Source organism: Bacillus sp. KNSH39 (assembly GCF_052656585.1).
Map to the genome: position 1 here is coordinate 4,282,844 of NZ_JBQXYO010000001.1, position 57,671 is coordinate 4,340,514.

General features: G+C 35.4%; 52 protein-coding genes, 2 pseudogenes, 3 riboswitches and 1 other annotated feature (2 of these 58 running past the window's edge). Of the genes and pseudogenes, 40 read left to right on the forward strand and 14 right to left on the reverse strand.

Annotated features, from left to right (window positions below; genetic code table 11):
- Nucleotides 1–1,190: the 5' portion of a DNA topoisomerase III gene (gene topB, locus ACUL40_RS21900; protein ID WP_000047293.1), read on the reverse strand. 1,000 nt of this gene lie to the left of the window's left edge; only the first 1,190 of its 2,190 coding nucleotides appear in the window; it begins with the start codon at nt 1,188–1,190; the stop codon falls past the left edge of the window.
- A 209-nt stretch (nt 1,191–1,399) separates the two neighbouring features.
- Nucleotides 1,400–1,512, forward strand: a riboswitch (TPP riboswitch).
- Between the two features lie 72 nt (nt 1,513–1,584).
- Between topB and thiM the strand changes: the two genes are divergently transcribed.
- On the forward strand, nt 1,585–2,394 hold the full coding sequence (gene thiM, locus ACUL40_RS21905; protein ID WP_016121778.1) for a hydroxyethylthiazole kinase: 810 nt from the start codon (nt 1,585–1,587) through the stop codon (nt 2,392–2,394).
- 15 nt (nt 2,395–2,409) lie between these two features.
- Nucleotides 2,410–3,069, forward strand: coding sequence for a thiamine phosphate synthase (gene thiE, locus ACUL40_RS21910; protein ID WP_000090960.1), 660 nt, complete (start codon nt 2,410–2,412; stop codon nt 3,067–3,069).
- A gap of 115 nt (nt 3,070–3,184) precedes the next feature.
- Here the strand turns inward: thiE and ACUL40_RS21915 are convergent, their stop codons facing one another.
- A complete protein-coding gene (locus ACUL40_RS21915) occupies nt 3,185–4,498 on the reverse strand; it encodes an anaerobic C4-dicarboxylate transporter family protein (protein ID WP_000498704.1) in 1,314 nt (437 codons plus the stop codon).
- A 282-nt stretch (nt 4,499–4,780) separates the two neighbouring features.
- A riboswitch (cyclic di-GMP riboswitch) is annotated at nt 4,781–4,865 on the forward strand.
- 134 nt (nt 4,866–4,999) lie between these two features.
- On the opposite strand from ACUL40_RS21915, the gene ACUL40_RS21920 reads away from it, so the two are divergent.
- The 7 genes and pseudogenes from ACUL40_RS21920 to ACUL40_RS21950 form a co-directional block, all read left to right on the forward strand.
- Complete coding sequence (locus ACUL40_RS21920; protein ID WP_000761079.1) at nt 5,000–6,742, forward strand: methyl-accepting chemotaxis protein; 1,743 nt, start codon at nt 5,000–5,002, stop codon at nt 6,740–6,742.
- Nucleotides 6,743–6,878: 136 nt separating this feature from the next.
- On the forward strand, nt 6,879–10,460 hold the full coding sequence (locus ACUL40_RS21925; protein WP_445423005.1) for a non-ribosomal peptide synthetase family protein: 3,582 nt from the start codon (nt 6,879–6,881) through the stop codon (nt 10,458–10,460).
- A 52-nt stretch (nt 10,461–10,512) separates the two neighbouring features.
- Nucleotides 10,513–10,614, forward strand: a riboswitch (TPP riboswitch).
- A 101-nt stretch (nt 10,615–10,715) separates the two neighbouring features.
- Nucleotides 10,716–11,036: an MTH1187 family thiamine-binding protein gene (locus ACUL40_RS21930; protein ID WP_000082906.1), complete on the forward strand. Its 321-nt coding sequence runs from the start codon at nt 10,716–10,718 to the stop codon at nt 11,034–11,036.
- Nucleotides 11,008–11,781, forward strand: coding sequence for an ABC transporter permease (locus tag ACUL40_RS21935; protein WP_001057166.1), 774 nt, complete (start codon nt 11,008–11,010; stop codon nt 11,779–11,781). The genes ACUL40_RS21930 and ACUL40_RS21935 overlap by 29 nt, the downstream gene beginning before the upstream one ends.
- Nucleotides 11,778–12,776: an ABC transporter substrate-binding protein gene (locus tag ACUL40_RS21940; protein ID WP_000715573.1), complete on the forward strand. Its 999-nt coding sequence runs from the start codon at nt 11,778–11,780 to the stop codon at nt 12,774–12,776. The genes ACUL40_RS21935 and ACUL40_RS21940 overlap by 4 nt, the downstream gene beginning before the upstream one ends.
- Nucleotides 12,773–13,522, forward strand: a complete 750-nt coding sequence (locus ACUL40_RS21945) for an ABC transporter ATP-binding protein (RefSeq protein ID WP_000016088.1) — start codon at nt 12,773–12,775, stop codon at nt 13,520–13,522. Before ACUL40_RS21940 ends, ACUL40_RS21945 begins: the two co-directional genes overlap by 4 nt.
- A pseudogene (locus ACUL40_RS21950) lies at nt 13,519–13,713 on the forward strand (ABC transporter ATP-binding protein); the annotation flags it as partial. The gene ACUL40_RS21945 and the pseudogene ACUL40_RS21950, both read left to right, overlap by 4 nt.
- A 443-nt stretch (nt 13,714–14,156) precedes the next feature.
- Here ACUL40_RS21950 and ACUL40_RS21955 read toward each other — a convergent pair.
- On the reverse strand, nt 14,157–16,181 hold the full coding sequence (locus ACUL40_RS21955; RefSeq protein WP_001257487.1) for a glycosyl hydrolase family 18 protein: 2,025 nt from the start codon (nt 16,179–16,181) through the stop codon (nt 14,157–14,159).
- 371 nt (nt 16,182–16,552) lie between these two features.
- Between ACUL40_RS21955 and ACUL40_RS21960 the strand changes: the two are divergent.
- The 7 genes and pseudogenes from ACUL40_RS21960 (at nt 16,553) to ACUL40_RS21990 (ending at nt 20,046) form a co-directional block, all read left to right on the forward strand.
- Nucleotides 16,553–16,924: pseudogene (locus tag ACUL40_RS21960) on the forward strand (DnaJ family domain-containing protein).
- Nucleotides 16,925–16,934: 10 nt separating this feature from the next.
- Nucleotides 16,935–17,249 (forward strand): thioredoxin family protein, encoded by a 315-nt coding sequence (locus ACUL40_RS21965; RefSeq protein ID WP_445423004.1) that lies wholly within the window; start codon nt 16,935–16,937, stop codon nt 17,247–17,249.
- A 13-nt stretch (nt 17,250–17,262) separates the two neighbouring features.
- Entirely contained in the window at nt 17,263–17,508 is a 246-nt protein-coding gene (locus ACUL40_RS21970; RefSeq protein ID WP_000505774.1) for a hypothetical protein, read from the forward strand.
- A gap of 125 nt (nt 17,509–17,633) precedes the next feature.
- Nucleotides 17,634–17,777, forward strand: a complete 144-nt coding sequence (locus tag ACUL40_RS21975) for a hypothetical protein (protein WP_000817981.1) — start codon at nt 17,634–17,636, stop codon at nt 17,775–17,777.
- An 80-nt stretch (nt 17,778–17,857) separates the two neighbouring features.
- The gene (locus tag ACUL40_RS21980) at nt 17,858–18,439 is read left to right on the forward strand and encodes a TetR/AcrR family transcriptional regulator (protein WP_001254439.1); all 582 of its coding nucleotides are present in this window, start codon (nt 17,858–17,860) and stop codon (nt 18,437–18,439) included.
- 66 nt (nt 18,440–18,505) lie between these two features.
- Nucleotides 18,506–19,738 carry an MFS transporter gene (locus tag ACUL40_RS21985; RefSeq protein ID WP_000992579.1) on the forward strand — a complete coding sequence of 411 codons (1,233 nt, stop codon included), beginning with the start codon at nt 18,506–18,508 and terminating at the stop codon, nt 19,736–19,738.
- Between the two features lie 56 nt (nt 19,739–19,794).
- Nucleotides 19,795–20,046: a helix-turn-helix transcriptional regulator gene (locus tag ACUL40_RS21990; RefSeq protein WP_002023181.1), complete on the forward strand. Its 252-nt coding sequence runs from the start codon at nt 19,795–19,797 to the stop codon at nt 20,044–20,046.
- A gap of 69 nt (nt 20,047–20,115) precedes the next feature.
- Here ACUL40_RS21990 and ACUL40_RS21995 read toward each other — a convergent pair whose 3' ends face one another.
- Both ACUL40_RS21995 and ACUL40_RS22000 read right to left on the reverse strand, forming a co-directional pair.
- Nucleotides 20,116–21,399: an MFS transporter gene (locus tag ACUL40_RS21995; protein WP_000738812.1), complete on the reverse strand. Its 1,284-nt coding sequence runs from the start codon at nt 21,397–21,399 to the stop codon at nt 20,116–20,118.
- Nucleotides 21,400–21,507: 108 nt separating this feature from the next.
- The gene (locus tag ACUL40_RS22000) at nt 21,508–22,821 is read right to left on the reverse strand and encodes an alkaline phosphatase family protein (protein WP_074047955.1); all 1,314 of its coding nucleotides are present in this window, start codon (nt 22,819–22,821) and stop codon (nt 21,508–21,510) included.
- Between the two features lie 154 nt (nt 22,822–22,975).
- Here ACUL40_RS22000 and ACUL40_RS22005 point away from each other — a divergent pair, with 154 nt between their 5' ends.
- Both ACUL40_RS22005 and proS read left to right on the forward strand, forming a co-directional pair.
- Complete coding sequence (locus ACUL40_RS22005; protein ID WP_000383850.1) at nt 22,976–23,269, forward strand: YesK-like family protein; 294 nt, start codon at nt 22,976–22,978, stop codon at nt 23,267–23,269.
- Between the two features lie 94 nt (nt 23,270–23,363).
- Nucleotides 23,364–23,570 (forward strand) — a binding site (T-box leader).
- 47 nt (nt 23,571–23,617) lie between these two features.
- Nucleotides 23,618–25,048, forward strand: a complete 1,431-nt coding sequence (gene proS / locus ACUL40_RS22010) for a proline--tRNA ligase (protein WP_001040977.1) — start codon at nt 23,618–23,620, stop codon at nt 25,046–25,048.
- 115 nt (nt 25,049–25,163) lie between these two features.
- Here the strand turns inward: proS and ACUL40_RS22015 are convergent, their stop codons facing one another.
- Entirely contained in the window at nt 25,164–26,156 is a 993-nt protein-coding gene (locus tag ACUL40_RS22015; protein ID WP_211477907.1) for an LPXTG cell wall anchor domain-containing protein, read from the reverse strand.
- A gap of 201 nt (nt 26,157–26,357) precedes the next feature.
- On the opposite strand from ACUL40_RS22015, the gene ACUL40_RS22020 reads away from it, so the two are divergent.
- From ACUL40_RS22020 to ACUL40_RS22050, 7 genes are all read left to right on the forward strand, one after another.
- Nucleotides 26,358–27,236: an ROK family protein gene (locus ACUL40_RS22020; protein ID WP_000666116.1), complete on the forward strand. Its 879-nt coding sequence runs from the start codon at nt 26,358–26,360 to the stop codon at nt 27,234–27,236.
- Between the two features lie 128 nt (nt 27,237–27,364).
- Nucleotides 27,365–27,961 carry a TerD family protein gene (locus ACUL40_RS22025; protein WP_001121586.1) on the forward strand — a complete coding sequence of 199 codons (597 nt, stop codon included), beginning with the start codon at nt 27,365–27,367 and terminating at the stop codon, nt 27,959–27,961.
- A gap of 22 nt (nt 27,962–27,983) precedes the next feature.
- Nucleotides 27,984–28,568 (forward strand): TerD family protein, encoded by a 585-nt coding sequence (locus ACUL40_RS22030; protein WP_000146726.1) that lies wholly within the window; start codon nt 27,984–27,986, stop codon nt 28,566–28,568.
- Nucleotides 28,569–28,653: 85 nt separating this feature from the next.
- Nucleotides 28,654–29,232 (forward strand): TerD family protein, encoded by a 579-nt coding sequence (locus ACUL40_RS22035; protein ID WP_000236643.1) that lies wholly within the window; start codon nt 28,654–28,656, stop codon nt 29,230–29,232.
- A gap of 72 nt (nt 29,233–29,304) precedes the next feature.
- Nucleotides 29,305–30,096, forward strand: a complete 792-nt coding sequence (locus ACUL40_RS22040) for a TerC family protein (RefSeq protein WP_000025704.1) — start codon at nt 29,305–29,307, stop codon at nt 30,094–30,096.
- Nucleotides 30,097–30,205: 109 nt separating this feature from the next.
- Nucleotides 30,206–31,837 carry a YceG family protein gene (locus tag ACUL40_RS22045; protein ID WP_074047957.1) on the forward strand — a complete coding sequence of 544 codons (1,632 nt, stop codon included), beginning with the start codon at nt 30,206–30,208 and terminating at the stop codon, nt 31,835–31,837.
- Nucleotides 31,838–31,855: 18 nt separating this feature from the next.
- Nucleotides 31,856–32,938 carry a toxic anion resistance protein gene (locus tag ACUL40_RS22050; protein WP_001064413.1) on the forward strand — a complete coding sequence of 361 codons (1,083 nt, stop codon included), beginning with the start codon at nt 31,856–31,858 and terminating at the stop codon, nt 32,936–32,938.
- A 188-nt stretch (nt 32,939–33,126) separates the two neighbouring features.
- On the opposite strand, the gene ACUL40_RS22055 is transcribed toward ACUL40_RS22050, so the two are convergent.
- Complete coding sequence (locus ACUL40_RS22055; protein ID WP_074047958.1) at nt 33,127–35,793, reverse strand: cation-translocating P-type ATPase; 2,667 nt, start codon at nt 35,791–35,793, stop codon at nt 33,127–33,129.
- A 193-nt stretch (nt 35,794–35,986) separates the two neighbouring features.
- Nucleotides 35,987–36,211: a DUF1128 domain-containing protein gene (locus tag ACUL40_RS22060; protein WP_000366196.1), complete on the reverse strand. Its 225-nt coding sequence runs from the start codon at nt 36,209–36,211 to the stop codon at nt 35,987–35,989.
- Between the two features lie 174 nt (nt 36,212–36,385).
- On the opposite strand from ACUL40_RS22060, the gene ACUL40_RS22065 reads away from it, so the two are divergent.
- Genes ACUL40_RS22065 through ACUL40_RS22075 form a run of 3 tightly spaced genes read left to right on the forward strand, consistent with a single transcriptional unit; the run spans nt 36,386 to nt 38,292 of the window.
- Nucleotides 36,386–36,850, forward strand: coding sequence for a low molecular weight protein-tyrosine-phosphatase (locus tag ACUL40_RS22065; protein ID WP_000250916.1), 465 nt, complete (start codon nt 36,386–36,388; stop codon nt 36,848–36,850).
- 53 nt (nt 36,851–36,903) lie between these two features.
- Nucleotides 36,904–37,419, forward strand: coding sequence for a DUF4075 domain-containing protein (locus tag ACUL40_RS22070; protein ID WP_001085389.1), 516 nt, complete (start codon nt 36,904–36,906; stop codon nt 37,417–37,419).
- Nucleotides 37,420–37,425: 6 nt separating this feature from the next.
- Nucleotides 37,426–38,292 carry a YihY/virulence factor BrkB family protein gene (locus tag ACUL40_RS22075; protein ID WP_001226536.1) on the forward strand — a complete coding sequence of 289 codons (867 nt, stop codon included), beginning with the start codon at nt 37,426–37,428 and terminating at the stop codon, nt 38,290–38,292.
- A 187-nt stretch (nt 38,293–38,479) separates the two neighbouring features.
- Here the strand turns inward: ACUL40_RS22075 and ACUL40_RS22080 are convergent, their stop codons facing one another.
- Nucleotides 38,480–40,405: a heavy metal translocating P-type ATPase gene (locus tag ACUL40_RS22080; protein ID WP_445423003.1), complete on the reverse strand. Its 1,926-nt coding sequence runs from the start codon at nt 40,403–40,405 to the stop codon at nt 38,480–38,482.
- Between the two features lie 271 nt (nt 40,406–40,676).
- Here ACUL40_RS22080 and ACUL40_RS22085 point away from each other — a divergent pair, with 271 nt between their 5' ends.
- From ACUL40_RS22085 to lepB, 3 genes are all read left to right on the forward strand, one after another.
- Nucleotides 40,677–41,627: a DMT family transporter gene (locus ACUL40_RS22085; RefSeq protein ID WP_000845702.1), complete on the forward strand. Its 951-nt coding sequence runs from the start codon at nt 40,677–40,679 to the stop codon at nt 41,625–41,627.
- A 120-nt stretch (nt 41,628–41,747) separates the two neighbouring features.
- Nucleotides 41,748–42,428, forward strand: a complete 681-nt coding sequence (locus ACUL40_RS22090; RefSeq protein ID WP_001051080.1) for a lysoplasmalogenase — start codon at nt 41,748–41,750, stop codon at nt 42,426–42,428.
- Nucleotides 42,429–42,605: 177 nt separating this feature from the next.
- Complete coding sequence (gene lepB, locus ACUL40_RS22095; RefSeq protein WP_000983306.1) at nt 42,606–43,142, forward strand: signal peptidase I; 537 nt, start codon at nt 42,606–42,608, stop codon at nt 43,140–43,142.
- A gap of 37 nt (nt 43,143–43,179) precedes the next feature.
- Here the strand turns inward: lepB and ACUL40_RS22100 are convergent, their stop codons facing one another.
- The gene (locus tag ACUL40_RS22100) at nt 43,180–45,942 is read right to left on the reverse strand and encodes a tetratricopeptide repeat protein (RefSeq protein ID WP_445423002.1); all 2,763 of its coding nucleotides are present in this window, start codon (nt 45,940–45,942) and stop codon (nt 43,180–43,182) included.
- 475 nt (nt 45,943–46,417) lie between these two features.
- Here ACUL40_RS22100 and ACUL40_RS22105 point away from each other — a divergent pair, with 475 nt between their 5' ends.
- The gene (locus ACUL40_RS22105) at nt 46,418–47,011 is read left to right on the forward strand and encodes a DedA family protein (RefSeq protein ID WP_000434872.1); all 594 of its coding nucleotides are present in this window, start codon (nt 46,418–46,420) and stop codon (nt 47,009–47,011) included.
- Nucleotides 47,012–47,022: 11 nt separating this feature from the next.
- On the opposite strand, the gene ACUL40_RS22110 is transcribed toward ACUL40_RS22105, so the two are convergent.
- The 3 genes from ACUL40_RS22110 to ACUL40_RS22120 all read right to left on the reverse strand — a co-directional run bounded on the left by ACUL40_RS22110 (nt 47,023) and on the right by ACUL40_RS22120 (nt 48,377).
- The gene (locus ACUL40_RS22110; RefSeq protein WP_000100295.1) at nt 47,023–47,451 is read right to left on the reverse strand and encodes an EamA family transporter; all 429 of its coding nucleotides are present in this window, start codon (nt 47,449–47,451) and stop codon (nt 47,023–47,025) included.
- 208 nt (nt 47,452–47,659) lie between these two features.
- Entirely contained in the window at nt 47,660–47,806 is a 147-nt protein-coding gene (locus ACUL40_RS22115) for a BH0509 family protein (RefSeq protein WP_000817786.1), read from the reverse strand.
- A gap of 154 nt (nt 47,807–47,960) precedes the next feature.
- Nucleotides 47,961–48,377, reverse strand: a complete 417-nt coding sequence (locus tag ACUL40_RS22120) for a pyridoxamine 5'-phosphate oxidase family protein (RefSeq protein ID WP_000550220.1) — start codon at nt 48,375–48,377, stop codon at nt 47,961–47,963.
- A gap of 179 nt (nt 48,378–48,556) precedes the next feature.
- Between ACUL40_RS22120 and cax the strand changes: the two genes are divergently transcribed.
- On the forward strand, nt 48,557–49,612 hold the full coding sequence (gene cax / locus ACUL40_RS22125) for a calcium/proton exchanger (RefSeq protein ID WP_000482137.1): 1,056 nt from the start codon (nt 48,557–48,559) through the stop codon (nt 49,610–49,612).
- 79 nt (nt 49,613–49,691) lie between these two features.
- Entirely contained in the window at nt 49,692–50,489 is a 798-nt protein-coding gene (locus ACUL40_RS22130; protein WP_002083605.1) for a YfkD famly protein, read from the forward strand.
- 35 nt (nt 50,490–50,524) lie between these two features.
- On the opposite strand, the gene yfkAB is transcribed toward ACUL40_RS22130, so the two are convergent.
- Nucleotides 50,525–51,652 (reverse strand): radical SAM/CxCxxxxC motif protein YfkAB, encoded by a 1,128-nt coding sequence (yfkAB, locus tag ACUL40_RS22135; protein ID WP_000156016.1) that lies wholly within the window; start codon nt 51,650–51,652, stop codon nt 50,525–50,527.
- Nucleotides 51,653–51,865: 213 nt separating this feature from the next.
- Here yfkAB and ACUL40_RS22140 point away from each other — a divergent pair, with 213 nt between their 5' ends.
- The 6 genes from ACUL40_RS22140 to truA form a co-directional block, all read left to right on the forward strand.
- The gene (locus ACUL40_RS22140; protein WP_000513558.1) at nt 51,866–52,048 is read left to right on the forward strand and encodes an SE1561 family protein; all 183 of its coding nucleotides are present in this window, start codon (nt 51,866–51,868) and stop codon (nt 52,046–52,048) included.
- 206 nt (nt 52,049–52,254) lie between these two features.
- The gene (gene fumA / locus ACUL40_RS22145; RefSeq protein ID WP_000413523.1) at nt 52,255–53,775 is read left to right on the forward strand and encodes a class I fumarate hydratase; all 1,521 of its coding nucleotides are present in this window, start codon (nt 52,255–52,257) and stop codon (nt 53,773–53,775) included.
- A 127-nt stretch (nt 53,776–53,902) separates the two neighbouring features.
- On the forward strand, nt 53,903–54,685 hold the full coding sequence (pdaA, locus tag ACUL40_RS22150) for a delta-lactam-biosynthetic de-N-acetylase (protein WP_000875956.1): 783 nt from the start codon (nt 53,903–53,905) through the stop codon (nt 54,683–54,685).
- A 59-nt stretch (nt 54,686–54,744) separates the two neighbouring features.
- On the forward strand, nt 54,745–55,608 hold the full coding sequence (locus tag ACUL40_RS22155) for a DNA-3-methyladenine glycosylase family protein (protein ID WP_000269422.1): 864 nt from the start codon (nt 54,745–54,747) through the stop codon (nt 55,606–55,608).
- A 10-nt stretch (nt 55,609–55,618) separates the two neighbouring features.
- Nucleotides 55,619–56,998 carry a 23S rRNA (uracil(1939)-C(5))-methyltransferase RlmD gene (gene rlmD, locus ACUL40_RS22160; RefSeq protein WP_000615206.1) on the forward strand — a complete coding sequence of 460 codons (1,380 nt, stop codon included), beginning with the start codon at nt 55,619–55,621 and terminating at the stop codon, nt 56,996–56,998.
- A gap of 56 nt (nt 56,999–57,054) precedes the next feature.
- Nucleotides 57,055–57,671, forward strand: the 5' portion of a protein-coding gene (gene truA / locus ACUL40_RS22165) for a tRNA pseudouridine(38-40) synthase TruA (protein WP_000553118.1). The gene runs 121 nt beyond the window's last position; 617 of the gene's 738 nt are visible here — the first part of the coding sequence; its start codon is at nt 57,055–57,057; its stop codon lies off the right edge, out of view.

Below are 57,671 nucleotides of genomic sequence, written 5' to 3' on the forward strand. Positions count from 1 at the left end.
GCTAAGAAACGTTTTACAACTAAATCATAAATTTTGCGTTCTTTATCTGTGAATGCTGAGAAGTTAACGTATCCTTCTGTTGGAATAATCGCATGATGATCGCTTACTTTACTATCATCAACAAATGATTTGTTAGGTTTGATAGGCTTTTGTAATACTTTATGTGCGAAGGGACGGTATTCTCCAACACCACATGCTTTTAGACGTTCTGGAAGTGTTCCAACGATATCAGATGAAATGTAGCGTGAATCTGTACGAGGGTACGTTAGTACTTTATGCTGTTCATACAATTTTTGCATAATATTTAATGTTTCTTTAGCAGAGTAACCGAACTTTTTATTCGCATCACGTTGCAATTCAGTTAAATCGTAAAGACCAGGAGAGAATGACTTCTTCTGTTTCTTATCAATTTCCACAACAGTAGCATTTTGTTTATCTAAACGTTTTACAATACCATCGATTTTTTCTTTATTAAAACTACGGCTATTGCCATTTGCATCTTGCCAAGTAAGTTTGAGCTTCTCCATTGTTTGAGCTTCGATGCCGTAGTAAGTTTGTGCTTTGAAGTTCTTTATTTCATCCTCACGACTAGCAATCATAGCAACAGTAGGGGTTTGTACACGGCCGCAATTTAACTGGGCATTAAAGCGAGTCGTTAAAGCACGAGTTGCATTAAGACCGATATACCAGTCAGCTTCTGAACGCGCAACTGCTGAAGCGTATAAATTGTCATAGGCTTTACCTGGTTTTAAATTTGCAAAACCATCTTTAATTGCTTTATCGGTTACAGAAGAAATCCATAAACGTTTGATTGGTTTATTTAGCTTAACTTTATCGATAATCCAGCGTGCGACTAATTCCCCTTCACGTCCAGCGTCTGTTGCTACAATAATTTCATTTACATCTTTTCTAAGTAGCTGACTTTTTACAGCATTAAATTGTTTACCAGTTTGTTTAATAACCGTTAATTTCAAACGCTCAGGTAGCATCGGTAAATCTTCTAAATTCCACTTTTTATATTTCACATCATAACTTTCTGGATCTGCTAATGTAACGAGATGACCTAAAGCCCAAGTTACAATATATTTACTACCTTCAAGATAGCCGTTTCCTTTTTTATCACACTTCAGTACACGAGCAATATCTCGTGCAACGGAAGGTTTTTCAGCGATTACAACGCTTTTTGACATATTAAAAACATCCTTTCAAATTTCCATAAGTTAAATATAGCATACATCTTCTTGAGATTCAGTTTCGCTCCATATTTCAGCTGTTTTTAATGGAGTTAACAAAATCCCAACTGATTAAAGTTTCACTTTATCAGTTGCCTCTATATCAAATAGAAAAGTAAAGAACTTGTTATTTTACTAGAATAAGAGTAGACTTTGAAGTAGATGAATAAGAAACACATGGGAGTTTGTGGATACAAACTGAGAGTATGGCTACTAGTCCGTCATTGACCATTTGAACCTGTTGGATAATGCCAGCGTAGGGAGAGTGTAAAAGCACATATTCAGGCACTTTGCGTACGCGCAAAGTGTCTTTTTGTGTATCTCCCATCATTATAGTTAGGAGATGAAAAGGATGAATATGAAAGAAATTAGTAAAGTAGTGGATTTGGTGAGAGAATCTAATCCGCTTGTTCATAATATTACAAATGTTGTTGTAACAAATTTTACTGCTAACGGTTTGTTGGCACTTGGGGCATCGCCTGTAATGGCGTATGCGAAAGAAGAAGTAGCAGAAATGGCTAGCATTGCTGGAGCGTTAGTATTAAATATGGGGACACTTCGTCCTGAAGAAGTAGAAGCGATGTTACTCGCGGGTAAATCAGCAAATGCGAACAATGTGCCAGTACTATTTGATCCAGTTGGTGCAGGAGCAACTTCGTACCGAACAGAAGTTGCGAGACATATTCCGGCTGAAATTGAGTTAGCAATTATCCGCGGAAATGCAGCTGAAATAGCAAATGTTATTAATGAGAAATGGGAAATTAAAGGGGTAGACGCTGGTACTGGAAATGGAAATGTTGTAAGTATTGCAAGGCAGGCAGCAGATGAACTAAATACAGTTGCGGTCATTACTGGAAAAGAAGATGTTGTTACAGATGGAGAGAGAACTATTGTTATTCGAAATGGTCACCCTATTTTAACGAAAGTTACGGGAACAGGTTGTTTACTAACTTCTGTAATAGGAGCATTTGTAGCAGTGGAAAAAGATTATGTAAAAGCAGCAGTAGCAGCATTAACGTTTTATGGTGTAGCTTCGGAACTGGCAGCTGCTAAGACCGTGGAAAAGGGACCTGGTAGTTTCCAAATTGAATTTTTAAATCAGTTAGCGAATACTACTTCTGGTGATATTGAGAAGTATGGAAAGATTGAGGAGTTAGAGTAAGAGGGAGTGAAAGAAATGGCACGCATTGAAATAGATAAAATGTCTAAGCTATTGCAAGTGTATTTTATTATGGGAAGTAATAACTGCACAAGGGATCCTTTAGCTGTATTGAAAGAAGCGTTAGATGGTGGAGTGACAATTTTTCAGTTTCGCGAGAAGGGGGAAGGTTCTTTAATCGGAGAAGATAGAGTGCGCTTTGCAAAAGAATTGCAGACGCTTTGTAAGGAATATAGCGTTCCTTTCATTGTAAATGATGATGTAGAATTAGCCATTGAATTAGATGCAGATGGTGTTCATGTAGGACAAGATGATGAAGGAATTACATCTGTTCGTGAAAAAATGGGAGATAAAATTATCGGCGTATCTGCTCATACAATTGAAGAAGCACGCTTTGCAATCGAAAATGGAGCAGATTATTTAGGCGTTGGACCTATTTTCCCAACGAGTACGAAAAAAGATACGAAAGCGGTTCAAGGAACGAAAGGATTAGCCTATTTTAGAGAACAAGGAATTACAGTGCCAATCGTTGGTATTGGTGGGATTACAATTGAAAATACAGCGGCAGTTATAGAAGCGGGTGCGGACGGTGTTTCAGTTATTTCAGCAATTAGTTTAGCTGAATCGGCGTATGAAAGTACGAGAAAATTAGCTGAAGAAGTAAAGAGAAGTTTGTAGGGAAGGACGTGTAGCATTTCAAGTGCTGCATGGAGAAATAGACTGCCCCAAAATTTAAACAAACATTTGATTAAAAAAGCACAAACCTTTTTAAATAAAGGTTTGTGCTTTTTCTTTAAAACATAATTGAAATTAAGAGCATTCCAATTCCGATAGAAGTGAATGTTGCGATTAGACCTGGAATCATAAAGCTATGATTTAAAACATATTTTCCAATGCCAGTTGTACCAGTACGATCAAAGTTAATGGCAGCAACGATTGTGCCGTAGTTTGGAATGAAGAAATATCCGTTTACTGCAGGGAACATCGCAATCAGTAGCGCTGGTGGAATACCAAGGGATAGTCCAAGTGGCATTAAGGCACGAACAGTTGCTGCTTGGCTGTACAGTAAAATAGATAGAATGAATAGTGCGATGGCAAATAGCCAAGGTGCACTTGTTACTAAATGCTGAATGGATCCTTGAATCATATTTAAGTTTCCATTAAAGAAAGTATCTCCCATCCAAGCGATACCGAAAATAGCAACAACTGCTGTTGCCCCCGCTTTAAAGACGTTACCAGACACAATGCTTTCTACATTTGGTTTACAGAAAATAATAATAAGAGCCGCGATAGTTAACATAACCATCTCAATTGTATTCGGCATGGAAAGACGGGCTAACTTCCCATCAACTATCCATCCTGGACGAAGTGCTTCAAATGAACCAAGAAGTACAACAAGGAAGGTTCCTACAAGGAAAAGGATAACTGATAATTTTGCGCCCTTTACACCTACAAATTCTTTTTTCTCTTCAAGCTTAGGAATCATTCCTTCTTTTAATCGTTTTAAGTATTCAGGGTCTTCATTTAATTCTTTTCCCATCTTACTAGCAACGAATGCTGCTAACATACAAGCAATGAAAGTGGAAGGAATACTCACTTTTAAAATATCTAATAAAGTGATTTTATAGTCAGCTAACATTGCTAAAAGAGCAACTGTGGCAGCTGAAATTGGACTAGCTGTAATTGCTTGTTGAGAAGCGATTACGGCAATCGACATTGGGCGTTCCGGTCTAATCCCTGATTCACGAGAGACTTCTGCAATAACAGGAAGTACAGAATAGGCAACGTGACCAGTACCTGCACATAGTGTGAATAAATAAGTAACAATTGGAGCAAAAAAAGTAATACGCTTTGGATTTTTTCGTAATGCCTTTTCAGCTAGATGAACAAGATAGTCCATTCCTCCAGCAGCTTGCAAAGCACCAGCAGCTGTAATTACTGCCAAAATCATAAGCATTACATCGATAGGAGGCGCGGTTGGTTGTAGGTGGAAGACAAAAACGAGTATTGCCATACCAACTCCACCCATTACTCCTAAACCAACTCCGCCTAGGCGTGCACCAATAAAAATACAGAGTAACAAGGTAAGAAATTGTAGCCAAAACATGATAAACTACCTCCGAAATTCATTAGTTAAGATATATTCGAATAGTTTAATTTGAATGAAAATTAAATAAATACCCGAAGAAATCCTTGTTATTTATACATTTTTTATTATATAACACAAAAAAAGTAACATTCACGTACTTTTTGAAATTATTTCGAAAAAGCAATGCATTAAAAATTTGTATTTATATCTCTAAATAAGTAGACATTTTGATTTATATGTTGTAATCTTTGAAAGAGAATAAATTAATTCTCATAGAACTCCCATATCGTTCAACTCGTTCAGCGAGAAAGGCAAACTGATGGAAACATGAGGACGCAAAACTACAGGAGCTAAGGTCGAAAGGCTACGCTAGCCAGTTACCGGACGGATAGGGTTGGTCTTGGCCAATGCTTTTACATTGGCTTTTTTTTATTCTCGAACATATTGAGAAACATTTTCAAACAAAATATCCATATATTTTGTTTTTTTGTTTGTGTTGATTAAGGAAGGTGGATATTAATGAAAAAATATTGGCATAAGTTATCGTTCCTTCAAAAGAACGTCTTATTAACCGTATTAGTTATTTTGACACTTGTTGGAAGTATGGGTGCATTAAGTTTCAATATGTTTCAAAATAGTATGATGTCTTTATTTGAAAGGCAGTCTATTGAAACAGGAGAAATAGTATTGAAAAAACTGGATGTAGAATTAGTTAGAGACATGGCGAAAGATCCTACAGCCGAAAAAGTGAAAAAAGAAAAGTTAACAGAGAAATTAGATGAAGTATCAAAAGAATTGAAAAGCGTTGGACAAACGTATGTTACAGGAGCAAAGCCGAATGAAAAGCGAGAATTACAACTCGTTGGTTTGACTACAGAGTTAACAAATGCGTTTCCTATAAAGCCGGGAGATTATTATGAACAACCCGCTCATTGGATGAAGGCATACGATAAAGTGATTGATACGAAAAAGGCTCAAATGACAGAAGTATATGAAGATGAAATAGGTTCGTGGGTGACAATATTAGAACCAATTACAGATGGAGAAAACAATATTATTGCAATTGTTGCCGCTGACTTAGATGCTTCCATTGTTCCTATTACAAAAGAGAAGTTTATGATACAGGGTTTACTCTTTATCATTATTTCATTAGCAATTGCGACTATTACTCAATTCTTTATCGTGCGTCACTCGCTAGCTCCATTAAAAGATTTACGAGAAGGGTTACGTAAAATTGGTGAAGGTGACTTGAGTATTAAATTAAAAGAAAGACCAGATGATATTGGAATTATTAATGTTTATTTCAATAACACGATTGAAAAGTTTAAAGGGATTATAGATAAAGTAAGGCAAACTGCTGAGCAAGTTTCTTCTTCTTCACAAGAATTGTCGGCGAGTACAGAGGAAAACAGCATGGCAGTTCAAGAGATTGCAAGTTCTATTGAAGGTTTAAGAGTAGGGGCACAGTCTCAAAAAACTTCAGTACAACAATGTTTAGGGATTGTACATGGAATGGAAGATAAGGTAGAAGAGATAACTGGGGCTGCGAAACAAGTTGCGGTTGCTTCTGAAGGTATGGAGCAACATTCAATTGAAGGTAATGAAGTGATTGGACAAATTATTAATCAAATGAGTTTAATCCAAAATGCAGTACAAGATTTATCTTCCATCATTTATTCGTTAGAAACAAGGTCAAAAGAAATTAGTGATATCGTAACTGTAATTACAGGCATTTCAAATCAAACAAATTTATTAGCTTTAAATGCTTCTATTGAGGCTTCACGTGCTGGAGCAGCTGGAAGAGGGTTTGCAGTTGTTGCTGATGAAGTACGAAAATTAGCAGAACAGACGGAAGCGTCTGCTAAAGATATAGCGAAATTAATTGGTGAAACACAAGCTGAGACAGAAGATGCTGTAGTTTCCATGCAAAAAGGTTCAAAAGAAGTAGAAACTGGAATTTCGCTTGTTCAAAGTAGCGGAGATTTCTTTGAAAAAATCTCAAAATCAGCGCAATCTGTTACAGATCAAGTAAAAGCTGTTTCTGGTAATTCGAGTGATATTTTACAAAATAGCCAGAATATTGTTCAAGTCGTAAATGAATTATCACATATTGCAAATACTTATGCCAACAGCAGTAGTAATGTTGAAGAAAGCATGAAAGAGCAAGAAATATCAGTACAAGATATTGCAGAATTAGCGACTTCTTTAAGTTGGCTCTCTCAGGAATTACAAGAGCTTATTGGTGAGTTTAAAAGCGAATAAGGAGAAAGTTCAATTCTAATCAAGGGCGTATCTCCGCTACTGATTATGAATTGAACGAATCTGCCCTTTAATAAGGGATAAAAAAGGTGTGAATTTTCACACCTTTATTATATTTAAGAGAGGAATTTACATAAATATGAAATTAGCAATTTCTTATAGTGAGATGGTAAAAGAATTTTTAGGAAAAGTAGAAGGAAGTATTAAAATACCTAAAGATGTGCAAGGAACAGAACTTAGGATAAAAAGGAAAACGGAACTGTTTTCAAATTTGACTCACATTGTAGATTTAATAGGAGCGACTGCAACGTGGTTATATCATATTTCTAAAGAAAAACATATTGTCGTGCTTTATCATGTAAGAGGAAGTTTATTTCCGATTACTATTGAAGTTTCTAATTTTCTCTCCTATGAAAGTTTAAATTTACAAATTGAAGAGCAACTGGAGCAAATTAAAGAAATGAATGAGGAAGAAATAGAAGAGTTTCAAAACGGTAATACGTTATATGAAATGTCACCTATTATTATTGGTGAAACATATTATGAGCTAAAAGACACGAATACATTACAATTTGTATTTAGTAAAAATATGCAAAGTGTAGAAATAATATTTAATAGTGTTAATTGGAAAGAGACAACAATTACTCGTTATGCACAACAAATACAAGGTGTTTTAATTAATAAATCACAAAATAATAATAAACATATAAATAATTTTAATGTTATTACAGAGGCCGAGATGGCACTTTATAGTCAAGTGAATGATACGACAGCAGTATATCCTGAGAAAAGTATCGTCGATATGTTCTATAATACTGTTACTCAATTTCCAAATCGTATAGCTTTATCTTCAAGGGAAGGTACTTTAACTTATGAGGAGCTAAATAAAAAAAGTAATCAAATAGCTCATATGTTAATTAAAAACGGCGTCCAATTAGGAGACTATGTTGGAATATTTATGAAACGTAGCATAGACACAGTAGTAAGTATGGTAGCTATATTAAAAGCTGGTGCAGCGTATGTTCCGATTGATCCAGATTATCCGGAAAGTAGAATACAGTACATTATTCAAGATAGCCAAGCGAAAGTTATATTGATGAAAGAGACGCCTATAACATGTGATGGGGTTCAAACAGTTTCAATGTATGATAGTGAAACTTATGAAGATACAGATGTAAAGTTGTCTATTCATTGTGATGATGTAGCTTATATGATTTATACATCTGGTTCAACAGGGAATCCAAAGGGAACGATGTTAGCTCATAGAGGCGTTGTTAATCTGTATACTTGGATGAAAAAGCAATATGAATTGACAGAAGAGGATGTATTTGCCCAATTTCCTTCCTTTAGTTTCGATGCTTCTGTATGGGAGTCATTTGCTTCTTTATTCTGTGGAGGAAACTTATATGTACTATTAGAGGAAGAGCGATTGTCTGTAGAAGCATTTGCAAATGCAATCTATAAAGTGAAAGCAACTTCAATCTTGGCATTAGCAACAATTTTTGTTCGACAAGTAGCAACTTATTTAGCAGAAGAAGATATATATAAGCTAGCTTCCCTAAAAAGAATTGCGATTGGCGGTGAAATGTTGCCTGTAGAGGTTATTAAATTGTGGAGAGAAAGAATAGGTACAAATGTTGAAATTCATAATGTATACGGACCGACAGAATGTACTGTAGTGACGACAACCTATAAAATACCTAGTCAGTTAAATGAGGATGTTGCGAGTATTCCCATTGGTAAACCATGTGCTAATTATCAAGTTATGATTTTGGATGAGAATATGAATCTTTGTCCAATTGGTGTACCTGGTGAATTATATATAGATTCAGTGGGATTAGCAAAAGGGTATTTTAATAAGCCTAATAAAACAATTGAAGCTTTTATTCCGAACCCTTTTAATCCTATAGTTAATATATATAAAACAGGGGATATCGTTAAGTTGCTAGAGGATGGAAATATAGAGTTTTTACATCGGAAAGATGATCAAGTAAAAATTAGAGGACATCGTATTGAACTAGGCGAAATCCAAAGTGAAATTTCTCAAAATCATAATATAAAAGAAAATGCTGTTTTTGCTAAGAAGAGTAAGGAAGGTAGCCAATATTTAATCGCGTTCTATACAACTTTAAATAAAAAAGAAATACCAGAATTAGTTTATCAGTTACAAGAGCAATTACCAGATTATATGGTGCCATCTAAACTAATTTATATTAATGAATTACCACTTACACCTAATAAAAAGATTGATGTTAAGAAGTTAGCTCAGTTAGAAGAAAAGTATGAACCGGTTCGGCTACAAGAATATGTTGCACCTTCTAATAAAGCAGAAAAACAAATAGCGAACGCTTGGGCGGAAGTATTAGGAATTTCAAAAGTTGGAGTGCATGATGATTTCTTTACAATTGGTGGACATTCATTAAAAGTATTACGAGTCTTAACATTGTTAAAAGAAGATTTCTCACATTTAACAATTCAAGATTTCTTTAAAGAAAGAACGATATATGGATTAGCTCGAATTGAGCGAGAAGTAAAAGTAGAGAAAGAAGAAGTATTTCGTGAATATAAAGTGATTCACGAACCAGATACTATCACGTATGCAAACGTTTTGGAAGAAAACCAGATTTCAAATGTCTTTTTAACAGGAGCTACTGGTTATTTAGGATCACACATATTATATGAATTGTTGAGAGATACATCTGCTACTATTTATTGTTTAGTAAGACCAACTAAAGATGTGCAGCAAAGAATTATAGATACATTAACAGGCTACTTTAATGATATATGTGAAGAATGGTTACAGCGTATACAGGCCGTAGCTGGTGATCTTGGAGAACAGTATCTTGGGATGAGCGAAGAAGAATTTATGTTCATCAGTTCTAAGATGGATACGATAATTCATTGCGGTGCAGATGTAAGACATTTTGGAGATGTAAAACAATTTGAAAATATAAATGTCCAAGGAACTAGCCGTATGCTAACATTAGCGGAGAAAGGTGCTACATTCCATTTTATTTCTACAATTGGTATCCCGTTAGAATTAGCGGTAGATCAATGGGATACATACATGAAAACTGGTGATTTTAATTACAGTGTAGACTTAGAGAATGTATATTCAAATAGTAAACTACAAGCGGAAAACATTGTTCGTGAAGCAATGAAAAATGGTTTGCGTGGAAATATTTATCGTGCAGGTAATTTAGCATGTCATTCAGAAACAGGTTCGTTCCAACAAAATATTGAAGGAAACGCATTTTATCGTCTTATTAAAACAATGCTATTAATTGGGAAAGCACCAAATGTGAAGTGGAAAGTTGATTTCACACCAATTGATTTTGCTAGTAAATCAATTGTATCGTATTTGCAAGATGCGCAAATTATAGGAGAGACGTTACATATTTGTCATCCACATCAAATTGAGTTTGAACAATTTATACAGCTAATTGGAGAGTGTGGATACAATCTTGAAATGGTTCCACTTTCAGAATATGTAAATACCGGACTTGCATTAGCGAAGGGAAATGAAGTAATAGCAGAGTTAATTGCTTCTCAAGTTGCAGGAGATGGAGCGCAGCAATCTGAAATTGTAATGGGTACGCGTAGAACGAATAAATGGATTAAGAAAAAAGAATTGATAGTACCAGCAATTAATAAAGAATTTATTCAGCAGTTATTAGCTCATGGTGAAAAAGTTGGTTATTTTCCAAAAATAATGAAATGATTATGCATGCTTTTGTTTGTTCAATAAAATAAATCATGCTACAATGAAAACGAATTAAGGACCGGGGAGCCAATTGGCTGAGAGGATGTAAGTAAACATCGACCCTCAACCTGATCTGGATAATGCCAGCGTAGGGAGTTACTTAAAGTGATGTAGCATATGTTATTCTGTAATAACTTGCATACAAGGCTTTCCTACGCAGTAGGAAAGCCTTTTCTTATTTTTGAAATTTATTTTTATAAGGGGGATTTTATTATGTCACAACAAGTTACAATGTCATTTTCAGTAGTACCACAAGCAAAAACGAAAGATGTATATTCTGTTGTCGATAAAGCAATTGAAGTTGTGCAACAATCGGGAGTTCGTTATGAAGTAGGGGCAATGGAAACAACTTTGGAAGGAGAATTAGATGTACTTCTTGATGTCGTTAAACGTGCGCAACAAGCTTGCGTCGATGCTGGAGCAGAAGAAGTGATTACTTCTATTAAAATCCATTATCGTCCAAGCACTGGTGTAACGATAGATGAAAAGGTTTGGAAGTACCGTGATGAATATGCAAAACCAGAAGCAATCTAAACTTATTACAACTATTTGGCTTATCCTTCTCATTGCGATATGGGAAGGATCTGTTTCATTATTTAAAATCGAACCGTGGATTTTACCAAAGCCTTCTGCCATTGTTCAAGAATTAATTGGGATGAAAGATTTACTATTACCAAATACGATGCAAACACTGCAGGAAGTTATAATTGGACTATTCTTTGCAATTTTATTGGGGACGAGCATCGCAATTATTATGGACGTTATACCGTTATTTCGTATTTTAATAAATCCATTGCTCGTTATTTCGCAAACAATTCCAATTGTTGTACTTGCACCGCTATTTATTATTTGGTTTGGATATGGGATGTTGCCGAAAGTAATGGTCGTAATACTCGTTTGTTTCTTCCCAATTGCGCTTAGTATTTTAGAAGGTTTTCAAACAGTAGATAAAAACATGTTGAAACTGTTACAAACAATGAAGGCGACAAAATGGCAAGTTTACCAGAAAGTAAAATTTCCAGCAGTGCTTCCATACTTTTTCTCAGGTTTAAAAATTGCAGTTACATATAGCGTAATGGGGGCAATTATCGGAGAATGGCTCGGTGCAAGTGAAGGATTAGGCGTTATGCTTACGAGGGCTACAAAATCCTTTTTGACTGCCCGAGTATTTGGTGTTGCAGCAATCATCGTTATGGTGACATTATGCCTGTATTTTATCGTAGAGTTTATGGCAAGAATAACAGCACCATGGATATATAGAAAGGACGGCAGAAAATGAAAAAAGGTTTGAAAGTTATGTTAGCTGCCTTAGTAGCGGTAGGTGTGGCTGGATGTAATCCGGCGAAGAAAGAAGAAAGTGCAAGTAAAGATCAAAAAGTAAAAGTAGTATTAGATTGGTTTCCAAATACGAATCATACTGGCTTGTATGTAGCGCAAACGAAAGATTATTACAAAAAGCAAGGATTAGATGTAGAAATTATTCAACCAGGTGACAATGTAACAGCAGAGCAAATGATAGCATCAGGAAAAGCAGACTTCGCAATAAGCGCACAAGAAAATGTAACGTTAGCTCGTGTGGAAGGAATTCCTGTTGTATCTGTAGGAGCGATTATTCAGCATAACACTTCAGCGTTTGCATCGCTTAAGAAAGATAATATGACGTCACCGAAAGATTTTGAAGGTAAACGTTACGGCGGCTGGGGAGGACCAGCGGAAGAAGCGACATTAAAGACGATTATGGATAAACATCAAGCTGATTTTAATAAAGTTGAAAAAATCATCTTAGGACAAACAGATTTCTTTAAATCAATCGGTCGTGATGCAGATTTCGAATGGATTTATTACGGTTGGGATGGTATTGAAGCGAAGCGCCAAGGAAAAGAGTTAAATACGATTATGGTGAAGGACTTAGATCCAGCGCTTGATTTCTATAGTCCTGTTATTATTACGAGTGAAAAACATACGAAGCAAGATAAAGACTTTGTGAAAAAGTTTATGAGTGCAACGACAGAAGGTTATAATTTTGCAATTAAGGAACCGAAAGAGGCTGCTGATATTTTAATTAAAGCTGTTCCAGATGTAAATAAAGATTTAGTTCAAGAAAGCCAAAAATGGTTAAGTACGAAGTATCAAGATGATGCTAAAGCATGGGGAGTACAGAAGGAAGAAATTTGGACGAATTACATGAATTTCTTATATGACAACAAAGTTATTAAAAAGAAAATCGATGTAAAAGATGCTTTTACAAATGAATTCCTTCCAAGTGAAAAATGAGCGGATTACAAATAAAAAATATAGTGAAATCTTTTGACGGAAAGAATGTATTAGAGAATATTAGTGCCTCTATACAAGAGGGAGAGTTTGTTTCCTTTGTAGGACCAAGTGGTTGCGGGAAAAGCACATTATTAAACATGATTGCAAATGTTGAAAAACCAACAAGCGGGAACGTAACGTATAACGATAAGCAAGTACAAGAGCAAGATGTTGTTAGTTATATGCCACAACAAGATTTATTACTACCGTGGCGATCAGCTTTGCAAAATATCGTTCTTCCGTTAGAAATTGAAGGAAAGCCGAAAAAACAAAGGCTGACAGAAGGAATGGAAGCATTAAAGCAGTTCCAACTAGATGAATATGCAGACCATTATCCAGATGAATTATCTGGTGGTATGCGTCAAAGAATTAGTTTTCTGCGCACATATTTATGTGAAAAGCCAATTATGCTGCTGGATGAGCCTTTTGGTAAATTAGATGCATTTACAAAAATGGAAGTACATAGCTGGCTTTTAAACTCTTGGCATCAAGAAAAGCAAACAATCGTTATGGTGACACATGACTTAGATGAGGCAATCTTGCTTTCAGATCGCGTATTTATTTTATCTCAAAGACCAGCGTCAATAGTTGGCGAGGTACAAGTGAAATTACCTAGGCCGAGAACGATGGATATGTTAACATCACTCGAATTAAAAAAGGATAAAGAAGAGATTTTAAGTGTGTTAGCTCCTTATATGAAAAAATAGAAAAAGCTGATGTTTTAATTTTAGACGAACCGACTAATCATTTGGATGTAGAAACTAAGATGGCTTTACAGGAAGCGTTACAACAATACAAAGGAACGGTTTTAATTGTCTCACATGAACCTTCTTTCTATGAATCGTGGATAACAAAAGTATGGAATATAGAAGATTGGAATACTGAACAATATGAATAAAGAAAAGGCATTAGCTTTTAGGAGCTAATGCCTTTTCTTTGTGATTAACATGATTTTCGAGAACTCTTACATGAGAATTGTATGAAGAAGCACTCTTATGGTGCGCTTATAAGCGTGCTTTTTCTTTTGTTATATTTATAATACGAAAGCCTTTCCCTAACAGGTGACTATCTTTCTTTATATATATAGATAGTTCAAAATGGAATGAAAATAATTCCTTTATGTAAAGGATAATATGGATATTATAGGAAGACAATAGAAATTAAAGGAAATTCATGTAAAATTCAAATGAACTTCATATAAACTTCATATTAGAAATTAAATATAATTATAATAGGTTATTATGATATTTTTGATTTTTCGTAAAATTAAAAGTTTGAATTTAGGAGGTATTGCTCAAACCTAAATTCAAACTTTAGTGAATTAATTAATGGATATTACGTCTAGTTTTCGCTAATGACGGTATTTAAAAGTTCGGCAGGATTACCTGTTCCTGCACCGCCAATTGTAATAGATCCACCAGGAGGAATTTCACCATTCCATCCTGCGTTCGTAATTACATAATGATTATTTGTTTTACTACTAATTTTAGAATCCCAAACTTGTGTTAAATTACCGCTATAATCAAATTCTAATTTCCAATTTTTAATAGGAGTCGTTCCATTATTTTTGATTATAATCGAGAAGTTATAACCGCTGCCCCAATTCGAAGTGACTGAAAATGTAGCAGTACCATTTCCATCAGGAGGTGTCGTATTAGCTTCATCCGTTTTGACAGTAAGAGCGGTAGGTTGTGATTTATTTCCAGCAGCATCTTTGGCAATTATTGAAAATGTGTATTCCGTATTAGGTTTTAAGTTTTTAATTGTAATGCTATTTGTTGTTGTACTCCATTTCTCTTCTCCAGCAGTAATTTCATATTCCATAACTCCTACGTTATCAGTAGATGCAGTCCAGTTTAATTGAACTGAGTTTGAATTTTTATTCGTAACTACAACGTTTTTAACATTCGTTGGTGGCTCAGTATCTTTTTGACTAATAGGTCCACCAAGTAATTCTTTTACTAGCGTATCAAGTAATTTTGGACCACTGCAACTATATTTTGGACTTGTACGGCAATCTCCGCTTAGTTCCCAAAACATTGCTCCACTTAAACCTTTCGTCTTTATATAGTCTGTTTTGTATTTCATAGATTCATTGTCATCGTAGCTAATAAATGTGCCTGTAGTTGCATTATATAAATAAGGTACTTTAGCTGTGTCATTCCAGTAGCGTACAAAACCATTTTTATTAACGTAATTGGCTGCTAAATCACCGTAATCATACACACCTGTGTCACCGGTAGAATAATCATCCCAAGTACCTTTAGAAGCAAGTTTCCCATCACTACCTGGTTTGCAAGGTTGATATTGTCCGTTATTTTCTTTGCCACAACTTTTCCAGCCACGTCCGTAAAAGGGTACGCCTAATACTAGTTTATCGACTGGAACACCTTCATTTGTATAAACATTTATAGCACCATCTACGTAAAAATTCGTATTTGCTGCTGGGTCATTTGGATCCTTATATAGAGCTGCATTATGATTAGAAGTAGCTTCCCATCCGCCGTGGAAATCATATGTCATAATATTAATCCAATCGAGTATTTGAGAAATTTTCTTTAGCTCTGTATGATCAGCGTAGCGTTGGCTTGCGCCTGAAGCGATTGTTAGTAAATATTGTTTGCCATCTTCAGCACCTGCTTTATTCAAAGCATTTCGGACATCTTGAAGAAGGAGAGTGAAATTTTGTTTATCTTCAGGACGATAACTACCACCAGGAATCGTTTCAACGCCCGGATATTCCCAGTCTAAATCTACGCCATCAAACCCATATGCGCGAAGAAAAGCTACTGTAGATTCAGCAAATACTTTTCTTGTTTTTTCATCAGCGGCCATATCAGAAAAGCGGTTAGACCAAGTCCAGCCACCAACGGAAATAATTGTTTTTAAGTGAGGATATTTAGCTTTTAATCGTTTTAGTTCCCCGAAATTTCCGCAACGGGCATATTTATCGCAATCTTCCCAAGTTGTCCCTGAGCCAGGATACGATTTGGTAACATCAGCCCATGGTTCACCGAGTACGAGAGTACCATTAGGAACCTCTTTATTTTGCAATGGTACACCAGATTCTTTACAGTTCCACGTTTGTTTATTTGGATTATCAGGATGAGTAGAAGGGTTTCCATGTTTTCCATTCCAACAAATATCCGCGAAAGCATAGTTAAGGTGAGTAAGCTTTGATGCATCAATGTCAGCAACTTGATAATTACGTCCGTAAACGCCCCACGAAGGAAAGTACCCAACAATTTTTTGACTTTGCTTTGGTGAATCTGCTAATGCGAGATTTGGAGTAATAAAATTTGTGAGAAAAAGAGGTAAGAAAAGTAGTAGAGATAGTAATAGCAGTGTGAATTTTTGAGACCTCATAGCCATTTCTCCTTTCAAAATAAAAGATATATTTAAAGGCATACGCCAATAAACCAAAATGAATCTAGACGTATGAAACATCTAAATAAAATGATCAGACATCACGAAGTCTATACAAGGGAGCTGGGGGTGATTAAATCGTAACAAATGTAAGATTTAGTGTAAACGCTTTATTAAGTTGAAAAAGACTTTCTCAATACAAAAAGGCTTGAATACAAACTATATATGAAAACGAAAGATTGGTATGGGAAGAAAAAGCTCATTATAAATAAATTTGAGAAAAAATTGTATGGAGCCAATTATTAAAGACGTAGAAAGATCAGGAAATATCATGTAAAATAATAGTAAAAATATGTAAAGGAGGGAATAGTGTGGATGTGTTTTTGAACATTGCTGAAGAAAAAATTCGACAAGCAATACGGAATGGTGATCTTGATTATCTTCCGGGAAAAGGAAAACCACTACAATTAGAAGATCTTTCAATGGTACCTCCAGAACTTAGAATGAGTTATAAAATTTAAAAAAATGCGGGAATGATTCCACCAGAAATGGAACTACAAAAAGATATATTAAAAATAGAGGATCTAATTGCTTGCTGTTATGATGAAGAAGAGAGAAAGAAATTACGAGAAGAGTTTACAGCAAAAACTCTTCGTTTTCAGCAGGTAATGGAAAAGAGAAAGATTAAAGATAGTTCAGCTTTTCGTATGTATCAAGGCAAATTATTTCGTAAATTACGCTAAGAGGGATAAGATGACTACATTTAAAACGATAGAAGAATTAGCGACCTATATCGAAGAACAACAATTGGTACTTCTGTTTATTAAAACGGAAAATTGTGGTGTTTGTGATGTTATGCTAAGAAAAGTAAATTGCGTATTAGAGAATTATGATTACGTAGAGAAAATAGAGATATTACTACAAGACATGCAAGAGATTGCGGGGCGATATGGAGTATTTACAGGGCCAACAATTTTATTATTTCATAATGGAAAAGAAATTCTTCGTGAATCACGCTTCATTTCATTTGAAAATCTAGAGAGAATCATTCAATTATTCGAGGAATAGGGGAGGCTTTTATATGGGATTTATTATTGTCATACTATTATTTGTTGTAGTTGGAATAATCGTAACAGCAGTTCGATCGAACAAAAAGAAGGTGAACTTGGCGAAACAAAATAACATACATAATTCATCTAACAGCTCATCACCATTATTTTTCTTTGCTGGATCGGATAATGATAGCTCGCATGATGGCGGTTCACATGATTGTGGAGGCTCTTTTGGGGGAGATAGCGGAGGAAGCTGCGGTGGCGGTGGGGATTGATGAAAATGCGCCTTATATAGGCGTATTTCTTTTTAAACAAACGTTTGATTAGTCGGCTTACATATACATAAACACAGTTAAACAAACGTTTGATTAATATTTTTAACATACTAAGGGGAATGGAAATGAAAAGGGAACCGAAAGTGAAAAATAAGGGGAAAGTAGTGTTATTTTTATTAGCTGCGGGAGGCGTATTTCTTGTTAAATTAGCATTTAAATTTGGAACAATACATATGATTCGAACTTGGTTTGAAAGTACGTTTTCTTAAATAAGGAATATAGCCTCTTGCGATAGAGGTTTTTGATTTGTTATTATTAGACTGAACGGTCGGTTTAAAGAGGTGTGAATATGAGAAGAAGCGCAGAAGAGATAAAGAAAGAAATTGCATACAAAGCAGAAAGTCTATTTTCACAGAAGGGCTACGCAGCTACATCTATGGAAGAGATTTGTGAAATTACAGAGCGAAGTAAAGGAAGTATTTATTATCACTTTAAAAGTAAAGAAGAATTATTTTTATTTGTAGTGAAACAGCATACGTATGATTGGCTTGAAAAATGGAATGAAAAAGAGAAGTTGTATAGCACTAGTACTGAAAAACTATATGGTCTCGCGGAATATCATGTAGAGGACATACAGCAACCAATTTCAAATGCCATAGAGGAATTCTCTATGAGTCAAGTTGTAAGTAAAGAGATTTTGGAGGAACTATTAGCTTTAACTAGAGAATCATATGTTATGTTTGAGAAATTAATTGAAGCAGGTATACAGTCTGGAGAGTTCCGTGAAGATAATACTCGTGATCTTATGTATATTGTGAATGGATTATTATCAGGGCTTGGAGTACTTTACTACGAGCTAGATTATAAAGAGTTGAAGCGTATTTATAAAAAGGCAATAGATGTATTGTTAAAAGGAATGGCAGCTGAATAATAGGTCAGTTGCTTTTCTTACAAAATAAATTAGACTGAACGGTCGGTTTGTGAAAGGGGAATGAAAATGAACGCTTTATTTAAAAACCGAGCATTTATGCTCGTTATGGCGTCTGATATTTTACAACAATTTGCAATTTGGATCAGAAATATGGCTCTTTTGTATTTTATAATGGAGCGAACGAATAATGATCCGGTTTCTGTTTCTTTGTTATCAGTTATGGAATATGCACCTATTTTTATTTTCTCGTTTATCGGTGGTGCGCTAGCTGATCGCTGGAATCCGAAAAGAACAATGGTCACTGGAGATGTGTTGAGTGTACTGTCTATTATAGGAATTGTCCTGTTGTTAAAGCTGGATTATTGGCAGGCTATATTTTTTGCAACACTCATTTCCGCGATTGTAGGTCAGTTTTCTCAGCCCTCATCTTCGCGTATATTTAAGCGCTATGTAAAAGAAGAACAGGTAGCAAATGCGATTGCATTTAACCAAACATTACAGTCATTATTTCTAATTTTTGGACCAGTGGTAGGATCGCTTGTGTATACACAACTTGGTTTATTTACGTCACTATATAGCTTAATCATTTTATTTTTGTTATCTGCTATCGCCCTTTCATTTTTACCAAAATGGGTTGAAAAAGAGCAAGTGGCGAGAGATTCATTAAAAAATGATATAAAAGAAGGTTGGAAGTATGTTCTTCATACGAAAAATTTACGTATGATTACGATCACTTTCACCATTATAGGCTTAGCTGTTGGATTAACAACTCCATTAGAGGTGTTTCTTGTAATAGAACGCCTTGGAATGGAAAAGGAAGCAGTTCAATATTTAGCTGCAGCTGATGGAATAGGTATGTTAATTGGTGGTATTGTTGCTGCAATTTTCGCTTCAAAAGTGAATCCGAAAAAAATGTTTGTATTCGGTATGGGCATATTAGCAATGTCATTTTTAGTAGAAGGGCTATCTACATCATTTTGGATTACTAGTTTCATGAGGTTTGGAACAGGTATTTGTTTAGCTTGTGTTAATATTGTTGTCGGTACGCTTATGATTCAACTTGTACCAGAAAATATGGTTGGAAGAGTAAATGGGACGATTTTACCACTGTTTATGGGGGCAATGCTAATTGGAACTTCACTAGCTGGAGGATTAAAGGAACTAACTTCACTAGTTACTGTGTTTTGTATAGCAATGGCACTTATTTTATTAGCGATAGGGCCAGTTCTACGTATGCAAATAAAAAAAGAAGATGTTGCTAATAAAGAGGCACTAACAAATTCGTTAGCTTCGAAATAACTATTGTAAGGGAGCAATATTGCTCCCTTTTTCTTTGAGGAACTTTTGACAACTATATGAGCCAATTATATACTGATGTTGTAAAAACGATTTTACAGGTTAGGAGCAATGGTGTGAAAAATCAAATCTATGAATTACGCACTGAAAATAATATTTCACAAGGCGCATTAGCTGATAAATGTAAGGTTTCTAGACAAACGATAAATGCAATTGAGAATAATAAATATGATCCAAGTTTAGCGTTAGCATTCCGTTTAGCTGAAGTATTAGGAACAACTGTTGATAAATTATTTTTGTACAAGCAGTAGAGTCGTTCATTATAAGTCGCACCTTTAAAAATAAAAAAGATCCTCTTCTTATGAGAAGAGGATCTTTTCTTATAGCGTTTTAGTCTTTGGACTAGGTGGTGTAACGGATGTATTATTTTCTGGAACTCTAGTTAGTAAGAATCCTCCGATAATAAACAGAACAATAATACTAAGAACACCAGCGTTTGTTTTTCCTGTTAATTGGGTTGTAACACCGACTAATACCGGACCCATAATTGCGGCAAACTTGCCAAATATATTATAAAATCCGAAGAATTCATTAGCAGATTCTTTAGGTACTAGTTTTGCAAAGTATGAACGACTTAGTGCTTGAATACCACCTTGAGATGTAGCAACTAACATTGCTAAAATCCAAAAATCAAGTGTCGTTTTTAAAAAATAAGCATATGTGCAAATAATGATATAAATAATGATACCGACATATAACATTTTTTTACCAGTAAATGTTTCAGATAATTTTCCGTATAGTAAAGCAAATGGACAAGCGACAATTTGTGTTACAAATAATATGATTAATAGATTCGTTGCACTAATACCGAGATCGGTTCCGTAAGCGGTAGACATAGTAATAATTGTGTCGACTCCGTCAATATAGAAAAAGTAAGCGATTAGAAACATAAATACAGTTTTATATTCTTTAATATTTTTAAAAGTATCAGCAAGACGTTTGAAGCTCATTCTAATAGGTCTTGGATGACGCTCAATATAGTGTGTTTGCTCTACGTTTTTTAGCATTGGAATTGTAAATAATCCCCACCAAAGAGCTGTTATTGCAAAGGAAATTTGACTAGCAATGCCGACCGATAAGGGAATAGTTCCTTTTTGGGAAAGAATAATAAGAGCGATACAACCGATAAAAGGAATTGTACTCCCGATATAACCTAATGCAAATCCTCTTGTAGAAATTCGGTCCATTCTATCTTCAGAAGTGACGTCTACTAAAAATGCATCATAGAAAATATTTGCTCCAGCAAAGCCGATTAAGGCGAGCATATAGCACCCTAGCAATAAGTACCACTGAGAGGTTGGAACGACTGCTAACATACTTGTAAATACGATACCGAGTCCAAAGAAGAATGTGAAAAAACGTTTTTTAAATCCTTTATAATCAGCAACTGTGCCAAGAATAGGAGCAAGTATAGAAATTAAAAGTGTTGCGAATGAGTTTGCATATCCCCAATATGCTGTTGAAGTTGCCCCAGATAGTCCAGCTTCTTTTGCAGCTGCTTTAAAGTAAATTGGAAATAATGCAGTTGTAATGACGAGCGAGTATACGGAGTTCGCCCAATCGTATAATATCCAGCTTTTTTCTTGTCTGGACATTTTTTTCATATAATGTTCCCCCTTAAATTTGTTTTACTAACAGTGTACAAAAATAAAAATTATAAAAAGAGAAACAGTGATGAAATTTACATAACTTTTACATATATACACTGTTCTTTACAATTGGAGTAAATCCTCTACAATTGCTCCGTCTGTTTCACCTAAGTGTAAACCGAGTAGTCTAGCGATAGTTGGGCCCTCATCAATAAGTCTCATATACGGTATGGTAATGCCGCTTTTTATCCCTTTCCCAGCAGCGATAAAAATTGTTTCATAGTTAGGTTTTGTTGGAGAGTATCCATGCGTACCAAATGTATATTTTTTACTAGGCGTAACATCTTTTTCGGTAATTTCTTTTATAAAATCTCCTGTATAGTTTTCAGTGAAATAATACCCTTCTCGTGCTTCTAACATGAATAAACAATTACCGTCTGCACCGCAGTCTTTCGCAGCTTCATCATGAAGTATAAATTCAATTCCGTTTTGTTTATTTTGAAGTAGCTCTTCAAGGAGTAGTTGTACCTCCCGAATTGTATCCGTATCATTTTTGTCCTTTACATATACATAGGCAGAGCCGTCGCAACTTTGGCAATAGGCTTTCCAGTCTACTAATTTTCTTTTTTTATTAAGAGATATAAGTCCTCTTTGATGGAATAGCACATTTAATTGTATGGATTTGTTTTCACTTAAAGCGCTATGATCACCAAGGGCAATAATTGTACTTTCTTCGTATAAGTCACTTTCTTTTAGTGCTTGAATAATTTTCCCTAGACGTTCGTCGTGTCTCTGGATAGCAGCTATTGTTTCGTTAGATTCAAAGCCGTGATAGTGTCTTTGTGTGTCTAGATCGGTGAAATGTACGAACATGATATTAGGCTTTTTCGTCTGGATTGTATGCACAGCAGAGGCGAGGGCGAAATCATCCAGCTCTGGTTGTGATAAACCATTTCTTATATGGCCGAAACGACGATTTAAATCTAATTGGTATAGTGGGCTACCGCTAAATAAGGAAACTAACACTTGATTTTGCCAAGGTCTATTTGGAAAAATTTCTGGTAAATTGTAATCGATGTTCGCTCTTCCAGTAACAGGCCATAGAAGGGCAGCTGTCGTTAAATTTGCTTTGCGCGCTTCATCATACAATGTTGTTCCTTTTATTGATTTTCGGTACCAATGCCAATCAGGTGATTCACGCCCTGGTTGAAGTAACGTATTGCTAACAACACCGTGCTTGTTAGGGTAATTACCGGTTACGATTGTTGAGTGGCTTGGATATGTTACAGAAGGATAAATTGGTTCTACTTTTTCGACAACCGTGCCCTTTTTTATTAGAGATTGGAAATGAGGTAGTTTTTGTAGTATAGGAAAATCTAAAGCTGATAAACAGTCGAATGATAAAATAATGACATGGTTTGTTAATGCTTTATCCATAAAGTTCCCTCCTGATTATATAAAACCTATTCTTATATATTACTATTAATACCTAGTAATAAAAATATATTTTTATGTGAAAATTTATTATTTATTTTCAGAAAAATTAAACATATAATTAAGTATAAGGGAATCTATGGAAGGAGGAAACACTATGGATTGGTTAGATGGATTTGGTATCTTTTACATCATTGGCGGAATCACGATTATCCTTGTATTTGCTATTTCATATTTACTAAAGAAGCGGTTTCCAGACAAACAGTTCGATATTATATTTGCACTTAGTTTAATACTTCTTTGCTTAGCGTCCTTTCCCGTTACAATGATTGTTATTGGTGGGTGGGAAGGAATGGGATATGGATTTATTGGTTTCTTCGTCCTACTTGGTACACTTATCGGTATGATTGCACATCAACTTGTGAAAATTACGCGGAAAAGCTACGTATAAAACTGCAAAAAAATGAAAAGAATATATAAAAATAAGAAAATTAGCTATTGTTTTAAAAAAGAATTTGTATTATGATAATCAACAAATTTATTTCGTTATAACGATGAAAAAGGACTAGTACATGTTCAACCTTTTTAGCAGAGAGAGAATCCGTCAGGCTGAAAGATTCTTAAAAAGGCAATATGGAACCTGCCTTTGAGTTCTGCATATGCAGCGGGAATTTCCCGTTATCAAAAAGAGAGCATGCGCAATTTTTGTGCATGAATCAGGGTGGTAACGCCGACAAAGCTCGGTCCCTATTTAGGGACGCGGGCTTTTTTGTATTTTCTAGAAGGAGGAAGACTGACTATGGCAAAAGAACAAGTGCAAGCCATTACGAAGATGGAAGAGGACTTTGCGCAGTGGTATACCGATATTGTAAAAAAAGCCGAACTTGTTGATTATTCAAGTGTAAAAGGATGCATGATTTTACGTCCGTATGGTTATGCCTTATGGGAGAATATGCAGAAGGTGATGGATGAGAAGTTAAAAGAAACTGGCCATGAAAATGTATATATGCCAATGTTTATCCCAGAGAGTTTATTGCAAAAAGAGAAGGATCATGTTGAAGGATTTGCTCCTGAAGTAGCATGGGTTACGCATGGTGGAGATGAAAAGTTAGCGGAAAGACTTTGTGTACGTCCTACATCTGAAACTTTATTCTGTGAGCACTTTTCAAAAATTGTGCAATCCTATAATGATTTGCCAAAGTTATATAATCAGTGGTGTTCAGTAGTTCGTTGGGAGAAGACAACTAGGCCGTTCCTTCGTACGACTGAATTTTTATGGCAAGAGGGTCATACAATCCATGAAACGGCAGAAGAATCGCAGGCTGAAACATTAAATATTTTAAACTTATATGCTTCTTTCTGTGAGGATTATTTAGCAATACCAGTTATTAAAGGACAAAAAACAGAAAAAGAGAAGTTTGCTGGAGCAAAGGCAACTTATACAATTGAAAGTTTAATGCATGATGGAAAAGCACTTCAAACAGGAACCTCTCATAACTTTGGGACGAATTTCTCAGAAGCATTTGATATTAAGTTTTTAGATCGTAACGGTAAGTGGCAATATGTGCACCAAACATCTTGGGGTGTATCAACAAGAATGATAGGCGGGCTAATAATGGTTCATAGTGATAATAATGGACTTGTAATGCCACCAAAAGTCGCTCCAGTGCAAGTTGTTATTGTACCAATTGCTCAGCATAAAGAAGGAGTTTTAGCAAAAGCAACAGAGTTACAAGCACATATTCAAAAGGTTGCACGAGTAAAAATAGATGCTAGTAATAAAACACCAGGCTGGAAATTTAATGAGTATGAAATGAAGGGGATTCCAATTCGATTAGAAGTTGGCCCTAAAGATATTGAAAAGAATCAAGTTGTACTTGTAAGAAGAGATACGAAGGAAAAAGAGTTTGTACCAATGGATCAATTAGAAGAACGTATTCCAGCATTACTTGAAGAAATTCATATTGCTTTATTTAATAAAGCAAAAGCATTTCGCGATGAGAATACGTATGTTGCGACAAATTTCGAAGAGATGAAAAAAATAGCTGATGAAAAGCAAGGCTTTATTAAGGCAATGTGGTGCGGGGAATTAGCTTGTGAAGAAAAACTAAAAGAAGAAGTTGGCGTATCTTCACGTTGTATGCCTTTTGAGCAAGAGCATTTAGCTGAAGAATGTATTTGTTGTGGTAAAGAAGCTAAACAAATGGTGTATTGGGGAAAAGCGTATTAATACTTTTTCTGATAGGTGATAAAAGGACTTTGGGCTGCATAATAAAATGTAATCCAAAGTCCTTTTTAGTTTTATACAGTATTTCATGTACTTTTTAGATGGAAGGATGTTGTTCTTATTTTACGTTTTTACGACGAATAAACAGTAACATACCAATTAGGAATGTTGAAAGCCCCATTAAAATAGATATAGGGTAATGCGTTGCAGTATTAGGTAATTTATCACCTTGTTTTTTCGTATTATCTTTTACATTACCCCCTTGAGAACCGTTGCCCTCCTGAGAATTGCTATCGCCTTTAACACGATTGCCACCTTGAGAGCCATTACCCCCTTGAGAACTGCTATCACCTTTAACACGATTGCCGCCTTGAGAGCCATTGCCGCCAGAACCGTTACCACCAGAACCGTTACCGCCAGAACCATTGCCACTAGAGCCATTGCCGCCAGAACCGTTACCGCCAGAACCATTGCCACTAGAGCCATTGCCGCCAGAACCGTTACCGCCAGAACCATTACCGCCAGAACCGTTGTCACCAGAGCCACTGCCGCCAGAACCGTTGCCACCAGAACCATTGCCACTAGAGCCATTGCCGCCAGAACCATTGCCACCAGAACCATTGCCACTAGAGCCATTGCCGCCAGAACCGTTGTCACCGGAACCATTGCCACCAGAGCCATTGCCGCCAGAACCGTTGTCACCGGAACCATTGCCACCAGAGCCATTGCCGCCAGAACCATTACCGCCAGAACCGTTGTCACCAGAACCGTTACCGCCAGAGCCGTTGCCACCAGAACCATTGCCACCGGAACCGCTGCCGTCAGAGCCACTACCACCAGAACCGTTACCGCCGGAACCATTGCCACCAGAGCCACTGCCACCAGAACCGTTACCGCCAGAACCATTGTCACCAGAACCAGTATCGTCCTGAGAACCGTTATTTCCTGGAGGTATATTATTATCCTTTGAGTTTCCTTCTGCAAAATGATCGCTATTTTGTACAATAGCGTTTGTTAATGGTTGGAAGTTTTCAGTTGCAGCATTACCGATATTTAAACCGCTAAAAAAAGATAAAGAGAGTGTTGATGCTAAAATGAAGATTTTCGTCATGGTTTTCCTCCTAAGAGATTAATGTTCCATCTAAAATACATCCCTTTGTAATATTTCTTAGGAAAAAGAGTTTTATGCAAAAAAAACTATATATAGAAAAAGGTGGTGTATTTGTCAAAGCAGAAAAGAGTTAATGTAGATTTCCTACAAATAGTAGAGGGGGAGAATTTACATTCATAACGGTAGAGGAAGTGGCAGCAGATGAAAGAGTATATAGCGTTTGATATTGGCGGTACGCAAATTAAGTATGGTATTGTTTCAGAAATAGGGAGAGTATTAAAGCGTCAAACAGTTGCAACAGAAATTCATTTAGGCGGAGAACAAATTATTCAAAAACTTATATATGTATCCAAAAAAATAATGAATGAACATACTATTGCCGGAATCGGTATTAGCACTGCGGGAATTGTTGATATTAATAAAGGAATTGTGACGGGAGGTGCGGATCATATTCCGGGATATAGTACTATTCCTATTATTGATAGATTGCAAGAGATATTAAAAGTTCCAGTATCGATTGACAATGATGTGAATTGTGCAGCGTTTGGAGAAAAGTGGAATGGTAGTGGAAGAGAGAAAGATAACTTTATTATGCTCACCCTTGGAACAGGGATTGGGGGAGCAATTTTTATAGATGGAAAATTGTACCGAGGACATTCATTTAGTGCTGGTGAATGGGGGAATATGTTAATAGAAGAAAAAACGTTTGAAGAGGTTGCTTCGATTTCAGGATTAATTCGACTTGTAAGCAAATATAAAGGCAAAGGCAAGTGGAATGGGAAAAGAATTTTCGAGTTGTATGATAAAGGAGATCGGGAAGTTGCTCAAGCAGTTGGGATTTTCTTTAAACATTTGGCAATCGGAATTAGTAATCTTGCTTATATTTTTAATCCAGAAACGATTATTATTGGTGGAGGAATTACCGATAGAGGAAATGAGTTTTTAAAAGAAGTAAAAGAAGAGGTCAGTAAATACTTAAATCAAGAGATTTATAATAATTGTGAGATTGAACTTGCGCAAAACGGTAATTGTGCAGGAATGATTGGTGCTATTTACCACTTCTTACATCATCATAAGTAAATTATATGAATGTTTTCATATAACTGAGAATTTATCCTTTTTATCGCTAGGTAAATAATGCTACAATATAAGAGAAGAATACAATATTTTCCGATTCGGAAAATGCTTTGTAGAAAGGGAGAAACTTCATGCCTATTATTTTAGAAAAAGGTCAAAAGATCGATTTAACGAAAGGACAACCAAAAGTAGCAAAACTACAGGTTGGCTTAGGCTGGGATCCAATTGGGCAATCAGGTGGATTTCTGTCTTCATTATTTGGAAGTAAACCAAATGTAGATTGTGATGCATCTGTTGTTATGTTAGAAGGAGATCGTTTTTTAAACAAAAATGATTTAGTTTACTTCGGAAATAAACTTTCTACTTGTGGTAGTATTATTCATTCAGGAGATAATTTAACAGGTGAAGGCGCTGGTGATGACGAAACAATTTTCGTAGAATTACATAAAGTTCCAAGCCGTATTAATCGTTTAGTATTCGTTGTAAATATTTATGACTGTGTAAATCGTCGTCAAGATTTCGGGATGATTCGTAATGCATATATTCGTATTCAAAACCCGCAAACTGGTGAAGAATTAGCACGCTATAATTTATCGGATAATTATGCTGGCAAAACAACTCTAATTGCAGGTGAAATGTATCGTCACGGAAGTGAATGGAAGTTTTCAGCAGTTGGAGAAGGCACGCAAGATAAAAACTTAAGTGAGATTGTATCACGTTATCAATAAAATAACCGAGGAGGAATTGTATATGGCATCAATTTCATTGAAAAAGGGACAAAAGGTAGACTTAACAAAAACGAATCCAGGTCTTTCGAAAGTTCTTGTAGGACTTGGTTGGGACACGAATCGTTATGACGGACAAAACGATTTCGACTTAGATGTTAGTATTTTCTTAGTAGGCGCGAATGGTAAAGTTTCAGGAGCAGAAGATTTCGTTTTCTATAATAATCCAAAAGGTGCGAATGGTGCTGTAGAGCATTTAGGAGATAACCGCACTGGTGAAGGTGAAGGCGATGACGAAGCGATTAAAGTAGATTTGAAAAATGTTCCTGCTCACATCGAACGTATTTGTTTCACAATTACAATTTATGATGGAGAAGGCCGTAGCCAAAACTTCGGACAAGTTTCTAATTCTTTCGTACGTATTCTTGATGAAGAAAAGAATGCAGAATTAATTCGTTACGATTTAGGAGAAGATTTCTCTATTGAAACAGCCGTAGTAGTAGGTGAATTATATCGTCATGCAGGTGATTGGAAATTCAATGCAATCGGAAGTGGATTCCAAGGTGGATTAGCGTCTCTATGTAATAACTTTGGTTTAGATGTAGAGTAATAGATTTGATTTATATATCCATCGGTGAAATGTATGTTTACTGATGGATATATTTTTAAAGATAAAAATATAGAGGTGAATATAGATGGTTATTCAATTACAAAAAGGCCAGAAAATCGATTTAGGTAAGACAAGCCCTGGTTTAACAAAAGCAGTAATTGGTCTTGGATGGGATATTAAATCTTATGACGGCGGAGCCGATTTCGATTTAGATGCATCTGCCTTTTTATTAGATGCAAACGGAAAATGTACGAAGGAAACTGATTTTATCTTCTATAATAATTTACAGTCTCCTTGTGGATCTGTTTTACATACAGGAGATAACCGTACAGGTGAAGGTGAAGGTGACGATGAGCAACTTGTTGTGGATTTGAAGAAAGTTCCAGCAGATGTGCACAGAATTGCTATTACAGTTACGATTTATGATGCAGAAGGCCGTAGTCAAAACTTTGGGCAAGTAGGAAATGCGTTTGTTCGTTTAGCGAATGAAGAAACGAGTGAAGAAGTTCTTCGTTTTGATTTAGGGGAAGATTTCTCCATCGAAACAGCAGTTGTCTTTTGTGAATTATACCGTCATAATGGACAGTGGAAGTTTAATGCAGTAGGAAGTGGATTCCAAGGTGGTTTAGGTGCGCTTGTAAGAGCGTATGGCTTGGATGCATAGAAAGGAAACGATATTCGTTTCCTTTTTTTGACCTTTCTATAAATCTAGCAAAGAATAGGGGATAAAGGTAAGATGAGTATTTTGCAAGGAATCCTTGATACGTATGCTCAGTTTTTCGACTTGGACATGTGGATTAAAGTGTTGCAGGATCCAGTATCTTGGGGATTAATTGGTACACTTGTTGTACTCGAAGGATTATTATCTGCTGATAACGCACTTGTGTTAGCGGTAATGGTAAAACATCTTCCGGAAGAAAAACGTAAAAAAGCATTATTCTATGGACTTATTGGAGCTTATGTGTTCCGCTTTATTGCGATTGGAATCGGAATGTTCTTAATTAAATTATGGTGGGTAAAACTTCTTGGTGCACTTTACCTTGCTTGGTTATCAGTAAAATACTTTATTGATAAGCGTAAAGGTGCAAGTGAAGAAGACGAAGCTCACGGTATGAATCAAAATAGTATTCTCTTTAGAATGTTTGGTGTCTTCTGGGGAACAGTTGCGATGGTTGAATTAATGGATATCGCATTCTCTGTAGATAGCGTACTTGCTGCATTTGGTGTATCTAATGAAGTTTGGATTTTACTATTAGGCGGAATGCTAGGTATTTTAATGATGCGTGGTATTGCTGGTGTATTCTTAAAATTGTTAGAGCGTATTCCAGAGCTTGAAACGACAGCATACATTTTAATCTTAATTATTGCAGCAAAAATGTTACTGTCTTTAATCGAGATTGAGATTAGTCATACACTATTCTTTATTATTTTAGTTGTAGCATTTGGAGCAACATTTATACTTCACTACATGAAGAATTCTGGACAAGCTAGAGAAGAAGTTGCAGCTACTAAAGAAGACAATAAATAATTGAAATGGGTTTGCTCGTTTTGCGAGCGCCCATTTTTTATAACCAAAAATAGTTTATAATAGAAGAAGGACTTAGAAAAAACGTAAATGTTTTTGGAGGTGAACTGTTGTGTTTTCACGTTTTACACTTCAACCATATGCATTAAAAGATGAATCAGATTTAAAGCAATTTGAAACGCTTTTAGAAAAACGCCCACAATATGAGCTGACAGAGAATGAGATGAAATTTAGTTATATAGCATGTCGAATCCTTGGCGTTCCTAATGATGTAGATGAATATTTTAATGAACTGTTTGATTATAGTGAAGCGAAAGGAATCGAAGTTTTACACGAACAAAATTTAAACAAAGTGATTGATTCGGAAAAGCTTCGTCATATTCAAGAAGTGTTCGGATTACATCAAGAAGCACCAAATGGTCTGACAGTAAATAGGCTAGTTGCACACTTATCTGGGAAACAACTTTTACCGAAAGTAGACAATCCTGATTTACAGCATTACATACATACGACGTTTATTTCACTATTGAAATTATATGAGAAGCAACATAATCAGTCGTTAAAGACAGAAGGCTTCCGTCGTTTCTTAATCGACATAATTAAACTAAGCGAAAATTACGTAGCGAAGTGGTTCTCTACGATTAATTATAAGAAACAAATGCCGCGTATCATTTGGTACGGTGATGCACAGGAAAGCCGTATATATTTCTTATACTTTCTTATTATGCTCGGTTGTGATGTGCTTTATTATCACCCAGAAGGAAAAGATGGATTTGAAAATATTGATGAAGAGGGAAGAACTTTTGTTGTATCTCATTCAAGTCGCATTTCGCTTGAACCATTCCCTGATCGTCGCCGTGAGCGTGTTGCAACAGTAGCGTATCAAGCTTCGAAAGAAATTGAACAAGTACTTCACCACGATAATTCACTGCTGTACAAGCCGTGGCAATTCCGTTCCTATACGCCTGTAGCTCGTACGTTAAAAACGACATATGATGAACTCTTTTTAATTACGAAAGAAAAGGCATTTGTACGCCCAACATTCTTTGTTGAAAATAAACATATTTATATTCCTTCTTTATTTGCGAAAATATCAGGCGTTTCAAAGAATGATAAAGAATATTTTCAACGATTAAAGGCTGTTACATCATTTGATAACAGTTTATTAATTAATACATTCCCGTTTACGAAAGAGCAAAAAGCAAACTTCCAATATCATTATCGAGATGCATTGGACCGAGCTGGAAAATTGCATCCTGATCTAATTATGAATAGCCATTGGTGGCCGCATAAGCGTTTACCGGAAGGTTTACAGCATGGGATTGCAGAGGCGATTATCCATACGTGCGAAAGTGAAATGTGCAAACCAATTGCGAAAGAGACGAAACAAGATGTAGCGCTATATGTTTTCGCACAACTTTCTCAAATACCACCCAATATTTTAGAACAGCTTGAGAAATTTGATTATTCACAAGATGTACCGAAAATTGTTATATTTAATAATGAGAAGAGCGGAGAATTAACTCGTTCTGACGCTGTTTTATTACTATTTTTAAATCAAATTGGAGTAGATGTATTCCATTTCAATCCCACGGGCAGAAACGATATTGAACCATATGTTGAAGCGGGAGCATTTGATTCCCATTGGCTTGAAGAAGTTAATTTCGATCTTGAGTTTCATGGTTCATCAGCCTATAAAAATTTATCACAAACAATAAAAGGACTATTTCGTCCATTTTTATAAGGAAAGGGAGAATACCATATGAATAACCCAGTCGTACTAGATTCGAAAACTGAATTGAATGAGCAAACCGCACAAGATGTTCGCTTGCAACTTAGACAAGATGCAGATGTGCAACGTATTTATAACGCAGTAGATATTAAAGATCAATTGGAATTAATTGAACTTGGAAAAGAACCTTCTATGGAAATTTCACGTTTTGCTGATCAAATTTTACATACAATGTCATTATCAAAGATAGAAGATTCTGGTGAATTGTTAAAGCAGCTTGGTAAAATTATGGACCGATTTGATAGTAAAGACTTTGCGGAAGAAAAAAGTGGTTTCTTCTCACGTATGTTCAAAAAAGCGGATAAAATGATAGAACAAATCTTTAGTAAATATCAAACGATGGGCCGCGAAATTGATAAAGTTTATGTGGAAATTACGAAGTACCAAGATGAGATGAAAAAATCAATTGGTACGTTAGATGGCTTGTATGAGCAAAACTTAAAATATTATTTAGACTTAGAGAAGTACGTAGTAGCAGGAGAAATGTTATTAGAGCGTTTAAATACAGAGTTAGTTCCGATGTATGAAGAGCGTGTACGTAATAATGATCAATTAGCAGGTATTGAATTAGAGTCGCTTAAAAACTCTGTTGAAATTTTAGAACAGCGTATTGACGATTTAGAAAAAGCACGTATGGTTGCGTTACTTACAGCACCACAAATTCGTATGATTCAACGTGGTAATAATAAATTAATTGGTAAAATCAATACAGCATTTATTACAACGATTCCTATCTTTAAAAATGGTATCATTCAAGCGGTAAATGCCAAGCGCCAAAAGCTTGTTGCAGATTCTATGGCTGAACTGGATCGCCGTACAAATGAATTACTTAAGAAAAATGCACAAAATATCGCAACGCAAAGTGTAGAAGTAGCGAGATTATCAGGTTCTTCTAGTATTAAGATGGAAACACTTGAGGAAACTTGGAACATTATTTCAAGAGGTATGCAAGAAACACAACAAATTGAAGAACAAAATAAACGTGAGCGTGAAGAAAGCCGCAAGCGTATGGCTACATTAACAGAGAATATCAAAAAAGAATTACAAGGATAAAGTGAAACTTTAATCAGTGGGGTTTTGTTCATCCCCACCGATTATTAGCCTTCACCAATTGGACATTTATGGGCAGTTAATCCATCACCTAACTTCTTTGCTCAAACTGAATTTTGAGGTGGGAGTTTTACTGCACGGAAAATAGTAGGATAAATGAAAAGGCAATGAGGACTATTCCTCATTGCCTTTTAGTTTCTCTTCACTAATTTAATAATCTCATTCAGAATAAGTGGAATGATACTTAATAAGAGAACAAATCCCCAATCTCGCATCGTTAATGCATGTACACCGAATATATTTGCAAGGGGCGGGATGGAGATGATACAAACTTGCATAAGAACACCGATAAGAAGGGAGAAAACTAAATATTTATTTGTAAAGATCCCAATTGAAAAAATTGATTTCGTTATTGAACGCAAGTTAAATGAATGAACGAGCTGAGAAAAACTAAGAACGACAAATGCCATCGTTTGAGCGTGTAATAGAGCATCGTCATCAATTCGCTTTGGGAAAAGAGGAAATAAATTTGTATCTCCAGTATAGAATTTTGCTCCGACGATAAAAGCTATTAGAGTTAAAAGTCCAATGATAACTCCATTGAAAATCAGGAAAGGAACGCTGCCACTAAATAAGCTTTCTTTCGCATGTCGTGGTTTTTCCTTCATCACATCTGGATCTTCAGGATCAACCCCAAGTGATAATGCAGGCAGTGTATCTGTAATTAAATTCACCCACAAAATATGAATAGGTCGTAGTGGTGTTGCCCAGCCGAGTAAAATCGCTAAAAATAAAGCGATAATTTCTCCGAAGTTACAAGAGAGTAGGAAGAGAATTGATTTTTTTATGTTACGATAAATATTTCTACCTTCTTCAACGGCTTTCACAATAGATGAGAAATTATCATCTGTTAACACGACGTCTGCTGCCCCTTTTGCAACGTCTGTTCCTGTAATGCCCATCGCAACGCCAACATCAGCTTGCTTTAAAGATGGTGCATCATTGACACCATCACCAGTCATAGAAACGATATTTCCTTTCGCGCGTAATGCCTTTACAATTTTCACTTTATGCTCTGGAGAGACTCTAGCGAATACATTTAAATGATTAATTTTGCTAGCTAGTTCTGTATCAGAAATGTTATCTAATTCAGTTCCAATCATAATTTCCGATATTTCTTCAGCAATGCCAAGTTCTTTGGCAATTGCAAAGGCGGTATCTTTATGGTCACCAGTAATCATAACTGTGCGAATACCGGCTTTTTTACATTCTTTAATTGAATCTTTCACTTCAGTTCGTGGTGGATCAATCATACCGACAAGACCAATAAAGATAAGATTTTTTTCAAGATGATTTATATCCACATCGTTTGAATCGTATTGTTTAAATGCGAATGAAAGTACTCTTAAAGCTTCTTGAGACATTGACCCAGCGGCTTCTAATATTTGATCTTTATCAGCATCTGTTAGAACCTCGATTTTACCGTTTTTAAATATGTGGGTACATCGAGGTAAGAGTTTGTCGATAGCACCTTTCGTCATGCTATAGTAGCTTTCATCATATGTATGCACGGTTGACATCATTTTACGATCTGAATCGAAAGGCAGCTCATTTACACGTTCATGTATTTTTTCTAAATGATCTTTTTGCATATTAAAGGTGGTTCCGGCAACGAGAAGAGCAATTTCAGTCGGGTCTCCCGTTTGTGATTCGTTATTGTAAGACGCATCATTACATAGCACCATATTTTCTAACAATAGACGTTGCGCATCATTATTTACATTTAAACTTTCTAAGCGATCGTATGTGTTATCACTATAAAAGTGAGTAACGGTCATTTTATTTTGCGTTAACGTACCTGTTTTATCTGAACAAATAATTGTGACAGAACCGAGGGCTTCAACAGCTGGTAGTTTCCGAATGATAACGTTTTGTTTAATCATACGTTGCACACCAATTGCAAGAACGATGGAAACGATAGCTGGCAAACCTTCTGGAATAGCTGCAACGGCTAAACTAATTGCAGTCATAAACATTTCTAGTGTATCTCGTCCTTGTAAAAAACCGATGAGAAACATCACGATACAAATAGCTACAGCAACAAAGCCTAAATACTTTCCGACTTGTGCTAAGCTTTTTTGAAGTGGTGTCATATCATCGTCAGCTTCATGTAACAAGGTAGCAATCTTACCAATTTGTGAGTTCATTCCAGTTTCAACAGCAACACCGACGCCTCGTCCATATGTAACAAGAGTAGACATAAAGGCCATGTTTTTTTGATCGCCGAGTGGTACTTGCTCATCACGTTGCATGGAAGGGTGGTAGATTGCATCTTTATCAACAGGGACAGATTCACCAGTTAGAGCAGATTCTTCAACTTTTAAATTTGCGGTTTCAATAAGGCGTAAATCGCATGGGATATATCGTCCGGCGTCGAGCATAACGATATCCCCTGGAACGACGTGCTCAGATGGAATTTCTTTTAGTTCACCATTTCTCTTGACGATAGCTTTAGGTGTTGCCATCTTTTTCAATGCCTCTAAAGCTTGTTCTGCTTTCGATTCTTGGACAACACCGATAACAGCATTTAAAACTACAACAAGCGCGATAATACTGGCATCCGCCCATTCACCTACAAAGGCAGAAATAAGGGCAGCAATAATAAGGACATATACGAGGACGTCATTAATTTGGGCGAAAATACGCTGCCATAAAGTGCGTTTTTGTTTTGTAGCTAATTCATTAGAACCGTATTGCTTTAAACGTTCACTTACAATCTCATCTGTTAAACCGTTTTGTTCGTTTGTTTCTAGGTCAATCAATGTTTGATCTTTCGTCTTACTGTACCAATTGCTCATAAGTAAGCACCTCCAGTAAAAACAGTTAGCAATGGTAGTGTTGCTATTATTTGTGAGTAGTATGTATGGAGAAAAAATCTAAGGTGAGGTTCTACTTCTATTGTACAATATTTTACAGTTGGTTGAGGGAAAGAGAAGAGTTGTCATGAATTTGTTGGAAATAAAAAAGAGCCTCATAATAAGAGAGGCTTTTTTACTTTTTAATTAATGTACCTAATTCTTCTGTAATAGCTTGCATTTCACTAATGCTGAATGTTTCACGTTTCATAACATGATCATAAATGTCACGTAAATCTTCGTACATTTCTTCGTTAAAACTAGCAGCTCTCATCGCTCCAGCATTAACCATACGTAATTTTTCTTTAATAGCTTCGACCATGTATTCAACGTTTTCTTCTGACTTTACGGATAAATCCACCGAAGTGTCCCCCTTTAAAATAACATAAGGCTATCTTAACATTTTTTATCATTTTCGTTAATGAATCTTTTCAATCCTATTAAATTAGTAGGGATTTCCTTTATATTTCATAATTGGTTGTTTATACTATAAGTATATATGAAGAAATGCACCAAGAAGGGAAGAAACAAAAACATGGTTCAAGTATTGTTTGTTTGTCTTGGGAACATTTGCCGTTCTCCGATGGCAGAAGCGATTTTTCGAAATCTTGTCGTAAAAGAGGGACTTGAAGAGAAAATTGTCATTGATTCTGCAGGAACTGGAGATTGGCATGTTGGTCATCCGCCACATAAAGGAACACAAAAAATTTTAAAAGAAAATGCAGTCACTTTTGAAGGAATTAAAGCAAGGCAAGTAGAAAAAGAAGACTTAACAAAGTTTGATTATATTATTGCCATGGACAACAAGAATATAGCAGATTTAAAAAGTTTAGGTAAAACTGGAGGCTATATTGGTAGGCTGTCCGACTTTGTTCCAGACGGTGGCTGGACAGACGTTCCTGACCCTTACTATACAGGGAATTTCCAAGAAGTATATGACCTTGTAACAGAAGGGTGTGCAAAGCTATTAGCTTTCATTCGAAATGAACAAGGAATATGAGGAAGCTTAGAAAGAAATACTTTCTAACATAAGAAATGAAAGGGTGAAGGAATATGGCAAAGAAAAATAATATTGCTCGAAACATTGCGATTGGTGTAGCTGCAGGTGTAGCTGTATCCATGTTAAAGAAAGAAAACCGCGAAAAAGTAAAAAATACAGCAGAAAAAGCAAAAACAAAGATGATTGAAATTGGTGAAAATGCAAAGATCAAAGAAAAAGTGCAAACTGTTACAGATAAAGGACGCGAACTTGCAGATTTCAATGTGGTAAAAGCGAAAGTAGCAGAAATTAAAAAATTAACGCCATCTGTTGTAGAGACGTTAAAAGAAACGAAAGAAATTTTTAGTAAGAAAAAAGTTGAGCCAGAAGAAAAGCCAGAAACGATTGAAATTCAAGCTGTATCTCCAAAGGTAGATGAGTTGAAAGTAGAAGAAGAGCCAATAGTTGCTGAAGATGGTGGTATGAAAGAAGCGCGTGAATTATTTATGAAAGACTCAAATGCAGTGGAAAAAAAAACTGAAGCGTACATTGAGTTAAAGCAAGATAAAGAAGAGAAGAAAAGCGTTTAAACATATATGAGAAAAATTTTAGAAAAGGTGAGAAGAAATCGTACTTATTCGTTTGGTAAAGATTTATATGACCGGACGATGCGCGATGATGTAGCGGGCTTGGCAGCACAGCTCGCTTATTTCTTCTTGCTTGCAATTTTTCCTGGGCTCGTTTTCTTAATTACGCTTCTTGGATTTATTCCCATTCAAACAGAGGATGTGCTTAGTTTATTAGAGGTTTATGTACCAGATGATGCAATGAACTTAATTGAGGTAAATGTAGATAAAGTTGTAAACCAGCAAAATGGTGGTTTATTATCATTTGGTTTATTATCCATGTTATGGTTTGCCTCAAATGGTGTTAATGCGGTTATGAATGCTTTTAACCGTGCTTATGACGTGAAGGAAACACGTTCTTTTATTACAACAAGAGCGTTATCAATTGTGTTTACATTAGCTATTATTTTTATGATTGTCTTTGCGTTAATTGTTCCGGTATTCGGACAAGTTATTGGAGCAGCAGTGTTTAAAGCACTCGGTTTATCAGATAGTTTTTCTTTCGTATGGAGCATTACACGATTAGTAGCGAGTTTCTTCGTGCTATTTGCTTTGTTTAGTTTCTTATATACATTTGCACCAGATCGAAAGTTAAAAAGAAGAGAAGTTATTTCAGGGGCGTTATTTGCTACTGTAGGATGGATTGTGGTATCGTACTCATTTGCTTATTATGTAGATAAGTTTGCAAATTACGCCAATACATATGGTGGTCTTGGTGGTATCATTATTTTAATGTTATGGTTTTATTTAACTGGATGGGTAATTTTACTTGGCGGTGAAATTAATGGTTTACTCCACCATTATAGAACCGGTGACAATAATTCCCGTAATGAATAATGAGTTCTTGTTCCATAATAAAAAGGAACAGGGGGGATATTTCATGAGTAATAATAAAAAGAACCATAATAATAAAAGTAATAATAAACAAAAGAGCAGTTCGCATCCAAAGCATAAAACGAGTAGCAGTGCGAACGGTCATAATAGCTATCACTAAAAAAAACGGGTCCTCTATGAGGGACCCGTTTTATTTGCTTCCTTTTAGTAATCGTAAGCCATTCAAAATGACAAGAATCGTACTTCCTTCATGACCAATAACACCGAATGGAAGAGCTAAAAATTGCAAGAAGTTTGAACAAATTAGCATGGCAATAACGGCTAGCGAAAAGATTACGTTTTGCTTCACAATACGGTTCATTCGTTTTGATAAACGAATTGCTTGGGAAAGGCGAGATAGTTCGTTCTTCATCAGTACAACATCTGCAGTTTCTAAAGCTACATCTGTGCCTTCTCCCATTGCGACACCAATGCTAGAAGTAGCTAGGGCAGGTGCATCATTTATACCGTCTCCAACCATTGCTACTGTACCGTATTTTTCTTTTAACTTTTTAATCGTTTCAACTTTTGTTTCTGGTAAGCATGATGCGTAATATTCCTTTATATTACTTTCAGAGGCAATTGCTTTTGCCGTTTCTTCATTATCTCCAGTAATCATAATTGCTTCGACACCAATGCTTTGTAAATCACGAATAGCAGCTATTGTTTCTTGGCGAAGCGTATCTTTTAAAGCGATAAGTCCAAGAATGCCTCCCTCATCACTAATATAAACGACAGTTTTACCTTCCTTTTCAAGTGAGGCAGAAATACCATTATGAAATGTTTTTGTTTCTTCACCGATAAAATCAGCTTTACCTATTTTATAAGCGTTGTTTTCGAATATTCCTTTTAGCCCAAAACCAGTTACATCTTCAACCTTTTCTGGTTTTTTTAATGTAATGTCGTACGCATGTTGTGCATATTTAACAATAGATTCAGCCAAAGGATGTGTAGAGTGACTTTCAATTGATGCTGTAATAGAAAGTACTTCTTTTTCTGTCATATTTTCTCGAACATATATATCTGTTACGGTAGGTTTTCCTTCTGTTAATGTTCCTGTTTTATCAAAGGCGATTGCTTTTACTGAAGCGAGACGTTCTAAATGTATGCCACCTTTAAAGAGAATCCCATTTCTTGCTCCGTTAGAAATGGCTGATAACGTTGCTGGTGTAATGGCAGCAACGAGTGCACAAGGAGATGCGACTACAAGTAAGATCATAGCGCGATAAAACGTTTCATTCCAGCTCCAGTCAAGTAAGAAATGAGGAACGAACATCATAAGCGCAACAACGAGTAGTACACCTTTTACGTATGTTCCTTCAAACTTTTCGATGAATAGTTGTGATGGTGATTTTTCACTTTGTGCACTTTGTACGAGACGGATAATCTTTTGGAATAATGTTTGATCGCTCGGCTTCGTAATTTTAACTTCGATAGCACCACGTAAATTTACAGTACCGGCAAATACTTCATCGCCATGTCTTTTCTCATTTGGAATAGGTTCTCCTGTGATTGCTGCCTCATCGATATTTGTTTCACCGTTATGAATCGTACCGTCAGCAGGAACACGTTCACCGGGTTTAATTAAAATAATGTCGTTAATTTGTAACTCTCCAACAGGAACACGTTCCTCAGTTCCGGTGGAAATACGTAATGCTTCTTCAGGCTGTAAGTCAAGAAGAGCGGAAATTTCTTTTTGGCTCTTACTTAACGTATAAGATTCCATAGCACCGCTGAGTGCAAAGATGAAGATTAAAATAGCCCCTTCTGCCCAGTAGCCAATAATTGCAGCACCAATAGCTGCAAAGAGCATTAGCATTTCAACATTTAGCTCTTTTTCTTCAATCGTATCTTCAATTCCTTCTTTTGCTTTTGCATATCCACCAACTATATAAGCAAGGATATAGCAAGTAATACCTACATTCATTGCATCGTTCTTTGTAAATAACCAACCAACTAAAATAAAAATACCAGATGCTACTGCAAATACAAGTTCATAATGTTTTTTTAATGTGTCCCATAAAGAGGGATGAGAAATTGTTTCTTTTGCGTGTAACGTTTTTACTTCTGAGTTCATTACTACTCGCTCCTTCCGAATTCTTATTGAGAAAAATAATCAAAATCGAAACCCCTATAAAACGACGAAAGCTGCCATCCATAATGGATAGCAGCATTTCTGTTGAATCTGTTTTTAATCGTTCTTATGTTATAATTATTCTATAGTATATCATATGTTTTTATGAGATGGTACGGTTTTGTTTCAAGTATAAACGGAAAACTTGTGTTTTCGCAATTCCTTTGGTATATATGAATATTGTTCATAAAAAGGTCGGAAAGGAAGACAACAAGTGAAGACAGAGAAATTTTTTACCCATCCGATTGGCGTATTTATTGCTGCAATAGTAGCAACTTTTTTATGGGGAAGCGCATTTCCTTTTATTAAATTAAGTTATGTTGAACTTGGAATTCAACCACAAGAAGTTGGAGAGCAAATATTATTTGCCGGTTATCGTTTCTTTTTATCTGGATTCATGCTCTTATTATTCTTTAAAGTGTTAGGAAAAGATATGAGCTTCAAAAAAGGAACGGGGAAACAGTTAATACAAATTGGTTTATTCCAAACGTTTCTTCAATATATCTGTTTTTATATTGGAATGAGTTATAGTTCGGGAATTGAAGGAGCTATCATTTCAGGGACATCATCATTCTTTCAAATTTTACTCGCCCATTTTTTATATAAAGATGATGCCCTCAATATGAGAAAAATAATTGGCGTATCGATTGGCTTTTGTGGCGTCGTTTTAGTAAATATGCCGAGTGATGGTAGCTTATCATTTCATTTTGGAATCGGAAGCTTATTACTTCTTAGTGCAGCAATGCTGTATTCATATGGAAACATATTAGCGAAAGAAGGTAGTAAAACGTTAGATGTTGGCTATATGACAGCATACCAAATGATGTTTGGTTCTATAGGATTATTATGTATAGGGGCTTTACAAGTTGGAGTAATGCCATTTACATTTAGTCTACATGCACTACTTATGCTGATTTATTTATCTTTCTTATCTGCAGCTGGTTTTTGCATTTGGAATACAATTATGAAGTACAATAAGGTTGGAAAAGTATCTATGTATATGTTCTTTATACCCGTATTTGGTGTGTTATTATCGAGCATGATTTTAGGTGAAGCAATTCATTCATTTGTGTTACTCGGTTTAGCATGTGTAGCCGCGGGAATTATTGTGGTAAATCGGACGCCAGCTAAGCAAAAAATAGAGAAAGAAAAACAAGTAGCATAGAAAGCAGAAAAGCGATTACAATGGAAGAACAGTACTGTTCTTCTTTTTTTATAGAAAAAGGATAATAGACTAAGTGTAACGAAAAAAGATACAAAAAGCATTTATTGAGGAGAACATATTATGAATCTACTTTACGTGGTGTTAATTGGGCAAATACTTCTTTTTTTAATTGGTGCAATTTATGCAATGCGGCAGACAAAAAGAACGAAAGATAATATGCCGTTACCTTTAGCAATCCGTCTTATTCTTAGTTTTTCTTTAACAGGTAGTGCAATTTGGATATGGTTACAAGATCCATCTGTAGAGTATAGTACGTGGGTTGCACTTGGTATGACTTTATCGACTGTGGGAGATTTGTTTATGGCTGGGCTGATTCCAATTGGTCACAGGTTAATTGGTGGGATGGTTACTTTCGCTCTTGCTCATTGTTTTTATGTAAAAGCATTTTTGCAAACAGGAATTTCGTGGAATGGTTTTTGGATTGGCTTACTCGTATATGGGCTCTTTCTAATTGTAGGATGGTTCTTCTTTATCCGAAATGATAAACAGGATAAATTGTTTACGATAGGAGCTCTAATTTACGGATTGTGGGTTGGAGGAATGGCTTGCTTTGCATTCGCCTTATATTATGAAAATACAGGAATATGGTGGATACCAGCGTTTGGTGGTTTACTGTTTGTGATTTCTGATTTTATTATTGGCGTGACAGATATCGGAGGGCGTAAATTGAAGTATGAGCCACTTTGGATTTGGTTTACATATGTAGCTGCTCAAATGTGTATTGTATATGTGGGATTATAAAAAGATACTCTCAAAATAGTGAATAGACTATTTTGAGAGTATCTTTTTTGCTTGTTTAATTTGATCAGTATTACCATTTTGAAATTTCTAATATTATAATTTTATAATTCAGAATTTTGTAGAAAAATATCGGTTGTATTATTTATAATAAAAGTAAAAAGATGATGAGATGGTGAAATGATGCAAAAGAAAAAACGTTGGCGTGAATTCTTTGGAACTATTGCAATTGCATGTTTATTGGTGTTTTTGGCGAAAATTTTTGTGTTTTTCCCTACGACTGTAAAAGGAGCATCTATGAGGCCAACGTTGCAAGATGGAGATAAGGTAATTGTTAATAAGTTAGCAAAACAATTTGAAAGCTATGGGAGAGAAGATATTATTGTTATGAAAACAGATAATTTTTATGTCAAAAGAGTGATTGGATTACCTGGAGATATAATTGAGATGAGAAATGATCAATTATATGTAAATTCTGAAGTGAAAGATGAAGAGTATTTGGATAGTAATAAAAAACAAGCAGAAAAAAAACTTATGAATTTAACAGAGGACTTTGGACCAATTACAGTTCCCGAAAATAAGATTTTTGTTATGGGAGATAATCGCTTAATAAGTAAAGATAGTAGAAATGGTTTAGGTTTTATTGATAGAGAAGATGTGTTAGGAAAGTTAGCAGGCATTTATTATCCGTTTGAACATATGAAAATAATAAAGTAAAAAACCAAGCAAGTTTTAGTTTGCTTGGTTTTTTTGGTTAAACAGTAGGAGATTCGTTTGATACAAAAATATCTTCATGTTTCTTTGTAGTACTTAAAACGAATTTATGTTGTAGCAATTGTAGTTTAAATAACGCCAAAGGATCATGATATGTTTCTGGATTGCTTCTTAGCGTTGCTAATGTTTGCTCGTCTTCCTTTATCTCAAGTTGAGCTGCATCTACATTTTGTTTCAATATATTAAGTGGATCTTTGAAGAACATCATGATATCACGTTCTAATGCACCTTCAAATACTTCAAATTGAAGGAAGAATTGTTTTGAAATTGTGTGAGCAATTTCTGTATAGTCTTCTGTTTCAATATATTGTTTATATTTGTTGGCGAGCATAGATTGGTTTTTTTGCATATTACCAAATAATTTTCCGGCACTTTTTAAGAAAAACTGTGTCGGTGTAAAGCGTAATAAAATATTGATGTTCGTTACTGTAATTCGATTTGTCATTCGTACAACATCTCGATTCCAATCATCTAATAATTTGAAATCGCAAGGAAGTTTCATACGTTCTTCTTTATATAATTTATTAAACGTTTCACTCATTTCATCTAAATAAGCTTGAGCTTGAATAAATTCATTATGTGCTGTTTCAATCCATTCTTGAATAGACCCAGTAAATTTAGGAAGAAGTACCTGTTGTACATGCTTTTGAACTCGTTCATTCATTGCAGCATTTAATTCTTCATGAACTAATTTGAAATCACTATCTTCTTGAACAAGATCAGAGCAGCTCTGTAATAATTCAGGAATTTGAGAATGTATATCTCGTGTAATTTCTTCTTTCGTTAAAAGATAGGATTCGGTAATAGAACGAATTTTATCTTTTTCAAGAGCAGTAAGGTTATTAATAAATCCAGTAAGTTTCACTGAGATGTGTTTATTCCAGCGTACGGATTTTACTAATGTATTTTCTAATTCCACACGTTCATTTATGAGATAAGCAATTGTCTTTTGCGTAAACCATATTAGCTTTTCTATACGTTCTTTTTCTATATCGCGTTTTGCAAGATTAGAAAGAATAGATTCTGTTACATCTCCAAGTTGCTGGCTACTCTCTTGCGAAGGAGAGTATGGGAAGAATTGTGCATCTGGAAAATGTACTTTAAGTTTACTAATTAGTTTTTCATCAGTAGTCGTATTATTTGTGTGTGATACGAAGTGAATTTGTAAGTTTGGTACTTGTTCACGTAAATAAATTAACGTATCAATTTCTTGACTATGCAATGGTGAAGAAGAATTTAATACGTATACAAGGCTATCTGCTGCTTGTAAGTATTCAAAGTATGCATTGTTTTTATCCAATTGTCCTTGAATAGATGGTGTAATAAGAAATGTAAACTTATTTTTTCTTAAAAACCTACTTGGTAGCTTAATTTCTATACATTTTTTCTCAAGTTCTGACTGAGCAGATGTAGCCGTTATTTGATGGAATTCATCAAGGTTAGGGATATTTCTTATATCTAACTCGGTAAATTCTGTTATTTCAGTTTGACTAGCGTCTTTAAATAGAATAGGAGTTGTTAAAGTTTCAGTTAAGATGTTCTCTCCCAATATTGAATTAACAAATGATGTTTTATCATGGTCACTAGTTCCAGCTATTAGTATTGGTGTGACATTTAAATCACATAGTTCATGGACGAGTAGCGTAAATTGATGACTTAAATCTACATCATTTTTCTCAGCCCATACAGCGATTGTTTCGAATAAATGAGAAACTGTTTCCATATTTACATCTGCTTCAGCTGATGTATTAGAAAGTAAGGATCCAGCACTTTTTACGAGTAATGATTCTAAAGTTGTAGGTGAGACTTCATTCCATGCTAACACTGCTGCAGAGACAACTAGAGAATCTTTTGCTTTCGTTAAACTGAACCAATTTGTTAATAAATTTGGTACAAGTCCGTTTAATTCATGCATAAAATGATTTCCGGTAATTAATGCAAAGTATGTTTCTTGGTAGCGAGTAGAGATTTCATTCCAATCGTCATTATTGTCTGTTTCAATATGCAAGAATAAATGATTAATACTTTGAATCCAAGGAAGGTATAAGGATTCATGTTGATAGCTATTCCAAAGAGCAATAACAAGTTCTTTAAATTGAGCTTGATCAACAGCATATAGAGCTTTTAAAGACTCATAGAAATATTCAGGCTTAATATTTTTAGTAAATCCTTTGTTTATGTAATTTATTAATGTATCAAACCAGTGTAAAGATTGTGTTCGAATACCTTCTTGAACAGCTAGTTCGATAGCGTTGTTCCAATCTTCTTGTTTTTCATAGAAAGAACGTGCAATTGCAGTAATATTTGGGTAATCCGGTTGGAATGCAACAGCTTCACTAATCGTCTTAAAAGCAAGTCCTAAACGATCTTGTTCGATATAAAGAGAAAGAAGTTGTAATGAAACTTCCATCGTAAGAGTTGTATCTTCTGTTTGAATAGATTGATAAATTTCTTCTGCCTTTGGTAGGAATCCTAGTTCAAAATAAGCATCTGCAATATTTTTTGTTGCCCAAAGTGCAAGAGTATTATTAACTTTTTCCCATTTAAATATAGCTGCTTCAAAATCTTTATTTTGATAATAAAATTCACCTTGAGCAAATCGAATATTAGAAATGTTGGAGAATTCATTTTTAGATTCATTTATATATGCTTCACCGAGTACTTCCGATGCAGGAGTAGAAGTTTCTTCTGTTAAAAATGTTTTATAGTAAACTTTTTGAATAAATTGATTTTCAATGGTCATGTTCGTTCCCCCCTGTATAATTTAGAAAAATGATGTTGTATGTAAAAGGGTTCATGTTCTTTTAATAGGTAGAAGTTGTATTATATAGACCAAACTATGTTTTTGCTAGATATATCATTTTTCTTGAGAGTTAAACCGTTGCGAAAAGTAACTTTCCTTTATTGTAACAAAAAAACACGCATATGAATTTTTATTTTTTATCAGGACATTTGCAGGCAGTAAGAATCTAATCTCAAAATTAGTGAATGTAAGTGAGTTATGTGGGAGTCGGGATGTCTGTAGAAGCAAGATTGGCATAGGTTAATAATTACAAAACTCCCACTGATTAAAGTTTCACTTTATCTCTGTTAAAGGAAAGAATAGAAGTAGAGTTCATTATAAAAACAATGTATAGTGAATATGTATACCATGTTTGCCTTAAAGATAGAAAGGGTACAATGTGGAATAACGACCGTGCATAGGATGTGTCTTCCGAATGGAACAACATATTGGCGAGTTAATCGCGCATTATGGCTATTTTGGAATTGTTATAGCTTTGGCTGGTGGGATTGTTGGATTACCGATACCAGACGAGTTTTTATTGACCTTTGTTGGTTATAATGTTTCAAAAGGAGTTATGTCAGGAACTGCTGCTTTTTTAAGTGGGCTGGCTGGTGCGATGTTAGGGATCACGTTAAGCTACATATTAGGTTTAAAACTTGGGCTCCCTGTTTTAAAGAAATATGGGCCGAAAATTAGAATTAAAGAACATCACATTGAAAAAACACATATTTTATTTGAAAAATATGGGCCATTTCTTTTAATGATTGGTTATTTTATACCGGGCGTACGTCATTTAACAGCATATTTTGCTGGGGTATCAAATTTGACACTTTGGCGTTTTTGTTTGTACGCTTACGGTGGTGCGCTCATTTGGATAAGTGTTTTTATTGGGCTTGGCTGGAAGTTAGGCGAGAAGTGGCGCTTCGTTGAGTATAGTTTACATCATTATGGAATATGGATTTTATTAATTTCAGCAGTTGTTACATGTTTTGTATGGTTGTACATAAAGAAAAAGAAAAACCGCTAATAGCGGTTTTTTTAGCTGAAAGCAATAAATAATACACCAGCTGTAATAAAGACTACACCAACGCCGGTCATAAAGTTTAACTTTTCACCGAGGATAATCATAGCGAGAATGATAGAAAATACGACGCTTAATTTATCGACAGGAGCTACTTGTGAAACCTTTCCTGTTTTGAGGGCAAGAAAATAAAATAGCCATGAAGAAGCACCTGCAATCCCACTTAATGTGATAAATAGCAGTGCTTTTTTATTTAGCAGTACGTCGCCGATATTTTGAAATTTACCTTGTATGATAATAACGCCTATCATAAATAATGCCATAATAATAGATCGAATTGTTGTTGCAACGTTTGCATCGATGCCGTCTAAACCAAACTTTCCAAAAATCGATACAAGGGCAGCAGCAATTGCTGATAATAGTGCAAATAAGAGCCACGAACTCATAGTAAAATTCCTCCAATCTTACAGTATTATACATGAAAATGATTCTCATGTATAAAGTTGAAGCAATTGAGCTTATAGGAAGCACGACTTCAACTTAACTTCTTGCTCCACCTGAATTTTAAGGTGGGAGTTTTACTGCCTGTAAATAGTGGGCTAAATAGCGAAATAATCCCCACCTTATATTTTTAATAAGGTGGGGATTATTATACTACTCTGCAATTTCCTCATATAAAAAGTACGTTACATTATAAATATGTTCTACTTCATCGTCTGTCATAAACAGTAATTCGTCACGCTCAATCCCTTTTTTCTTTTCAATAAACTCAATCATGTTTTTGCGTTCTTCTCTCTTCATCAATTTTATTTCTCCTCTCAATCTGTTTTAATACAGTTTATTTAAGTTAATGCTATTATATAACAGAATCTTTAGAAAGTTCCACCTATTTTATTGTTTTTTTCAAAAGAACTTTTCGACAAAACAAGCCCACCTAAGGGGGGCTTGTTTTATTTTATAGTCGTAAAAACTCAGGCTCCGTCGTACCGGCACCATCGATGTAATAAATTGTGTCGGGGTTGATTTTTATCAATACGTAATTAGGGTCTTCAGGGCCGAGTAACCAACGTTTTAAGCTATTATTCCAAAACTTGTTTTTTAATGTCGAGTCTTCCTCAATTGAAGCCAATCCTTCAACTTCAATATAATCTTCATCTAATTTTTTCCCTTCTCGTCCGAGTAGTACATGGACATTAGGATTTTGTTCAATATCTGTTATCTTTTTTGATTGTCGATCTGTTGCAACATACAGTACAAAATCTTCATGGAAAAACATCATAAAGGCGCTATGAGGTTTCTCATTTCGTACTGTAGATAATACACCAGTACGTTGACCTTGAATAATAGTTGCGATTTTTTCTTTTAAGTGCATAATTTTAACCCCTTTTCACAATTTATAATTCTGTCTGTTTAAACAAGATAATTTAAATATCTTTCATACTGTTTTCTTCAATCCGATTTTTTAAACGTAATTGTGATGAAATCGGACAAGTTAGGAGAAGAATAATAATAATATTGAGGAGAAATACATACGATGGAAGGATGAAAAACATGTTTAATAAAATATTTCTTATAGTAGCGCTTATAGGTGTACCACTATCTGTACTTGGAAAAACACTTCATTGGCCAGAAACAATTATGTTCGCTGTGTATTGTGTTACGATTATCGCATTAGCTGGTTTTATGGGTAGAGCAACAGAGAGTCTAGCAATTGTTTCTGGTCCTAGAATAGGCGGATTATTAAATGCTACTTTCGGTAATGCTGTTGAACTTATCATTTCAATTTTTGCACTTCAAGCAGGGTTAATTGAAGTGGTGTTAGCTTCTTTAACGGGATCTGTACTTGGAAATTTATTATTAGTAGGAGGGTTATCCTTCTTTGTTGGAGGTCTTAAATACAAAAGACAAAGTTTTAATGTATATGATGCAAGGCATAATTCAGCTTTATTAATATTTGCTGTTGTTGTGGCCTTTGTTATTCCAGAGATCTTTTCAATGAAGATGGACGCTGGCAAGACGTATCAATTAAGTATAGGTGTTTCTATTATTATGATTATCATGTACCTTGCTGCATTACTATTTAAGTTAGTTACGCACCGTGGTGTATATCAACATAAAAGTGACGAAGTAGCGCATGAAGAAGAGCCAGAGTGGTCGAAAGGGAAGGCGCTACTTATTTTAGCGATAGCAACACTAGCGGTAGCTTATGTGTCAGAGGCACTCGTGCATACTTTTGAAACTGTTGCAAAGTCATTTGGCTGGTCAGAGTTATTTATAGGAGTTATTATCGTTGCAATTGTTGGGAATGCAGCGGAACATGCGTCTGCAATTATTATGGCTTATAAAAATAAAGTAAATATTGCAGTTGAAATTGCAATAGGCTCTACATTACAAATCGCCATGTTTGTTGCTCCTGTATTAGTATTACTATCTATGTTCTTCGCGCAAAGGATGCCTTTAGTATTTACCATACCAGAACTTGTGTCTATGATTACAGCCGTTTTCTTAACGATTGCGATTTCCAATGATGGAGATACAAACTGGTTTGAAGGAGGCACTTTACTAGCGGCGTATGTCATTATGGGAATTGGTTTTTATTTATTATGAAAAATAGGCATAACAATTGCGCTCAGAGAAAACAATAAACGAAGTAGTATATATACCTACATAGGAAGGAGCCAGACAGGTGAAACGAGTATACAGCATATGTCTTTCAACTATGGTCTCGTTTATTTTATTATTTCCTAACATGAGTTTTGCAAAGACAACAGTAGGAACAAAAATGCCTTCATCTGTTTTAAATATTTCAAAAGACAATACATTTCCAAATGATGCGCAAGATTTGCCACGTTTACAACCAAGTAAATTTGCTCAAGAGCTATTGAAAACGGCTAATATTAAAATTGAAAATCCAGACTTAATTCGGATGTTTAATGAAACGACAATTTCAAATGCGCCACTTGCAGTAGGGTATCGGGCAAAAATTTATTTAGGTCAATGGGCCTTACATTATGAATCAGTAGACACATCGATTAATTGGGAATATAAACAAGTGAATCGAAATGTGTATGATAATCGCGGAGGAGACCGTTTATATCCACTTCGCTATAAGCAAGAAACACAAAAGACGGTTGAAGGCGATTTAACAGCAGATATGAAAGATGCAGCAGATGTGAAAAAAATGATGCTTCTCAAAGCACTTGAAAAAGTACAATTACCTCTTTCGTTTAAGACAACTATTGGTTATGGTACTGGACATGAGCGTGTGTATAATATTAGTCCGAGTCAACTTGGATATTTATACGCTTATACACCAGCAGTAAATGAAAAGGGAAAAGTAACATTTGGAGAAGTGTATCTTGTATTAAAGGGAAATCAAAAAAGACTTGTTGTGAAAAATATTACTTCTCAAGGAATTGGAGCGGCAATTCCAATTCATGATCATTTGTTTTTTAAATTTATTTCTTCTTCTCACTCGCAATAACATAAAAAACGTCAGCTTATAAGCTGACGTTTTTTTTATAATGTAATGTTTGCTGTTTTTGATAAGAAATCTTCTGTCGGATAGTAGCTGTTTTTTACAAGAACATTTGGTCCAAGACATTTTACTGCAGGACAGTGGCAGCTTAATGATTTTGCTGTTTTTGAAGTGCTCCATTTTTCATACGCTTCTTGTAATGTGTTTGTTTGTATGTTTCCTAGAAGTGGAACATCACCAAAGTCCGTCACAATAATATTTCCATCGAAAATATTTACATTTAAACGAGAACGGCCATCTGGATCATTACGAACAGTTACATTTTTGCTCTCTTGCAATTTTTTAAATGTAGCTATGTCTTTTTCGTCATCGCTACAAGCATAGAAAGGTAAAGTTCCAAATAGCATCCATACATTTTCATCGCGAATTTCTAGTAAATGTTCAATCGCATCACGAATTTCAGCTTTTGTTAAAATCTCTAGATTACTCGCGAAGTCACTTGGATACATTGGATGAACTTCATGACGTTTACAGCCCATCTCTTCGACGATTTGGCGGTGAATATGTTCAATATGTGGTAGAGTTCTTTTGTTTAGCATTGTTTCGGCCGATACAAGTACACCTGCATCTGATAGAGCCTTACTATTTGTAATCATTCTTTCAAATAATTTTGCACGTTGTTCGTAAGTAGGCTTACGCTCCATCATGGCAAATCCGCCTTCAACGAAGTCATCAATTGTTCCCCAGTTATGAGATATATGCAATACGTCTAAATAAGGAATAATCTGTTCGTAACGTGCTAAATCTATAGTTAAGTTAGAGTTGATTTGAGTGCGAACGCCTCGTTCATGGGCATATTTTAAGAGTGGTGTTACATAGTTGTCGACGGATTTTTTTGAAAGCATAGGTTCGCCGCCAGTAATACTTAAAGAACGTAAATGAGGAATCTCATCTAATCGTTTTAATAAAAGATCCATCGGAAGCGGATTTGGGTCTTTCGGCTGTAACGTGTAACCAACAGCGCAATGCTCACAGCGCATGTTGCATAACGTCGTCGTTGTAAATTCAACATTTGTTAATAGTAGTTTGCCGTACTCTTCAAGGTCCATATACGCTTCCCATGGATCGTAAGAAGGAGTAATCGGCTTCATTTTTTGTGATATCGTCATATGAAATACTCCTTTGACTATTGAAATAACAATTTGTCCATTCTCTATAATAGAAGAATATGTGCTTTTTATAAAGTGAAACTTTTTAGCATGGAAAGAGAGAGGGCTTACATTATAGTGGATGACTGTGACAAAATTGATGAAATTTCATGCCCATAGCAATCGTTTTTGCGGTATAATAAAAGCAACTCGAATTAAAAGGAGAGTGCCTTCATGGGAAAAGCAATTCAAGATAAAGATACACAATTAGTATATTTAAAAGAACGTTTAAATATGTTCATTGAAGTAATTGATACAATTGAACCTGAAGAAGTAGAATTAGAAGATGTAGATCGTCTTCTTGCAATGTTAGATGAATTAGAATTAAAATGTGAGCAATTTAAAAAAGACGAATAATATATTAAAAAGGCTACCAATTCCAATTTGGTAGCCTTTTTCTGTTCGGGTAATAGAAGGACGATAGAAAAAGAGGTATAATCAAGTTGTGAAAAATTTCATTTATGCTCTAATAGCGTGAAACAAATAAATAGCTAAAGAGCATAACAATTGAATTTTCAGCTCATAACGTTTTGGTAGCGTTCACAATTGAGGGGGAAGTAACAATGGAAAAGCTTCAAGAAAGCATGTATCAACTAATTGTTGAAACGTCAACGAACTTACCGAAAGATGTTCGTCGTGCGATTCAACAAGCGAAAGAGCGAGAAAATGCAGGGACTCGTTCTGCGATGGCACTTGGCACAATTACAAATAATATTAAAATGGCTGATGATAACATCTCGCCGATTTGCCAAGATACAGGGATGCCAACGTTTAAAATTTATACACCAGTTGGTGTGAATCAATTAAAGTTGAAGGAAGCTATCTATAATGCGCTTGAGCGGGCGACAAAAGATGGTAAACTTCGTCCCAATTCTGTTGATTCTCTTTTTGGAGATAATAGTGGAAATAATTTAGGACCAGGTACACCGGTGATTAAGTTTGAACAATGGGAAAAAGATTATATTGATGCACGTTTAATCCTAAAAGGTGGTGGCTGTGAGAATAAAAATATTCAATATAGCTTACCGTGTGAACTAGAAGGACTTGGACGAGCTGGCCGTGATTTAGAAGGGATTCGTAAATGCCTTCTTCATGCAGTATATCAAGCACAAGGGCAAGGATGTAGCGCTGGTGTAATTGGTGTTGGTATCGGGGGAGACCGCACATCAGGTTATGAATTGGCAAAAAATCAATTATTCCGTACATTAGATGATGTCAATCCAGTACCAGAGTTACAACATCTTGAAGAGTACGTATTAGAAAATGCGAATAAGCTTGGCATTGGTACGATGGGATTTGGCGGAGAAACAACTTTACTTGGTTGTAAAATTGGCGTCTATAATCGTTTGCCAGCTAGTTTCTATGTATCTGTTGCGTATAATTGCTGGGCATATCGTCGCCTTGGTGTGAAAATCCATCCTGAAACAGGAGACATTATGGATTGGCTATATCAAGAAGGTGAAGATACACTTCAGCATGAAGTACAAGAAAAAACAGAGCAACGTGAGATTGTATTACAAGCACCAATTACAGAAGAGCAAATTCGTGAACTTCGCGTTGGTGATGTTGTAACAATTAATGGCATGATGTATACAGGTCGTGACGCAATCCATAAGCATTTAATGGATAATGATTGTCCAGTAGATTTAAATGGACAAATTATTTACCACTGTGGTCCAGTTGTTGTGAAAGATGAAAATGACAATTGGCAAATTAAAGCGGCAGGTCCAACGACAAGTATTCGTGAAGAACCGTACCAAGGCGATATTATGAAGAAATTCGGTATTCGCGCTGTCATTGGAAAAGGCGGTATGGGTGCGAAAACATTAGCGGCTTTAGAAGAACACGGCGGTGTATATTTAAACGCAATCGGTGGTGCAGCGCAATATTATGCTGAATGTATTAAAGAAGTGAAAGATGTTGATTTCTTACAATTTGGTATTCCGGAAGCAATGTGGCATTTACGTATCGACGGGTTTAAAGCAGTTGTAACGATGGACTCTCATGGTAATAGCTTACATGCAGATGTTGATAAAACATCACTTGAAAAATTAGCTAGCTTTAAAGAGCCAGTATTTAAGTAAATAAAAAATGCATCTCGAATGATTCGAGATGCATTTTTTTGGTATATATAGAAAAACATGTTCAGCATGAAAGAATGTGTAGCAACAGAAACTACAAGTACGATTATATATGGAAAGGAGACTATTTATGAAATATAAATGGTTATATATCGGTCTCATTTTTTCAATTATGATGGCACTTGTTCCAGTTTCAGCACTGGCTTATACAAATACTCCACATAACTGGGGAATCCCGCGTCCTAAAAATGAAACAGTACCAGATGCAGGAAAGTTATATACAGATTTACTACAAAAAAATGGCGGGTTTTATTTAGGAGATACGAAGAAAAAAGATATTTATTTAACATTTGATAATGGATATGAGAATGGATACACAGGGAAAATATTAGATGTATTAAAAGAGAAAAAAGTACCAGCAACTTTCTTTGTAACGGGGCATTACATTAAAACACAAAAAGATTTATTGTTAAGAATGAAGGATGAAGGACATATTATTGGAAACCATTCTTGGAGTCATCCTGATTTTACAGCGGTAAATGATGAGAAACTTCGTGAAGAATTAACAAGTGTAACGGAAGAAATTAAAAAAGTAACTGGGCAAAAAGAAGTGAAATATGTACGTCCTCCGCGCGGTGTATTTAGTGAAAGAACGTTAGCTCTTACGAAAGAAATGGGCTATTATAATGTATTTTGGTCACTTGCATTTTTGGATTGGAAAGTGGATCAGCAAAGAGGATGGCAATATGCGCATAATAATGTTATGACGATGATTCATCCAGGATCTATTTTATTACTTCATGCAATATCAAAAGATAATGCAGAAGCACTTGCGAAAATCATTGATGATTTGCGCGAGAAAGGGTATCATTTTAAAAGTCTAGATGACTTAGTAAAAGGCAATCAACCGTAAGCATGTATGCTTACGGTTTTCTCATGCTATAATGATGTGTAAAAAGGATGGGGAAACGTATGTGGAGCGAACATGTTACGTTAGAGTATCCGTATCATTTTGAAGAAGTATTAAAACGTTTATCTTTTGATCCTCTTAACGTCATTCAATTAGATGAGAAAGTTATTTATATCCCGCTTTGTATAGACGAGGAACAGGTTGTTGTTCGCTTACAAGGGATTGGTACTGTTCAAAATCCACAGTTTTGGATTTCTAGTCAGACAGGAGATCCAGAGAAAGTCATGAAACGAATGAGGGCCATTTTTCATTGGAATGAACCGTTTCAAGATATACAAAATCATTTTTTAAACACATCATTACGTCCACTATTTGAAACATATGCTTATACTCCAATTATTTTAGAATTTGATTATTTTGCTTGTCTGCTTCGCTGTATCATTCACCAACAAATAAATTTGAAATTTGCTACTGTGTTAACAGAACAATTTGTGAAACGGTATGGAACAGAGAAGAACGGTGTATTCTTTTTCCCCACTCCGGAAATAGTAGCAAATATTTCAATAGAAGAATTGAGAGAGCAGAAGTTTAGTCAGCGAAAGGCTGAATATATAGTAGGATTAGGTCGAAGTATTGTCAGTGGTACATTAAATTTAGCGAGTATAGAAAATGGGACGGAAGAAGACATTTCAGCACAATTGTTGCCAATTAGGGGAATTGGTGCATGGACAGTGCAAAACTTTTTAATGTTTGGGCTTGGACGGAAAAATATGTTCCCGAAAGCGGACATTGGGATTCAGCGTGCAGTGCAAGGTATATTTCAATTAGATGATAAACCTGATGATGCATTTTTAGAAAAAGTGAAACAAGAGTGTGAACCATACTGCAGTTATGCAGCGTTATATTTATGGAAAAGTATAGAGTAGAGGTGTAATAATGATACAAAAGCAACATGAGAGTAAGTTGGAAGTTGGTCAAACGTTTCCTGTGACAATTAAACGTCTTGGGATTAACGGAGAAGGCGTTGGTTATTTTAAGAGACAAGTTGTTTTTATTCCAGGGGCATTACCAGGAGAAGAAGTTGTTGCAGAAACAACGAAAATTCAGCGTGGCTTCGCTGAAGCGAAAGTGAAAAAAGTTCGTAAAGCTTCACCGCATCGTGTGAAAGCACCGTGTCCAGTATATGAGGAGTGTGGCGGTTGTCAGCTGCAACATTTAGATTATAAAGAACAATTGAATCAAAAGCGTGATATCGTTGTACAAGCATTTGAGAAGTACATGAAAAATAGTATGGAAGAGAAAATTCGCCCAACGCTTGGCATGGAAAATCCATGGCATTATCGTAATAAGAGTCAATTACAAGTGGGGCGTAAAGACGAAAAGGTTATTACAGGGCTGTATAAACAAAACTCACATCAGTTAATTGATATCGCTCACTGTATGATTCAACATAAAGCAACGAATGAAGCGACAAAAGTTGTAAGACGTATTTTAGAAAAATTAAATGTTTCTATTTACAATGAGAAAAAGCAAAAAGGTTTAGTACGCACAATTGTAACACGTACTGCAGTTCAAACAGGGGAAGTACAAGTTACACTTATTACAACAAAAGAAGAATTACCAAATAAAGAACAATTTATTGCAGAAGTACAAAAACAGATGCCAGCGGTTAAATCAATTATGCAAAATGTAAACTGGCGTAAAACATCTGTTATTTTTGGCGACAAAACATTTAAATTAGCTGGAAAAGAAGTCATTCAAGAAACACTTGGCGATTTATCATTTGAATTATCAGCACGTGCATTCTTCCAGTTGAATCCAGAGCAAACAGTTGTTTTGTATAATGAAGCGAAAAAAGCAGCTGCGTTAACAGGAAACGAGAAGATTGTGGATGCGTACTGTGGTGTCGGTACAATCGGTCTTTGGCTTGCAAATGATGCAGCGGAAGTACGTGGTATGGATGTAATTCCAGAAGCAATTGCAGATGCAAGAAAAAATGCAAAGCGTCACGGATTTACAAATACGAAATATGAAGCAGGTAAAGCTGAACAATGGTTACCGAAATGGGTAAAAGAAGGATGGCGTCCAGATGTAATTGTTGTCGACCCACCACGTACAGGTTGCGATGATAAATTACTGGAAACAATTTTAAAAGTGAAGCCGAAACAAGTTGTGTACGTGTCTTGTAATCCTTCTTCATTAGCACGTGATGTACAAGCATTAATGAAGAGCTATGAAGTGGAGTATGTGCAACCAGTTGATATGTTCCCGCATACAGCTCACGTAGAAAATGTAGTGAAGCTTGTTAGAAAGTAAAGTTTATTAATATTCCCTCATGGTATGAGGGAATATTTTCTATGAAGGAGAATATTATGCATAATTATAAATTAACGATTCAGTACGACGGCGCACGTTTTAAAGGATGGCAACGTCTTGGTAATAACGATAATACAATTCAAGGAAAAATCGAAAGTGTCATATCTGAAATGGTCGGAAAAGAAATTGAAATTATCGGTTGTAGTAGAACAGACGCTGGTGTACATGCTTTGAATCAAGTTGCTAACTTTCAAAGTGATGAGAAGTTAGTGGAACATAAAGTGAAAAAATATTTAAATCAATATTTACCTAACGATATTAGCATTACGAATGTGGAAGAAGTACATGATCGTTTCCATGCTCGTTACAATTCTAAAGCAAAAACATATCTGTATAAAATTTGGAATGAAGAGCATACAAATCCATTTATGCGTAAATACAGCATGCATGTGAATAAAAAATTAAATGTGAAAAGCATGAAAGCAGCTGCAAAACATTTAGTTGGTTCACATGACTTTACTGCTTTTTCAAATGCGAAATCAAAGAAAAAATCTATGGTTCGAGAAGTATATACACTTGATGTGATGGAAGAGGCAGGGTTTGTACAAATTAGAGTAAGTGGTAACGGCTTCCTTCATAATATGGTAAGAAAAATTGTCGGGGCATTAATTGA

Excerpts from the sequence above, each read along its gene's own strand:
- ACUL40_RS21945 (WP_000016088.1), top strand. The coding sequence starts at position 12,773 with ATGAGCGGATTACAAATAAAAAATATAGTGAAATCTTTTGACGGAAAG.
- ACUL40_RS22110 (WP_000100295.1), bottom strand. The coding sequence starts at position 47,451 with ATGAGTTCGTGGCTCTTATTTGCACTATTATCAGCAATTGCTGCTGCC.
- cax (WP_000482137.1), top strand. The coding sequence starts at position 48,557 with ATGTTTAATAAAATATTTCTTATAGTAGCGCTTATAGGTGTACCACTA.
- ACUL40_RS22025 (WP_001121586.1), top strand. The coding sequence starts at position 27,365 with ATGCCTATTATTTTAGAAAAAGGTCAAAAGATCGATTTAACGAAAGGA.
- ACUL40_RS21930 (WP_000082906.1), top strand. The coding sequence starts at position 10,716 with ATGTCACAACAAGTTACAATGTCATTTTCAGTAGTACCACAAGCAAAA.
- ACUL40_RS21935 (WP_001057166.1), top strand. The coding sequence starts at position 11,008 with ATGAATATGCAAAACCAGAAGCAATCTAAACTTATTACAACTATTTGG.
- ACUL40_RS21925 (WP_445423005.1), top strand. The coding sequence starts at position 6,879 with ATGAAATTAGCAATTTCTTATAGTGAGATGGTAAAAGAATTTTTAGGA.
- ACUL40_RS22155 (WP_000269422.1), top strand. The coding sequence starts at position 54,745 with ATGTGGAGCGAACATGTTACGTTAGAGTATCCGTATCATTTTGAAGAA.
- ACUL40_RS22015 (WP_211477907.1), bottom strand. The coding sequence starts at position 26,156 with ATGACGAAAATCTTCATTTTAGCATCAACACTCTCTTTATCTTTTTTT.
- ACUL40_RS22120 (WP_000550220.1), bottom strand. The coding sequence starts at position 48,377 with ATGCACTTAAAAGAAAAAATCGCAACTATTATTCAAGGTCAACGTACT.
- proS (WP_001040977.1), top strand. The coding sequence starts at position 23,618 with ATGGCAAAAGAACAAGTGCAAGCCATTACGAAGATGGAAGAGGACTTT.
- ACUL40_RS21915 (WP_000498704.1), bottom strand. The coding sequence starts at position 4,498 with ATGTTTTGGCTACAATTTCTTACCTTGTTACTCTGTATTTTTATTGGT.
- ACUL40_RS22115 (WP_000817786.1), bottom strand. The coding sequence starts at position 47,806 with ATGAAGAGAGAAGAACGCAAAAACATGATTGAGTTTATTGAAAAGAAA.
- ACUL40_RS22065 (WP_000250916.1), top strand. The coding sequence starts at position 36,386 with ATGGTTCAAGTATTGTTTGTTTGTCTTGGGAACATTTGCCGTTCTCCG.
- ACUL40_RS21970 (WP_000505774.1), top strand. The coding sequence starts at position 17,263 with ATGGGATTTATTATTGTCATACTATTATTTGTTGTAGTTGGAATAATC.
- yfkAB (WP_000156016.1), bottom strand. The coding sequence starts at position 51,652 with ATGACGATATCACAAAAAATGAAGCCGATTACTCCTTCTTACGATCCA.
- ACUL40_RS22075 (WP_001226536.1), top strand. The coding sequence starts at position 37,426 with ATGAGAAAAATTTTAGAAAAGGTGAGAAGAAATCGTACTTATTCGTTT.
- ACUL40_RS22105 (WP_000434872.1), top strand. The coding sequence starts at position 46,418 with ATGGAACAACATATTGGCGAGTTAATCGCGCATTATGGCTATTTTGGA.
- thiM (WP_016121778.1), top strand. The coding sequence starts at position 1,585 with ATGAATATGAAAGAAATTAGTAAAGTAGTGGATTTGGTGAGAGAATCT.
- ACUL40_RS21920 (WP_000761079.1), top strand. The coding sequence starts at position 5,000 with ATGAAAAAATATTGGCATAAGTTATCGTTCCTTCAAAAGAACGTCTTA.
- ACUL40_RS22030 (WP_000146726.1), top strand. The coding sequence starts at position 27,984 with ATGGCATCAATTTCATTGAAAAAGGGACAAAAGGTAGACTTAACAAAA.
- thiE (WP_000090960.1), top strand. The coding sequence starts at position 2,410 with ATGGCACGCATTGAAATAGATAAAATGTCTAAGCTATTGCAAGTGTAT.
- ACUL40_RS21965 (WP_445423004.1), top strand. The coding sequence starts at position 16,935 with ATGACTACATTTAAAACGATAGAAGAATTAGCGACCTATATCGAAGAA.
- lepB (WP_000983306.1), top strand. The coding sequence starts at position 42,606 with ATGATGCAAAAGAAAAAACGTTGGCGTGAATTCTTTGGAACTATTGCA.
- ACUL40_RS22070 (WP_001085389.1), top strand. The coding sequence starts at position 36,904 with ATGGCAAAGAAAAATAATATTGCTCGAAACATTGCGATTGGTGTAGCT.
- ACUL40_RS22140 (WP_000513558.1), top strand. The coding sequence starts at position 51,866 with ATGGGAAAAGCAATTCAAGATAAAGATACACAATTAGTATATTTAAAA.
- rlmD (WP_000615206.1), top strand. The coding sequence starts at position 55,619 with ATGATACAAAAGCAACATGAGAGTAAGTTGGAAGTTGGTCAAACGTTT.
- ACUL40_RS22005 (WP_000383850.1), top strand. The coding sequence starts at position 22,976 with ATGGATTGGTTAGATGGATTTGGTATCTTTTACATCATTGGCGGAATC.
- pdaA (WP_000875956.1), top strand. The coding sequence starts at position 53,903 with ATGAAATATAAATGGTTATATATCGGTCTCATTTTTTCAATTATGATG.
- ACUL40_RS22000 (WP_074047955.1), bottom strand. The coding sequence starts at position 22,821 with ATGGATAAAGCATTAACAAACCATGTCATTATTTTATCATTCGACTGT.
- ACUL40_RS21980 (WP_001254439.1), top strand. The coding sequence starts at position 17,858 with ATGAGAAGAAGCGCAGAAGAGATAAAGAAAGAAATTGCATACAAAGCA.
- ACUL40_RS21940 (WP_000715573.1), top strand. The coding sequence starts at position 11,778 with ATGAAAAAAGGTTTGAAAGTTATGTTAGCTGCCTTAGTAGCGGTAGGT.
- ACUL40_RS22055 (WP_074047958.1), bottom strand. The coding sequence starts at position 35,793 with ATGAGCAATTGGTACAGTAAGACGAAAGATCAAACATTGATTGACCTA.
- ACUL40_RS21975 (WP_000817981.1), top strand. The coding sequence starts at position 17,634 with ATGAAAAGGGAACCGAAAGTGAAAAATAAGGGGAAAGTAGTGTTATTT.
- ACUL40_RS21955 (WP_001257487.1), bottom strand. The coding sequence starts at position 16,181 with ATGAGGTCTCAAAAATTCACACTGCTATTACTATCTCTACTACTTTTC.
- ACUL40_RS22100 (WP_445423002.1), bottom strand. The coding sequence starts at position 45,942 with ATGACCATTGAAAATCAATTTATTCAAAAAGTTTACTATAAAACATTT.
- ACUL40_RS22020 (WP_000666116.1), top strand. The coding sequence starts at position 26,358 with ATGAAAGAGTATATAGCGTTTGATATTGGCGGTACGCAAATTAAGTAT.
- ACUL40_RS21985 (WP_000992579.1), top strand. The coding sequence starts at position 18,506 with ATGAACGCTTTATTTAAAAACCGAGCATTTATGCTCGTTATGGCGTCT.
- ACUL40_RS21995 (WP_000738812.1), bottom strand. The coding sequence starts at position 21,399 with ATGAAAAAAATGTCCAGACAAGAAAAAAGCTGGATATTATACGATTGG.
- fumA (WP_000413523.1), top strand. The coding sequence starts at position 52,255 with ATGGAAAAGCTTCAAGAAAGCATGTATCAACTAATTGTTGAAACGTCA.
- ACUL40_RS22090 (WP_001051080.1), top strand. The coding sequence starts at position 41,748 with ATGAATCTACTTTACGTGGTGTTAATTGGGCAAATACTTCTTTTTTTA.
- ACUL40_RS22050 (WP_001064413.1), top strand. The coding sequence starts at position 31,856 with ATGAATAACCCAGTCGTACTAGATTCGAAAACTGAATTGAATGAGCAA.
- ACUL40_RS21990 (WP_002023181.1), top strand. The coding sequence starts at position 19,795 with ATGAGCCAATTATATACTGATGTTGTAAAAACGATTTTACAGGTTAGG.
- ACUL40_RS22080 (WP_445423003.1), bottom strand. The coding sequence starts at position 40,405 with ATGAACTCAGAAGTAAAAACGTTACACGCAAAAGAAACAATTTCTCAT.
- ACUL40_RS22040 (WP_000025704.1), top strand. The coding sequence starts at position 29,305 with ATGAGTATTTTGCAAGGAATCCTTGATACGTATGCTCAGTTTTTCGAC.
- ACUL40_RS22035 (WP_000236643.1), top strand. The coding sequence starts at position 28,654 with ATGGTTATTCAATTACAAAAAGGCCAGAAAATCGATTTAGGTAAGACA.